The sequence below is a fragment of the Streptomyces sp. NPDC032091 genome (assembly GCF_055580265.1).
This window is the reverse complement of record NZ_JBVILR010000034.1, coordinates 1-55983: the sequence shown is the minus strand read 5'-3', so window position 1 is coordinate 55983 and position 55983 is coordinate 1. Positions and strand designations below refer to the sequence as shown.

General features: G+C 72.8%; 52 protein-coding genes. 24 read left to right on the top strand and 28 right to left on the bottom strand.

Features of this window, described 5'->3' with window-relative positions; translation table 11 throughout:
* The first annotated feature begins 29 nt into the window (after positions 1-29).
* Both ACZ5NJ_RS35265 and ACZ5NJ_RS35260 read left to right on the top strand, forming a co-directional pair.
* The gene (locus tag ACZ5NJ_RS35265; RefSeq protein ID WP_468770514.1) at positions 30-371 is read left to right on the top strand and encodes a hypothetical protein; all 342 of its coding nucleotides are present in this window, start codon (positions 30-32) and stop codon (positions 369-371) included.
* A 144-nt stretch (positions 372-515) separates the two neighbouring features.
* A complete protein-coding gene (locus ACZ5NJ_RS35260) occupies positions 516-1772 on the top strand; it encodes a L,D-transpeptidase (protein WP_468770512.1) in 1257 nt (418 codons plus the stop codon).
* A gap of 75 nt (positions 1773-1847) precedes the next feature.
* On the opposite strand, the gene ACZ5NJ_RS35255 is transcribed toward ACZ5NJ_RS35260, so the two are convergent.
* Complete coding sequence (locus ACZ5NJ_RS35255; RefSeq protein WP_468770511.1) at positions 1848-2780, bottom strand: helix-turn-helix domain-containing protein; 933 nt, start codon at positions 2778-2780, stop codon at positions 1848-1850.
* Between the two features lie 200 nt (positions 2781-2980).
* Here ACZ5NJ_RS35255 and ACZ5NJ_RS35250 point away from each other — a divergent pair, with 200 nt between their 5' ends.
* Entirely contained in the window at positions 2981-4027 is a 1047-nt protein-coding gene (locus ACZ5NJ_RS35250) for an NAD(P)-dependent alcohol dehydrogenase (protein WP_468770509.1), read from the top strand.
* Positions 4028-4106: 79 nt separating this feature from the next.
* Here ACZ5NJ_RS35250 and msrA read toward each other — a convergent pair whose 3' ends face one another.
* The 4 genes from msrA to ACZ5NJ_RS35230 form a co-directional block, all read right to left on the bottom strand.
* A complete protein-coding gene (gene msrA / locus ACZ5NJ_RS35245) occupies positions 4107-4775 on the bottom strand; it encodes a peptide-methionine (S)-S-oxide reductase MsrA (protein WP_468770507.1) in 669 nt (222 codons plus the stop codon).
* 71 nt (positions 4776-4846) lie between these two features.
* Positions 4847-5989 carry a hypothetical protein gene (locus ACZ5NJ_RS35240; protein WP_468770506.1) on the bottom strand — a complete coding sequence of 381 codons (1143 nt, stop codon included), beginning with the start codon at positions 5987-5989 and terminating at the stop codon, positions 4847-4849.
* A complete protein-coding gene (locus tag ACZ5NJ_RS35235) occupies positions 5986-7584 on the bottom strand; it encodes a M48 family metalloprotease (RefSeq protein WP_468770504.1) in 1599 nt (532 codons plus the stop codon). Before ACZ5NJ_RS35235 ends, ACZ5NJ_RS35240 begins: the two co-directional genes overlap by 4 nt.
* A 196-nt stretch (positions 7585-7780) precedes the next feature.
* The gene (locus ACZ5NJ_RS35230) at positions 7781-8887 is read right to left on the bottom strand and encodes a hypothetical protein (protein ID WP_468770503.1); all 1107 of its coding nucleotides are present in this window, start codon (positions 8885-8887) and stop codon (positions 7781-7783) included.
* Between the two features lie 141 nt (positions 8888-9028).
* On the opposite strand from ACZ5NJ_RS35230, the gene ACZ5NJ_RS35225 reads away from it, so the two are divergent.
* A complete protein-coding gene (locus ACZ5NJ_RS35225; protein WP_468770501.1) occupies positions 9029-10186 on the top strand; it encodes a cystathionine gamma-synthase in 1158 nt (385 codons plus the stop codon).
* A 25-nt stretch (positions 10187-10211) separates the two neighbouring features.
* Here the strand turns inward: ACZ5NJ_RS35225 and ACZ5NJ_RS35220 are convergent, their stop codons facing one another.
* The 3 genes from ACZ5NJ_RS35220 to ACZ5NJ_RS35210 form a co-directional block, all read right to left on the bottom strand.
* Positions 10212-10463, bottom strand: a complete 252-nt coding sequence (locus ACZ5NJ_RS35220) for a hypothetical protein (protein WP_468770500.1) — start codon at positions 10461-10463, stop codon at positions 10212-10214.
* On the bottom strand, positions 10460-10900 hold the full coding sequence (locus tag ACZ5NJ_RS35215; protein ID WP_468770498.1) for an RNA polymerase: 441 nt from the start codon (positions 10898-10900) through the stop codon (positions 10460-10462). The genes ACZ5NJ_RS35220 and ACZ5NJ_RS35215 overlap by 4 nt, the downstream gene beginning before the upstream one ends.
* 67 nt (positions 10901-10967) lie before the next feature.
* Positions 10968-11489 carry a MarR family winged helix-turn-helix transcriptional regulator gene (locus tag ACZ5NJ_RS35210; protein ID WP_468770497.1) on the bottom strand — a complete coding sequence of 174 codons (522 nt, stop codon included), beginning with the start codon at positions 11487-11489 and terminating at the stop codon, positions 10968-10970.
* Positions 11490-11727: 238 nt separating this feature from the next.
* On the opposite strand from ACZ5NJ_RS35210, the gene ilvA reads away from it, so the two are divergent.
* From ilvA to ACZ5NJ_RS35195, 3 genes are all read left to right on the top strand, one after another.
* The gene (gene ilvA / locus ACZ5NJ_RS35205) at positions 11728-12957 is read left to right on the top strand and encodes a threonine ammonia-lyase (protein WP_468770496.1); all 1230 of its coding nucleotides are present in this window, start codon (positions 11728-11730) and stop codon (positions 12955-12957) included.
* 159 nt (positions 12958-13116) lie between these two features.
* Complete coding sequence (locus tag ACZ5NJ_RS35200; protein ID WP_468770494.1) at positions 13117-14088, top strand: ATP-binding cassette domain-containing protein; 972 nt, start codon at positions 13117-13119, stop codon at positions 14086-14088.
* Positions 14085-14942 carry an ABC transporter permease gene (locus ACZ5NJ_RS35195; RefSeq protein ID WP_468770492.1) on the top strand — a complete coding sequence of 286 codons (858 nt, stop codon included), beginning with the start codon at positions 14085-14087 and terminating at the stop codon, positions 14940-14942. The genes ACZ5NJ_RS35200 and ACZ5NJ_RS35195 overlap by 4 nt, the downstream gene beginning before the upstream one ends.
* Positions 14943-15043: 101 nt before the next feature.
* Here ACZ5NJ_RS35195 and greA read toward each other — a convergent pair whose 3' ends face one another.
* From greA to ACZ5NJ_RS35175, 4 genes are all read right to left on the bottom strand, one after another.
* Entirely contained in the window at positions 15044-15544 is a 501-nt protein-coding gene (gene greA / locus ACZ5NJ_RS35190; RefSeq protein ID WP_468770490.1) for a transcription elongation factor GreA, read from the bottom strand.
* 109 nt (positions 15545-15653) lie between these two features.
* Positions 15654-16163, bottom strand: coding sequence for a cupin domain-containing protein (locus ACZ5NJ_RS35185; protein WP_468770489.1), 510 nt, complete (start codon positions 16161-16163; stop codon positions 15654-15656).
* Between the two features lie 93 nt (positions 16164-16256).
* Positions 16257-17399 (bottom strand): hypothetical protein, encoded by a 1143-nt coding sequence (locus ACZ5NJ_RS35180; protein ID WP_468770487.1) that lies wholly within the window; start codon positions 17397-17399, stop codon positions 16257-16259.
* 111 nt (positions 17400-17510) lie between these two features.
* A complete protein-coding gene (locus ACZ5NJ_RS35175; RefSeq protein ID WP_468770485.1) occupies positions 17511-17924 on the bottom strand; it encodes a DUF4307 domain-containing protein in 414 nt (137 codons plus the stop codon).
* A 106-nt stretch (positions 17925-18030) separates the two neighbouring features.
* Between ACZ5NJ_RS35175 and mca the strand changes: the two genes are divergently transcribed.
* Together mca and ACZ5NJ_RS35165 are read left to right on the top strand one after the other, a co-directional pair.
* Positions 18031-18912 carry a mycothiol conjugate amidase Mca gene (mca, locus tag ACZ5NJ_RS35170; protein WP_468770484.1) on the top strand — a complete coding sequence of 294 codons (882 nt, stop codon included), beginning with the start codon at positions 18031-18033 and terminating at the stop codon, positions 18910-18912.
* 2 nt (positions 18913-18914) lie between these two features.
* The gene (locus ACZ5NJ_RS35165) at positions 18915-19148 is read left to right on the top strand and encodes a hypothetical protein (RefSeq protein WP_468770482.1); all 234 of its coding nucleotides are present in this window, start codon (positions 18915-18917) and stop codon (positions 19146-19148) included.
* 193 nt (positions 19149-19341) lie between these two features.
* Here ACZ5NJ_RS35165 and ACZ5NJ_RS35160 read toward each other — a convergent pair whose 3' ends face one another.
* Positions 19342-22635, bottom strand: coding sequence for a tetratricopeptide repeat protein (locus ACZ5NJ_RS35160; RefSeq protein ID WP_468770480.1), 3294 nt, complete (start codon positions 22633-22635; stop codon positions 19342-19344).
* A gap of 221 nt (positions 22636-22856) precedes the next feature.
* On the opposite strand from ACZ5NJ_RS35160, the gene ACZ5NJ_RS35155 reads away from it, so the two are divergent.
* From ACZ5NJ_RS35155 to ACZ5NJ_RS35135, 5 genes are all read left to right on the top strand, one after another.
* On the top strand, positions 22857-24911 hold the full coding sequence (locus ACZ5NJ_RS35155) for a thioredoxin domain-containing protein (RefSeq protein ID WP_468770478.1): 2055 nt from the start codon (positions 22857-22859) through the stop codon (positions 24909-24911).
* Positions 24912-25188: 277 nt separating this feature from the next.
* Positions 25189-26484, top strand: a complete 1296-nt coding sequence (locus ACZ5NJ_RS35150) for a glycosyltransferase (protein WP_468770476.1) — start codon at positions 25189-25191, stop codon at positions 26482-26484.
* 227 nt (positions 26485-26711) lie between these two features.
* On the top strand, positions 26712-28262 hold the full coding sequence (locus tag ACZ5NJ_RS35145) for an ArnT family glycosyltransferase (protein WP_468770543.1): 1551 nt from the start codon (positions 26712-26714) through the stop codon (positions 28260-28262).
* A 6-nt stretch (positions 28263-28268) separates the two neighbouring features.
* Complete coding sequence (locus ACZ5NJ_RS35140; protein WP_468770475.1) at positions 28269-29480, top strand: glycosyltransferase; 1212 nt, start codon at positions 28269-28271, stop codon at positions 29478-29480.
* Between the two features lie 22 nt (positions 29481-29502).
* Positions 29503-31920 carry a galactose oxidase-like domain-containing protein gene (locus tag ACZ5NJ_RS35135; RefSeq protein ID WP_468770473.1) on the top strand — a complete coding sequence of 806 codons (2418 nt, stop codon included), beginning with the start codon at positions 29503-29505 and terminating at the stop codon, positions 31918-31920.
* A gap of 114 nt (positions 31921-32034) precedes the next feature.
* Here ACZ5NJ_RS35135 and trhA read toward each other — a convergent pair whose 3' ends face one another.
* Positions 32035-32721: a PAQR family membrane homeostasis protein TrhA gene (trhA, locus tag ACZ5NJ_RS35130; protein WP_468770471.1), complete on the bottom strand. Its 687-nt coding sequence runs from the start codon at positions 32719-32721 to the stop codon at positions 32035-32037.
* A gap of 220 nt (positions 32722-32941) precedes the next feature.
* On the opposite strand from trhA, the gene ACZ5NJ_RS35125 reads away from it, so the two are divergent.
* Positions 32942-34777, top strand: coding sequence for a phosphoenolpyruvate carboxykinase (GTP) (locus ACZ5NJ_RS35125; RefSeq protein WP_468770469.1), 1836 nt, complete (start codon positions 32942-32944; stop codon positions 34775-34777).
* Between the two features lie 159 nt (positions 34778-34936).
* On the opposite strand, the gene ACZ5NJ_RS35120 is transcribed toward ACZ5NJ_RS35125, so the two are convergent.
* Genes ACZ5NJ_RS35120 through ACZ5NJ_RS35105 form a run of 4 tightly spaced genes read right to left on the bottom strand, consistent with a single transcriptional unit; the run spans position 34937 to position 39474 of the window.
* Positions 34937-35554, bottom strand: a complete 618-nt coding sequence (locus tag ACZ5NJ_RS35120) for a hypothetical protein (RefSeq protein ID WP_468770467.1) — start codon at positions 35552-35554, stop codon at positions 34937-34939.
* A complete protein-coding gene (locus ACZ5NJ_RS35115; protein ID WP_468770465.1) occupies positions 35541-37172 on the bottom strand; it encodes a substrate-binding domain-containing protein in 1632 nt (543 codons plus the stop codon). Before ACZ5NJ_RS35115 ends, ACZ5NJ_RS35120 begins: the two co-directional genes overlap by 14 nt.
* Positions 37169-38377 (bottom strand): toxic anion resistance protein, encoded by a 1209-nt coding sequence (locus tag ACZ5NJ_RS35110; RefSeq protein WP_468770463.1) that lies wholly within the window; start codon positions 38375-38377, stop codon positions 37169-37171. The genes ACZ5NJ_RS35115 and ACZ5NJ_RS35110 overlap by 4 nt, the downstream gene beginning before the upstream one ends.
* The gene (locus ACZ5NJ_RS35105) at positions 38377-39474 is read right to left on the bottom strand and encodes a hypothetical protein (RefSeq protein WP_468770462.1); all 1098 of its coding nucleotides are present in this window, start codon (positions 39472-39474) and stop codon (positions 38377-38379) included. Before ACZ5NJ_RS35105 ends, ACZ5NJ_RS35110 begins: the two co-directional genes overlap by 1 nt.
* Positions 39475-39611: 137 nt before the next feature.
* On the opposite strand from ACZ5NJ_RS35105, the gene ACZ5NJ_RS35100 reads away from it, so the two are divergent.
* The gene (locus ACZ5NJ_RS35100; RefSeq protein ID WP_468770461.1) at positions 39612-40043 is read left to right on the top strand and encodes a hypothetical protein; all 432 of its coding nucleotides are present in this window, start codon (positions 39612-39614) and stop codon (positions 40041-40043) included.
* Here ACZ5NJ_RS35100 and ACZ5NJ_RS35095 read toward each other — a convergent pair.
* Both ACZ5NJ_RS35095 and ACZ5NJ_RS35090 read right to left on the bottom strand, forming a co-directional pair.
* Positions 40027-40239, bottom strand: coding sequence for a hypothetical protein (locus ACZ5NJ_RS35095; protein ID WP_468770460.1), 213 nt, complete (start codon positions 40237-40239; stop codon positions 40027-40029). The genes ACZ5NJ_RS35100 and ACZ5NJ_RS35095 overlap by 17 nt on opposite strands.
* 110 nt (positions 40240-40349) lie before the next feature.
* Positions 40350-40715, bottom strand: a complete 366-nt coding sequence (locus tag ACZ5NJ_RS35090; RefSeq protein WP_468770458.1) for a hypothetical protein — start codon at positions 40713-40715, stop codon at positions 40350-40352.
* 147 nt (positions 40716-40862) lie between these two features.
* Here ACZ5NJ_RS35090 and ACZ5NJ_RS35085 point away from each other — a divergent pair, with 147 nt between their 5' ends.
* The 6 genes from ACZ5NJ_RS35085 to ACZ5NJ_RS35060 all read left to right on the top strand — a co-directional run bounded on the left by ACZ5NJ_RS35085 (position 40863) and on the right by ACZ5NJ_RS35060 (position 47081).
* Entirely contained in the window at positions 40863-41861 is a 999-nt protein-coding gene (locus tag ACZ5NJ_RS35085; RefSeq protein WP_468770457.1) for a LuxR C-terminal-related transcriptional regulator, read from the top strand.
* Between the two features lie 535 nt (positions 41862-42396).
* Entirely contained in the window at positions 42397-43560 is a 1164-nt protein-coding gene (locus ACZ5NJ_RS35080) for a multinuclear nonheme iron-dependent oxidase (protein ID WP_468770456.1), read from the top strand.
* Positions 43560-44378, top strand: coding sequence for a multinuclear nonheme iron-dependent oxidase (locus ACZ5NJ_RS35075; RefSeq protein WP_468770455.1), 819 nt, complete (start codon positions 43560-43562; stop codon positions 44376-44378). Before ACZ5NJ_RS35080 ends, ACZ5NJ_RS35075 begins: the two co-directional genes overlap by 1 nt.
* Entirely contained in the window at positions 44317-44895 is a 579-nt protein-coding gene (locus ACZ5NJ_RS35070) for a hypothetical protein (RefSeq protein WP_468770454.1), read from the top strand. Before ACZ5NJ_RS35075 ends, ACZ5NJ_RS35070 begins: the two co-directional genes overlap by 62 nt.
* Positions 44892-46199: an MATE family efflux transporter gene (locus tag ACZ5NJ_RS35065; RefSeq protein WP_468770452.1), complete on the top strand. Its 1308-nt coding sequence runs from the start codon at positions 44892-44894 to the stop codon at positions 46197-46199. The genes ACZ5NJ_RS35070 and ACZ5NJ_RS35065 overlap by 4 nt, the downstream gene beginning before the upstream one ends.
* Before the next feature lie 246 nt (positions 46200-46445).
* Positions 46446-47081 (top strand): hypothetical protein, encoded by a 636-nt coding sequence (locus ACZ5NJ_RS35060; RefSeq protein WP_468770450.1) that lies wholly within the window; start codon positions 46446-46448, stop codon positions 47079-47081.
* A gap of 4 nt (positions 47082-47085) precedes the next feature.
* Here the strand turns inward: ACZ5NJ_RS35060 and ACZ5NJ_RS35055 are convergent, their stop codons facing one another.
* From ACZ5NJ_RS35055 to ACZ5NJ_RS35045, 3 genes are all read right to left on the bottom strand, one after another.
* A complete protein-coding gene (locus ACZ5NJ_RS35055) occupies positions 47086-47454 on the bottom strand; it encodes an Mth938-like domain-containing protein (protein WP_468770448.1) in 369 nt (122 codons plus the stop codon).
* A gap of 160 nt (positions 47455-47614) precedes the next feature.
* Positions 47615-48016 (bottom strand): SCO4983 family protein, encoded by a 402-nt coding sequence (locus tag ACZ5NJ_RS35050; protein ID WP_468770447.1) that lies wholly within the window; start codon positions 48014-48016, stop codon positions 47615-47617.
* Between the two features lie 99 nt (positions 48017-48115).
* A complete protein-coding gene (locus ACZ5NJ_RS35045; protein WP_468770446.1) occupies positions 48116-49327 on the bottom strand; it encodes a pyridoxal phosphate-dependent aminotransferase in 1212 nt (403 codons plus the stop codon).
* Positions 49328-49683: 356 nt separating this feature from the next.
* On the opposite strand from ACZ5NJ_RS35045, the gene ACZ5NJ_RS35040 reads away from it, so the two are divergent.
* Positions 49684-50241 (top strand): hypothetical protein, encoded by a 558-nt coding sequence (locus ACZ5NJ_RS35040; RefSeq protein WP_468770445.1) that lies wholly within the window; start codon positions 49684-49686, stop codon positions 50239-50241.
* Between the two features lie 92 nt (positions 50242-50333).
* Positions 50334-50897, top strand: a complete 564-nt coding sequence (locus ACZ5NJ_RS35035) for a GNAT family N-acetyltransferase (RefSeq protein WP_468770443.1) — start codon at positions 50334-50336, stop codon at positions 50895-50897.
* 60 nt (positions 50898-50957) lie between these two features.
* Here the strand turns inward: ACZ5NJ_RS35035 and ACZ5NJ_RS35030 are convergent, their stop codons facing one another.
* The 5 genes from ACZ5NJ_RS35030 to ACZ5NJ_RS35010 form a co-directional block, all read right to left on the bottom strand.
* Entirely contained in the window at positions 50958-51410 is a 453-nt protein-coding gene (locus tag ACZ5NJ_RS35030) for a nitroreductase family deazaflavin-dependent oxidoreductase (protein WP_468770441.1), read from the bottom strand.
* Between the two features lie 171 nt (positions 51411-51581).
* Positions 51582-51767: a hypothetical protein gene (locus tag ACZ5NJ_RS35025; protein WP_395507700.1), complete on the bottom strand. Its 186-nt coding sequence runs from the start codon at positions 51765-51767 to the stop codon at positions 51582-51584.
* Positions 51768-51861: 94 nt separating this feature from the next.
* A complete protein-coding gene (locus ACZ5NJ_RS35020; RefSeq protein ID WP_468770440.1) occupies positions 51862-52872 on the bottom strand; it encodes a YdcF family protein in 1011 nt (336 codons plus the stop codon).
* Positions 52873-52934: 62 nt separating this feature from the next.
* Positions 52935-54500 (bottom strand): N-acyl-D-amino-acid deacylase family protein, encoded by a 1566-nt coding sequence (locus tag ACZ5NJ_RS35015; RefSeq protein ID WP_468770438.1) that lies wholly within the window; start codon positions 54498-54500, stop codon positions 52935-52937.
* Positions 54501-54503: 3 nt separating this feature from the next.
* Positions 54504-55784, bottom strand: a complete 1281-nt coding sequence (locus tag ACZ5NJ_RS35010) for an alanine racemase (RefSeq protein WP_468770436.1) — start codon at positions 55782-55784, stop codon at positions 54504-54506.
* Positions 55785-55983 lie beyond the last annotated feature (199 nt).

Sequence of the window (55983 nt, the reverse complement as noted above, 5' to 3'; positions counted from 1 at the left end):
GAGGCTGTCGCGGGCTTACTCTCCGTCGTATGAACCCTTCTGAGACATCACGTTACGTCCGGCTTCGGGTGGATCTGGTGCTGGAGGTGTCGGATTCCGATGCCCTCATCGGCGCCGCCCTCGCCCACATCAAGGCCGACGAGTTCATGCCGGACGAGGAACGCGGCCACGCCGAGTCCGCGGTGCGGGAAGACGAATCCGAGGCCCTGGCCTACCTCGTCGACCCGACCGACCTGGTCGCGGAGCTCGCCGGCGTGGAGCTGGCCCAGGCCTCCTGGAGCAGTGAACCCGTCGAATACGACCCCGAGTCCCTGGAGTGGGACCTGGGCGAGGAAGATGGGGACTTCGAAGAAGAGGCCGACAACGCCTGACCGTGGGGTTGCACACATTCGAACGGAGTGTGGAACCGAACCGCGTCGTTCACGCGTTGTCAGGACGTGCAGGGGGCGATGTCCCCTGCCCGGCCCGATCCCGGGAATGCAGCCTCGGGGTTTCCGGCAACGATGGAGTGACGTGTGAGGACGTACAGCAAGCGGCGGCGAAGGTCCCTGGTGGCCGTGTCCGCCGTGCTCGGCGGCGTACTGATGCTTTCGGCCTGCAATGACGGGGGTGACGACAAGTCTCAGGGCGGGGGCTCGGCCAAGTCCCAGGCCGATGTCGACGCGGCGGCGGCGAAGGACGCCTCCAAGGCGAAGATAGCGATCACGCCGAAGGACGGCGCCACCAACATAGCCACGACCGACGGAGCGAGCGTCACGGTCAGCGACGGCACGCTCACCAAGGTCGAGTTGAAGAGCTCGGACGGTGCGGCCGTGGAAGGCAAGATCGCGGCCGACGGCAAGAGCTGGAAGCCCGACGCCGCGCTGAAGCGTTCCACGAAGTACGCCCTGTCGGCGACGGCGAAGGACGCGTCCGGGCGCGAGGCGCACGAGAACGCCTCCTTCACCACCCTGTCGCCCGAGAACAGCTTCATCGGCGACTACACGCCGGAAGAGGGTCAGACGGTCGGCGTGGGCATGCCGGTCTCGATCAACTTCAACAAGCCGATCAAGGACATGAAGGCCGTCCAGGCGGCCATCACGGTCAGCTCCAGCAGCGGCCAGGAGGTCGTCGGCCACTGGTTCGGCAACCAGCGCCTGGACTTCCGTCCGGAGGAGTACTGGAAGGCGAACTCCACCGTCACCCTGAAGCTGGCGCTCCAGGGCGTGCAGGGCGCGCCCGGCATCCAGGGCGTGCAGAACAAGACGGTCACCTTCAAGATCGGCCGGAGCCAGGTCTCCACGGTCGACACGAAGACCAAGAAGATGACGGTCACCCGCGACGGGCAGGTCCTCAAGACCATCCCGATCTCGGCGGGCTCCCCGGAGAACCCGACCTACAACGGTCAGATGGTGATCTCCGAGAAGTTCAAGGAGACCCGGATGGACGGCTCCACCGTCGGCTTCAAGAACAGCGAGGGCAAGGGCGAGTACGACATCAAGGACGTCCCGCACGCGATGCGGCTGTCCACGTCGGGCACGTTCATCCACGGCAACTACTGGGGCGCCGACTCGATCTTCGGCAGCGTGAACACCAGCCACGGCTGTGTCGGTCTCAACGACTCCAAGGGCGCCAACGACCCGGACACCGCCGGTGCCTGGTTCTACGAGAACTCGCTCATCGGCGACGTGGTCACCGTGGTGAACTCCCCGGACAAGACCATCAAGCCGGACAACGGCCTCAACGGCTGGAACATGAGCTGGGCGGAGTGGAAGGCCGGCCCGTCCGCGTGATGGGACGTGAGTGACGTGGCCTGACCCGAGGTACGGAAACGGCGGGGAGCCCTCTGGCTCCCCGCCGTTTCGCGTTCAGGCCCGCTCCTCCGCGGACGCGGACGAGGCCGGGGCAGGGGCCGGGGCCGGGTTCGGGTTCGAGGGCACGGCCGCCGGGGCCATGGGGGCCGTCCACGACGACAGCAGGCGCAGGGCGTCCGCCGACGGGGAGCCCGGCTCGGCGTGGAAGGTGACCAGGAACTGCGCCGGGTCGTCGGGCAGCGTCAGCGTCTCGAAGGCCAGCTCCAGCTCGCCCACCAGCGGGTGCCGCAGCCGCTTCAACCCGTGCGTCTTGTCGGCCACCGTGTGCGCCGCCCACAGCCGCCGGAACTCCTCGTTCTTCACCGACAACTCCCCGACCAGCGCCGTCAGCTGCTCGTCGTCGGGATGCTGGCCGGCGTACAGGCGCAGGTTGCTGACGACCTCGCAGGCCCGGCACTCCCAGTCCGCGTAGAGCTCCGCCGTCGCCGGGTCGAGGAACACCAGCCGCACCAGGTTGCGCTCCGCCGCGGGGTGCGCGGCGAAGTCCCCGAAGACCGCCGCCGCCAGCCGGTTCCAGCCGATCACGTCCTGGCGCCGCCCCACCAGGTACGCCGGTACGCCCTCCATGGCGTCCAGCAGCGTGCGCAGCTCCGGGCGGACCCGCTGGGGGCGCCGGGTGCGGCCCTGCTTGCGGGTGCGCGGGCTCGCCAGGTGGTTGAGGTGCGCCGTCTCCGTGTCGCCCAGGCGCAGCGCCCGTGCGACGGCGTCCAGGACCTCCGCGGAGACGTTGTGGCCGTGGCCCTGCTCCAGGCGCGTGTAGTACGCCACCGACACCCCGGCCAGCTGCGCCAGCTCCTCCCGGCGCAGCCCCGGGACCCGGCGGCGCCCGTAGTCGGGCAGGCCCACGTCCTCGGGGCGCAGCCGGGCGCGGCAGGTGCGGAGGAAGTCGCCCAGTTCGGCTCGTTGGTCCAGGTGGTGGGGGTCCATAGCGCCAGTATCCGTGGCGGGAGGGCGCGGCGCGGGGCTCAGCCTGACCCCCTCAGGGGTAGGTCCGGCAGTCCTAGGTTCAGCAGGGGGCTGGGTGGCCGCGGCGCGGCGGGGCATCGTGGAGCCCATCGCAGTACGGACGCCCCGGCCGGCCCTTCCGGCAGGCCCGGGCGTCCTCGTCCGTCCGAGGAGAGCACCCCATGTCCGTCACCCAGGTAGCCGCCTACGCGGCCCCCGCCCCCAAGGCGCCGCTGGAGCGCACGACCGTTCCGCGCCGTCCGGTCGGCGAGCACGACGTCCTCATCGAGATCAAGTACGCGGGCATCTGCCATTCCGACATCCACCAGGCCCGTGACGGCTGGGGCGAAGGCATCTTCCCCATGGTCCCGGGCCACGAGATCGCCGGTGTGGTGGCCGAGGTCGGTGCGGGCGTGTCGCGGTTCGCAGTCGGCGACCAGGTCGGCGTCGGCTGCATGGTCGACAGCTGCCGGGAGTGCGAGTACTGCCTGGCCGGGCAGGAGCAGCACTGCGTGCGGGGCATGACCGGCACGTACAACGCGCTCGGCCGGGACGGTGAGCCCACGTACGGCGGCTACTCCACGCACCTGGTCGTGGACGAGAACTACGCCGTCCGCATCCCCGAGGGCCTGTCCCTCGACGTGGCCGCGCCGCTGCTGTGCGCCGGCATCACCCTGTACTCCCCGCTGAAGCACTGGGGGGCGGGGCCGGGCAAGAAGGTCGCGGTCGTCGGCCTGGGCGGCCTCGGGCACATGGGCGTGAAGATCGCGCACGCGCTGGGCGCGGAGGTGACCGTCCTGTCGCAGTCCCTGCGCAAGAAGGAGGACGGCCTGCGGCTGGGCGCCGACCACTACTACGCGACCGCCGACGAGGCCACGTTCGAGGAGCTGAGGGGCCGCTTCGACCTGATCCTGTCCACGGTCTCGGCCCCGCTGGGCCTGGACCGGTACCTGTCCCTGCTGCGGGTCGGCGGCGCGCTGGTGAACGTGGGCGCGCCGGAGGAGCCGGTGGAGCTGAACCTGTTCTCGGTCATCGGCGGCAACAAGACGCTGGCCGGCTCCATGATCGGCGGCATCGCCGAGACCCAGGAGATGCTCGACTTCTGCGCCGAGCACGGCCTGGGCTCGGAGATCGAGGTGATCGGCGCCGAGCAGATCAACGAGGCCTACGAGCGGGTCCTGGCCAGCGACGTCCGCTACCGCTTCGTGATCGACGCCTCGACCATCTGATCCGCGGACGCCACCCCCGGCCCCGGCAGGCGCCGTGTCCTGCCGGCCGGGGAGGGGGCGGGGCCGGAGCCCGGGGCGGTCAGGCGCCCGGTGCCGGGGCGACGCCGATCGGGCAGGAGACGCCCGTGCCGCCGATGCCGCAGTAGCCGCCGGGGTTCTTGTCCAGGTACTGCTGGTGGTAGGGCTCCGCCGGCCAGAAGGGTCGGTCTTCCGCCGGGAGGACGGCGGTGGTGATCGCGCCGTGGCCCGAGGACGTGAGGACGCGCTGGTAGGCGTCCCGGGAGGCCTCGGCGGCCTTCTGGTGGGCGGGGGAGTGGGTGTAGACCGCCGAGCGGTACTGGGTGCCGACGTCGTTGCCCTGGCGGAAGCCCTGGGTGGGGTCGTGGGACTCCCAGAACAGCTTCAGCAGGGTCTCGTAGGAGACGACGGCCGGGTCGAAGACCACCCGGACCACCTCCGTGTGGCCCGTCTGGCCGGAGCAGACCTCGTCGTACGACGGGTTCCGCGTGTAACCGCCCTGGTAGCCGGCCAGGGTGGTCCACACCCCGGGGGTCTGCCAGAACTTGCGCTCCGCGCCCCAGAAGCAGCCCAGGCCGAAGTCGGCCACCTCCAGGCCCTCCGGGTAGGGGCCGGCGAGGGGGTTGCCGAGGACGGTGTGGCGCTCGGGCAGCGAGAACTGCGCCTCCGGGCGGCCCTCGAGGGCCTCCTCGCGGGTGGGGAGCTCGGGCGTGCGGCGGTACGAGAACATGGAATTCCCTCCTTGTGGGAGGGACAACGGACGGGGGCGGGCGGGGATTCCCTCCCCGCCCGCCCCGGCGGTCACGCGTCCGGCGTCGTCACGTCCACCGCCCAGTCGCGGGCGTACAGGTAGCGCCGCTTCGGCTCGTCGGCGTACGTCCACGGCACGGCGCCGATGTACCCGTCGACGTGGCGGAACTGCTCGACCGCCTCCGCGTCCCGGTCCTGCCAGAACAGCAGGTGGGCCAGCATGTGCCGGATCAGGGGGGTGCCGGGGTGCGCGTGGCCGGCGGCGGCCAGGTCCGCGAGCGCCGCGTCCACGGCGGCGACGATCTCCGGCTCCTTGTAGTACGTCTCCGGCAGGAGGTCGGCCTCCCGCGTCTCCTGCTCGAAGTACGCCATGAGCGGGATCAGGGTCAGCAGGTCGCCCGGCTTCCCGGCGGCCGCCGACGCGCGGGCGTACTCCATGGCCAGCTCGTGCGAGCCCCGCCACTTCGCGCACCAGTACTGCAGGCCCGCGAGGTGCGACCACAGCAGGCGCGGGGCGCGCTCGGTGATCCGCTCCTCCAGCCGCCGGTATTCCTCGTGCGAGTAGCCCAGGCCCATGGCGATGGCCTGCTCGACGACGTACGGGCAGGGGTCCGCGGGGCCGGCCAGCCCCTGCGCCTCGTGCGCGTCGGCCCGGGCCTTGGTGAGCAGCCCGCGGAAGAGGCGGAACTGCTCCTGCGTGGTGCTGCTGCCGGACCGGCTGCCGCGCACGTTCCAGGCCACCATCACGCCGGTGTCGGCGTGGACCAGCGCCGCGGTGGGGTCCGCGGGCCGGGCCGCGCGCCAGGCCAGCAGCCAGGCGTCGTCCTCCGCGGCGGCCTCGGCCAGGGCGCGCACCCGCTCCAGCCGCTCCTGCCAGTCCTGTCCGGCGGCCTCGACGTACGCGGCGGCGGCCTCCCAGTCGCCCGAGCGGGCGGCTTCGAGGACGGTGAGGCGCTCGGCGGGGACCGGCGCCGGGTGGTCGGTGTCGAGGCCGGCCTCCGCGACGAAGCCCTGGGCGACGGCGGCGGCCGCCTTGCGGGCCCGCTCGTCGCTCCGGGCGGCCTCGGTCCGCGCGTCCAGAACGCCGATCTCGGCTTCGAGGCGCCTGGCCTTGCGGATGAGGAACACCCCGCGCAGCACCCAGCAGACGACGGCCGACAGCAGGATGCCGAGCACGGCGAGGACGACGGTCACGGGGCGAGCACCAGCTTGCGCAGCGGTCCGGTGTCGGGCTGGTCGGCGACGGCCGCGTCGAGGGCGGGGCCGAGCTCGTCCGCGAAACCGGGCACGGGGTAGGACAGGGCGGCCGCGTCCGACCAGGACAGCTCCCAGCGGGCGGCGCCGCGGGCGAGCAGTTCGACGGTGACCAGCCGTTCGACGGCGCGCCGGACGACCGGGCGGGCGAACTCGCGGGCGGTGCGGCCGGTCGCGGCCCGCGCCTCCTCGGACTTCGGGAAGCGGTCGGCGATCCGCCAGCGCACCGCCGGGTCGGCGTCGACGGCGTCCAGCAGGGCGTCCAGGCCGGGGCCCGCGCCTTCGGCGGTGAGGGCCTCGCGGATCTCCTCGGCGCCCCGGCCCGCGTAGGTGGTCATCGACCGGTGGACGAGCTCGTCCCAGTCCACCCGGGTGAGCGCCAGGGCCTCCGGGGTGAGGACGACCTGCTCCAGCGCGGCCAGCGCCTCCTGCGGGGAGGAGAGCAGCTCCAGCGCCGGGCGGGCCGCCTGGCCGGCGCGGCCGTCGTCGGGCAGGGCCTCGATGCGGGCCACGCGGTCGGCGAGCGCGGGGTGGGAGTCGTACGGGGAGGCGGGCTCGGTGGACAGCTCGCGGCGCAGGTCCTCCAGCTCGTCCGCACGGGCGTCGAGGAGGTGGCGCAGCCCGCCGAAGACCTCGCCGGGGCCGGGCAGCAGGCCGGCGCCGACGCCGAGGGTGGCGTACGAGCGCATGTAGAAGCCGTGCGCCGAGTCGAGGGCGTTGAGCTCGCGCAGCGCGGAGGCGGCGGAGTCACGGCCGGCGACGCGGACCGAGGCGAGGTCGGCGGCGAGTTCCTGGCGGCGCGAGGAGGACAGGGTGGCGCGCATGTAGAAGTGGGCGTACCCGGTGTAGATCTTCGCCATGGCGCGGTACGAGACGCCCGCGCCGTCGGTGTCGATCTCCTTGGCCTTCTTGCCCTGGGCGATCCGCTTCTCGGCGCGCTTCTCCTGCCGGGCGCGCTCCTTGGCCTCGGTGTTGTCGGCGCGCTCGTGGAAGTGGGTGATGGTGCGCACCAGTTGCGCGCGGCCGCGGGCGATGAGCGGGGTGAGGCGGGTGTCGAAATTGGCGTAGTGGCCCATCTCGTGGGCGAGGACGGCGCGCAGCTGCATCTCGTCCAGGCCGGTCATGAGGGGCAGCCCGAGGTAGAGGCGGCGGGTGCCGGACCGCAGGCCGAGGAACTCCGCGTCCTCGGAGACGGCGGCGTTGACCTCGTCGATCAGCACGATCTCGTCGGGCGCGCGGGTGCCGACCTGCTCGGCGATCTCGCGGACGGCCTGCCACAGGGCGGGCTCCTGCGCCTCGGTGACGCGGACGCCGGGCAGGGGCTCGCCCTTGGGGGTGCGGAGCATGAACATGCCGCGCACGACCGGGACGGCGAGGACCGCGGTACCGATGACGATCTTTCCGGCGGCCGCGCCGTGCAGCCAGGAGAAGGCCGCCCAGTCGGCGAGTCCGAGGACGGCGAGCAGGACGACGCTCAGCAGGTAGAAGCCTGCGAGCAGGACGAGGGCGCGCAGAGCGCGCAGCGAAGCGCCCATATGGACGGGTTCCCCCCACGGGATGGTGCGCCTTTGACGCGCACTTGGTGCGATGTTTACGCGCACCTTACGTCCCGGCGCCGGCGGCCGGGAGGCGGGGGGTACCGGCGGGTACGGGCGGCCCGGCGGGGCCGCCGGACCCGTCCCGGCCCGCCGTCCGCCGCCCGCGCCCCAACTCCCGTACGGGCGCCCCGGATCAGTGGGGCAGCGTTGCCGGGGAGCCGCCGTTCGCCTCGTAGCCCGCCACCGCCAGCGCCCGGACGACCGCGTACGCGTGCGCCGGGTCCTCGGCGGCCGACCAGGGGAGCGCGCCCACGTAGCCGTCGACGTGCCGCACCTGTTCCATCGCCTCCGCCCAGCGCTCCATCCGCACCAGGAACCACAGCAGCAGGTGCCGTACGTGCGCCAGCATCGGGTCGTCCGCCCGGGCCTGGTGCACCGCGAACAGGGCTCCCTCCACCGCCCGCGAGACGACCGCGGTCCGGCCGAAGTCGCTCACCAGGACCTGGTCGGGCAGGTTCTCGTACAGCGAGAACAGCGGCAGCGCGGCCAGCAGCGAACCGTGCGGGGCGCGGGCCGCGGCGGCCTCGGCGAAGGCGGCCGCCTTCTCCCGCGAACCGTGCCACTTCTCGCACCAGTAGTGCAGGGCCGCCAGATGGGCGCCCATGTGGGCGGGCGCCACGTCGATCACCTTGGCCCACAGGGCGTCGAACTCCGCCTCCGCGTAGCCCAGTCCCCGTGCCACCGCCAGCTCCGTGATGAACGGCACCGGGTCGCCGGGCGCCAGCAGCGCCGCTTTGCGGCAGGCCTCCCGCGCCTCCTCCAGGATGATCCGGTGGTCCTGCGCGCCCACCCCGCCCGAGGACCGCCAGGCCTGCTGCACCAGCAGCTCCGCGTGCACCTGGGCGCCGCCCGCGTCCTTCTCCGCCTCCAGCCGCCACGCCTTCAGCCACGGCGCACCGGCCCCGGGACGCCGTACGAGGTCCAGCGCCGCCGCCCCGCCGAAGGCCTGCACCCGCTGCCAGCGCAGCTCGCCGTCCTTCGGGGTCCCGGCCAGCAGGGCGGAGGCGGCCTGCCACCCGCCGCCGCGCTGGACGTTCCCCAGAGCGTCCATCAGGTCCCGGTCGGGCCCGGGCACCCGGACGTCCAGCTCCTCCTGCCGCGCGAACCCGTAGTCCGCGGGGTCGGCGGCGTCGGGGCTGCCCGGGGAGACCAGGCGCAGCCCGCCGCGCCGGACCCGCACGAACCGGTAGATCATGAGCCCGGCCAGGGCCAACGTCATCAGGACCCACAAAATCTGCATGCCTCCCAGCGAACCAGACCGGGCGGGCCGAACGCGAATGCGAGGCCGCCCCGCTCCCCTCCCCGGCCCGGTCAGCTCCGGGTCAACGCCGTGTCAGGCCAGGAGAGGAACGATTCGCGTGCGGGGCATAGCATCTGCCCCATGAGCCACGACAGCCACGAGCACCAGAGCTTCGAGACCCGTGCGATCCACGCGGGCAACACGGCGGACCCGCAGACCGGCGCGGTCGTACCCCCGATCTACCAGGTGTCCACCTACAAGCAGGACGGTGTGGGCGGCCTGCGCGGCGGCTACGAGTACAGCCGCAGCGGCAACCCCACCCGCACCGCCCTGGAGGAGAACCTCGCGGCGCTGGAGGGCGGCCGGCGCGGCCTCGCCTTCGCGTCCGGGCTCGCCGCCGAGGACTGCCTGCTGCGCACGCTGCTCTCCCCGGGCGACCACGTGGTCATCCCCAACGACGCCTACGGCGGCACCTTCCGCCTCTTCGCCAAGGTCGTCTCCCGCTGGGGCGTGGAGTGGTCGGTCGCCGACACCTCCGACGCCGAGTCCGTGCGCGCGGCCCTCACCCCGAAGACGAAGGTCATCTGGGTCGAGACCCCCTCGAACCCGCTGCTGGGCATCACCGACATCGCGATGGTCGCGGACATCGCCCGCACGGCCGGCGCGAAGCTCGTCGTCGACAACACCTTCGCCTCCCCCTACCTCCAGCAGCCCCTCGCGCTCGGCGCCGACGTCGTCGTGCACTCGCTGACCAAGTACATGGGCGGCCACTCCGACGTCGTCGGCGGCGCCCTGGTCACCGCGGACGAGGCCCTCGGCGAGGAGCTCGCCTACCACCAGAACGCGATGGGCGCGGTCGCCGGGCCCTTCGACTCCTGGGTGGTGCTGCGCGGCATCAAGACCCTGGCCGTGCGCATGGACCGGCACGCGGAGAACGCGGCGAAGATCGTGGAGGTGCTCCAGCGCCACCCGAAGGTCACCAAGGTCCTCTACCCGGGCCTGCCCGAGCACCCGGGCCACGAGGTCGCCGCCAAGCAGATGCGCAACTTCGGCGGCATGATCTCCTTCCAGGTCGCCGGCGGCGAGGAAGAGGCCGTCGCGGTCTGCGGCCGCACCCGGATCTTCACCCTGGCCGAGTCCCTCGGCGGCGTCGAGTCCCTCATCGAGCACCCGGGCCGCATGACCCACGCCTCGGTGGCCGGCTCGGCCCTGGAGGTCCCCGCCGACCTGATCCGCCTGTCCGTCGGCATCGAGAACGCCGACGACCTCATCGCGGACCTCACCCAGGCCCTCGGCTGAGTCGTCTCCGTCCGCCCCGGAGGGCCTACCAGCCCTCCAGGGGCGGCGAGACGTGACTCGGCGGCGTCACCCACGGGTGCGCCAGCGCCGCCCACACCGCGAAGGCCACCGCCGCCGCCCACAGCACCGCCCAGCCCAGCCGGCGCAGGGCGCGGCGCCGGCGCAGCAGCCGCCGCCCCCGGGCCGCGGCGGCCGGGGCCAGACCGGCCGGCACCGCCGGATGCGGCCCCTCCAGCAGCTGCCTGACCTGGGCTTCCTTACGGTCGTACCCGCTCATGCCGCCCCCGCCGAGGACCGCGCCGTCTCGCGCAGCGCGGCCACCGCCCGGTTGCGCAGGGCCTCGACCCGCTCCGGCGCCAGCCCCAGCTGCGCGGCCGTCACCTCCTCGGCGACGCCCTCGTAGACCCGCATCACCAGCACCAGCCGCTGCACCGGGCTCAGCGGTGCGAGGACCCCGCTGCCCGGCGGCAGCCGCCGCGCGGTGCGCGCGTACAGGGCGCAGACCTCCTGGCGGGTGTGGTCGTACGGGTCGTCACCGCGCAGCCGCTCCCAGCGCGCGTACGTACGGGCCAGCGCGCCGGCGAGGACGCGGTGCGCGGCGTACGCCTGCGCCGGGGGCTCGGCCGTCAGCAGGACCGCGACGTGCAGGAGCCGCCCCGCCGCGCCCGCGACGAAGGCCTCGAACTCCGGGTCCCGCCCCGCTCGCCGGTCCACAGCCCCATGGTGCGGCCTGCGCCACCACCCCGGTCAAGGGGTGGGACGCGGCGGGATCACCGCCGTCTCAGGAGGCGGGGCCGCCCTCGGCGCCGGCGGCCATCAGCTCCGACAGCGAGCCGTTGAAACGGGTCAGCAGCCGCGTGAACACCTCGCGCTCGTCCTCCGCCCAGCCCTCCGTCACCCGCGCCATCAGCTCGCGCCGCGAGGAGCGGACCTCCTCCAGCCGCGCCAGCCCGCGCGGGGACAGCGCGAGGACCACGGCCCGGCCGTCCTCGGGGTGCGAGGTGCGCTTGACCAGCCCGCCGTCGACCAGCGGGGCCACCTGCCGGGTGACGGTGGAGGAGTCGATGCCCATGCCGGCCGCGAGCGCCTTCACGCCCATCGGGCCTTCGAGGTCGAGCCGGTTCAGCAGCAGGTACGCGGCGCGGTCCATGGAGTTGCGGGCCTGGCCGACCCCGCCGAGGCGGGTCTGCTCGGCCCGGCGGGCGAAGACGGCGACCTGGTGCTGGAGCGCGTCCAGGAGTCCGGATCCGGCGGGCGCTTCGGCCGCCGTGGGCAGGTCGGAACTGGCCGGGATGGAGGGCATGGCCGTGGCTCTCTTCGCATGGGGCCGACAAGGATGGGGGACAGAGTACGCGGCCTCGCGGCGGCTCGTACGCCGCGTTTGACAACTGATACGCCCCGTCCGCGCGGCCGCCCCCGGCCCGTTCCGCATGGCGAGATTCCGCCCCCCTGCCCGGGTCCGCCCGGGCCCTGCCCCACGGCCGCGCGGACGCCCCGTCCATCCCTGCGCCGGGGCCCCCTCGGGCTGCGAGACTGGCCGCATGAACTACCGCGTGCAGCCCGTTCCCCAGGTGATCCTCGACGACGTCCGCGGGGCTCAGAAGATGCTGTCCGGGGTGTCCCGGACGACCGCCATGGAGGGCAGCCGGCACCTCACCTCGCTCGTGGGCGCCCCGGTCCACCTCAAGTGCGAGAACCTCCAGCGCACCGGCTCCTTCAAGCTGCGCGGCGCGTACGTGCGCATCGCGGGCCTGCGCCCGGAGCAGCGGGCCGCCGGGGTCGTCGCCGCGAGCGCCGGCAACCACGCCCAGGGCGTGGCGCTGGCGTCCTCCCTGCTCGGGGTCCGCTCCACCGTGTTCATGCCGGTCGGCGCCCCGCTGCCCAAGGTGGCGGCCACCCAGGAGTACGGGGCCGAGGTGCGGCTGGAGGGGCAGGTCGTCGACGAGTCCCTGGCCGCCGCGCAGGAGTACGCGGACCGCACCGGCGCGGTGTTCATCCACCCCTTCGACCACCGCGACATCATCGCCGGCCAGGGCACCGTCGGACTGGAGATCCTGGAGCAGTGCCCCGAGGTCCGCACGATCCTCGTCGGGGTCGGCGGCGGCGGGCTGGCCGCGGGCATCGCGGTGGCGGTCAAGGCGCTGCGCCCGGACGTGAAGGTGATCGGCGTGCAGGCGGCGGGCGCGGCCGCGTACCCGCCCTCCCTCCGGGCCGGCCACCCGGTGTCGGTCGACCGGCCCGTCACGATGGCCGACGGCATCAAGGTCGGCCGCCCCGGCGACGTCCCGTTCGCGATCATCGGGGAACTGCTGGACGACGTACGGACGGTGTCGGAGGACGCCCTGTCCAGCGCGCTGCTGCTGTGCCTGGAGCGGGCCAAGCTGGTCGTCGAGCCGGCCGGGTGCGCCCCCGTGGCCGCGCTGCTGAGCGAGCCCGAGCGGTACGCGGGCGGGCCGGTGGTGGCGGTGCTGTCCGGCGGCAACGTCGACCCGCTGCTGCTCCAGCGGATCCTGCGGCACGGCATGGCGGCGGCGGGCCGCTACCTGTCGCTGCGGCTGCGGGTGGCGGACGCGCCGGGGGCCCTGGCGGGGCTGCTGGGGGTGCTGTCGACGGTGGACGCGAACGTGCTGGACGTCAGCCACGTACGGACCGACCCGCGCCTCGGTCTCACCGAGGTGGAGGTGGAGCTGCACCTGGAGACGAAGGGGCCGGAACACTGCAGGGAGGTCGCCCGCACCCTGCACGGCGCGGGGTACCGGGTGATGGGCTGAGCCCGCCCGGAACACACGTGCGTACGCCCACCCCATGGCGGAACGCGATATGACGCGATATGGTGCCGTTGCGCCGCGCGAGCCCTGCCCGGCGCCCCTACGCTGTGCCTAGTACATGCCCCGATCCGAATCATCGCTCTGATCGCTGGGAGAATCCGTATGCCAGGCGCCATCTACGCCGAAGGCCTGGTCAAGACCTTCGGCGACGTACGGGCACTGGACGGCGTGGACCTCGACGTCCCCGAGGGAACCGTGCTGGGCCTCCTCGGCCCGAACGGCGCGGGCAAGACCACGACCGTACGCGTCCTGACCACCCTCCTCCGGCCCGACAGCGGCCGGGCCGTCGTCGCCGGGATCGACGTCCTCAAGCACCCCAACGAGGTCCGCCGCTCCATAGGCCTCTCCGGCCAGTTCGCCGCCGTCGACGAATACCTCACCGGCCGCGAGAACCTCCGGATGGTCGGCCAGCTCTACCAGATGAGCGGACGCACGGCCAAGGCGCGGGCCGTCGAGCTCCTGGAGCGCTTCGACCTCGCCGAGGCCGCCGACCGCACCGCCAAGACCTACTCCGGCGGCATGCGCAGACGCCTCGACCTCGCCGCCGCCCTCGTCGTCCGCCCGCCGGTGATGTTCATGGACGAGCCCACCACCGGCCTCGACCCCCGCAACCGCCAGGCCCTGTGGGACGTCATCGAGGAACTCGTCGCCGGCGGCACCACCCTCCTGCTCACCACCCAGTACCTGGAGGAGGCCGACCGCCTCGCCCACGACATCTGCGTGGTCGACCACGGCAAGGTCATCGCCCGCGGCACCTCCGACCAGCTCAAGGCCCAGACGGGCGGCGAACGCGTCGAGGTCGTCGTCCACGACCGCGAGCACATCACCCCCGCGCGCGAGGTCCTCGCCGGCTTCGGCCGCGGCGGGACCACCGTCGAGGAGCACACCCGCAAGCTGACCGTCCCCGTCCAGGGCGGCGCCAAGCTGCTCGCCGAGGTCATCCGCGAGCTGGACCTGCGGGGCATCGAGATCGACGACATCGGCCTGCGCCGCCCCACCCTCGACGACGTGTTCATCTCGCTCACCGGCCACGCGGCCGAGCTTGCCGAGAGCGGCAGGGGGGCGGCGAAGTGACCACCACCTTCTCCGGAACCGGGATCGCCGCCCCGCGCCCGCGCGGCGGCCTCGTCCAGGGCGTCCGCGACTCCCTGGTGATCGCCCGGCGCAATCTGATCCGGATGTCCCGGATCCCCGAGGTCATCGTGTTCGGGCTGGTCCAGCCGGTCATGTTCGTCGTGCTGTTCAGCTACGTCTTCGGCGGCTCGATCGCCGTCGGCGGCAGCACCTCACCGGCCGCCTACCGCGAGTTCCTCATGGCCGGCATCTTCGCCCAGACCGTCACCTTCGCCACCGCCGGCGCGGGCGCGGGCATCGCCGACGACATGCACAAGGGCCTGATCGACCGGTTCCGCTCCCTGCCCATGGCCCGTGGCGCGGTCCTGACCGGCCGCACCCTCGCCGACCTCGTCCAGACCGCGCTGACCGTGGTCGTCCTGGCGGCCGTCGCCCTGATCGTCGGCTGGCGCACCCACGAGAACATCGGCAAGGTCCTCGCGGGCTTCGTCCTGCTGCTCCTGCTCGGCTACGCCTTCTCCTGGATCGGCGCCCTGATCGGCCTGACGGTGCGCACCCCGGAGGCGGCCACCTCCGGCGGGCTGATCTGGCTGTTCCCGCTGACGTTCATCTCGAACGCCTTCGTCCCCTCCGAGAACATGCCGGCGTTCCTGCGGCACATCGCGGAGTGGAACCCCTTCAGCGCGACCGTCCAGGCGGCCCGCGAGCTCTTCGGCAACCTGCCCGAGGGCTACCCCGTGCCGGCGGCCTGGCCGATGCAGCACCCGGTCCTCGCGTCGGTCCTGTGGTCGCTGCTGATCATCGTGCTCTTCCGCACCCTCGCGGTCCGCAAGTACCGCTCGGCGACGGCCTGAGCCCGGGCGGCGTGTGCCCGGGCGCGCCGCCCGGGCACGCGCGAGCCCCCGCCGGATCCGGTCCGGCGGGGGCTCGCGCGTCGTCCTCGTAAAGGGGTGGCTCAGCCGTTGAAGGGCTTGACGGCCATGACCTTGACGGTGGCCTTCTTGCCGTTCGGCAGCTCGTACTGGGCGTCCTCGCCGACCTTCTTGCCCAGCACGCCCGAGCCCAGCGGGGACTGCGGGGAGTAGGTCTCGAAGTCGTCGGAGGCGTACTCGCGGGAGGCGAGCAGGAACTCCAGGGTGTCGTCCTCGTCGCCGTCGAACGCGATGGTCACGAGCATGCCCGGGGCCACCTCGCCCTCGGCCGTCGTGGGGGCGGTGCCGACCTTGGCGTTCTCGAGGAGCTGGGTGAGCTGGCGGACGCGGAGCTCCTGCTTGCCCTGCTCCTCCTTGGCCGCGTGGTAGCCGCCGTTCTCGCGCAGGTCACCCTCCTCGCGGGCAGCCGCGATCTTCATGGCGATCTCCGTGCGGGCGGGACCAGAGAGGTAGTCCAGCTCGGCCTTCAGCTGGTCGTACGCCGCCTGGGTCAGCCAGGTGACGCTCTCGCTCGTCTGGGTCACGGGTGCTCCTCGTCGGTACAGGGGACTTCAAAGCCGCCAGCGGCGGGCGAAACCACGAGCCTAACAATTCGGGAAGAAAAGGGGGAGGACACCCTGTGTATGAAGTGTGTCATTGGTCGCGGAGGGTGCGCGCGTCCTCCCAGGCGGTGCTGGTCCCGAAGTACGTGTCGTACAGGTCCTGGACCTCCAGCAGGCTCTCCGGCGGCACCTTCCCGAACCGGATGCGCTCCAGGTGGCGGAAGTACTCGAACCGCTCCACCCCCGGGGTGATGACCACCAGCATCTCGGCGCCCTCCCCGGGCGCGGCGGCGAAGGCGTGCTGCTGTCCCGGCGGCACGACGACCAGGTCGCCGGCCTCGGCGGTGACCACCTTGTCGCCGGCCAGCAGCTGGGCCGTCCCGTCGATCATGTAGAACATCTCGGCGGACCGGCCGTGGTGGTGGGGGCGGGCACCGTCGGAGCCGGCGCGCAGGCTCACGCGCACCGTGGACAGGTACCCGCCGGCGGCGGAACTGTCGGCCAGCAGCCGCAGGGTGGAGTCGGGCCCGTAGTGGATCTCCTCCGCGTCGGCGGCGCGGACCACTGTCGAGTCGTCGAAATCCGGGATGAACAGGGACATGCGGGGCTCCTGGGGCTACGGGTGGCTGAGGACGGAACACCCCCGTCCCTACCCCGCCCGGGGCGTGCGGTGAACGCCCCGGGCGGTCGTCCGTCAGCTCGTCGGGCGCTCGAAGTCGGTCAGGACGCAGCCGTCGACCTGGGCCTTCTGGATCCGGGATCCGGCGGGCGCGCTGAAGGCGGGCTCGCAGTCCACGCGCAGGAACCCCAGCTTGTAGAGCCCCTTGCGGACGGCCGGGTTGTTGCTCTCCACGGCGATGTCCGTGCCGACCATCAGCTTGCTCTGGGTGAGACTCCGCTGGTGCCCCACCTCGGCGAGCTGTGACTCCTTGGACACGGTCTGGAGGGCCTTCATGTCGGCGACGAGGTCCAGCCAGTTCATGTCCGCCGGCCTCGGCCCGCCGAGCTTTCCGCAGACCGCCCGCTGCTTGATGCCGGCGCCCCGGACGTCGCGGCCGACGACCGGCTGGTAGTCGATGGACGCGATGTGCTCGTTGGTGACCAGCATCTCCGTGCAGTCGACCGTCTTCGGGCTGACGAGCTTGCGGAGCTCCTCGATACTGGCCGCGCTCGGCAGGGCCGCGCCCTTGACGGGGCTGCCCTTGCCGTCCCGGCTGTTGACGAAGTCGGTCAGGACGCAGCCGTCGACCAGGGCCTTCTCCTTCTTGTAGCCCTCGGGCACGGTGAAGTCCGGGTTGCAGACCAGCACGCGCAGGTCCGACCTGACGAGGGCCAGGTTGGTTCCGGTCTTCTGCGCGGAGACCGTGAAGGTCTTGCCGTACAGCACCGGGTCGTAGAGGCCGGCGTCCCAGTACCCCTCGTCGAGCCGCTTCGTGATGTGGTCCTTGTAGGCCTGCTGGTGGACCTTCAGGTCCGAGACCATGGAGATGACGATCTCGTCCTGTTCCTTCGTGTCCGAGCAGATGCCGCGCTCGGTGACGGACCAGGCGCCGACGGGCGCGTACCCGGCGAGGTTCACGCGGTCGGCCGGGCCGGTGCTCAGGTCCTCGCAGGAGGTGTACTTCTGTACGTACGCCTGGGCCTCGGCGAGCGTGGCCGGCGCGGCGGCTGCGGCTGCGGCGGGGGAGGCCTTGGCGGAGGCTTCGGCAGTCGGTGCGGCGGTCGCGGTCGGGCTCGCGGGGGGCGGGGTCGCCTTGGCGGGGTCCTCGCAGGCGGTGGCGAGGCTGATGAGTGAGGCTATGGCTGCGGTCGCGGTCAGGGTCCGCTTGAAGCGCATGGGATTCTTCCGTCGGCGGGACAGGGCACGGGGGATGGCGTGCACATGCTAGGCGCGGAAGTGATCATGGCGTGGGGAGGGCGCGGGGTGCGGGGTGTCGCACCGGCCGGTTCAGCGGGCGGTGCCCGCCGCCTGGCAGCCGACCAGCTGGACCATGGTGGCGCGGGCCGTGGTCTTCAGCGTGACCACCTCGTCCACGCGCGTCGCCTTCTGCGGGAACGTGAAGTCCGCGCGGCCGACCTCGCTGTGGTCCTGGTCCTGCGAGTCGAGGGTGCAGACGCCGGTGACCGAGGCCTCCTTGCGGACCTCCAGGTGCACCTTCACCTCGGAGTCGGAGACGATCTGGAACTTGATCACCTCGGCGCTGACGCTCTGCCCGCCGACGTAGTCCCAGCCGATCCAGCCGACGACGGCCAGCAGTCCGACCCCGAGCACCGACCCGACGACCTTGAGCTTCCGGTCCGCACGCTCGTCCGCCGACCGGCCGTAACGGCCTTCCGGGAGCCCTTCGCGCACCGCGCTCATGATCGATTCCTCTCGCTGGGGAGGGTGAGGCACCCAGGAATTTTCCGTCCCCCGATTCGGTCAATATAGAGGTTGACCGTCGCGCCGAATCACAGAGGATCCTGTCTTGACCGAGCAGCTTCGACTGATGGCCGTGCACGCCCACCCCGACGACGAGTCGAGCAAGGGCGCGGCCACGATGGCCAAGTACGTTTCCGAGGGCGTGCCCGTCCTGGTGGTGACCTGCACCGGCGGTGAGCGCGGTTCCGTACTGAACCCCAAGCTCCAGGGCGACAAGTACATCGAGGAGAACATCCACGAGGTACGCGCCAAGGAGATGGACGAGGCCCGCGAGATCCTCGGCGTCGAGCAGGAATGGCTCGGCTACGTGGACTCCGGCCTGCCCGAGGGCGACCCGCTGCCCCCGCTGCCGGAGGGCTGCTTCGCCCTCGCGGACGTGGAGGAGGCCGCCGGCGAGCTGGTGAAGAAGATCCGCGCGTTCAAGCCGCAGGTCATCACCACGTACGACGAGAACGGCGGCTACCCGCACCCCGACCACATCATGACCCACAAGATCACGATGGTGGCCTTCGACGGCGCGGCCGACACCGACAAGTTCCCCGAGGCCGAGTACGGCGCCCCGTACCAGCCGCAGAAGCTCTACTACAACCAGGGCTTCAACAAGCCGCGCACCATCGCCCTCCACGAGGCGCTGCTGGCGCGCGGGCTGGAATCCCCCTACGGGGAGTGGCTGGAGCGGTGGAAGGAGTTCGAGCGCAAGGAGCGGACCCTCACCACGCACGTGCCCTGCGCGGACTTCTTCGAGATCCGTGACAAGGCCCTCATCGCGCACGCCACGCAGATCGACCCCGACGGCGGCTGGTTCCGCGTCCCGATGGAGATCCAGAAGGAGGTCTGGCCGACGGAGGAGTACGAGCTGGCGAAGTCGCTCGTCGACACTTCCCTCCCCGAGTCCGACCTCTTCGCGGGCATCCGGGAGAATGCGTAGCCATGAGCGCTATGCAGGCAGCAGTCACCCAGCTCGTTCCGCTGGCCGCCGACACCTTCGACAAGAACAAGGTGACGCCCGGCCTCCTCGGATTCATCGTGTTCGCCGCCCTCGCCCTCGGCGTGTGGGGCCTGATGAAGTCGATGAGCAAGCACATGGGACGGGTGAACTTCGAGGAGACCCCGGAGCCGGCCGGCGCGACGGCGGCCCCGGCCGCCGACGCCACCAAGGCCTGACCGCACACCACGGCCGAGCGCCCGCCCCGCCGCACCCCGGCGGGGCGGGCCACTGCCGCGCACGCACCCACCCGCACGGCGAGAGCACCGCTCACGTCGAAGAGCGGTGCCCGCGCGCGTGAGCGGCGCTCACGCCGCCGGCATGCGCTCGCCCCGGTGAGCACCGCTCACGCTCGCCCCGGTGAGGGGTCCCTCATGCCGACGGCGTCGGCAGGGAGACGCCCATCACCTCGCGGGCGCGCAGGTCCGGGACCAGGCCCAGGCGCCAGGCCTGCCAGCCCTCCGCCGGGTCCACACCCCGGGCCAGGACCGCCCCGTACGCCTCGACGCACTCCTCCAGGCGGTCCCCCCGCAGCCCGTGCGCGCCCTGCGCCAGCCCGGCCAGCTCCGCCCGGGCCGCGTCCGCACCCCCCGCCGTCCCCCCGTAGGGCAGCAGCGTGCACCGCAGGAACCGCGCCCAGTCCTCCCCGCGCCGGTCCCCGTACGAGCCGAACAGCACCGCCGCCTCCCCGCACAGCGCCAGCGCCTGCGGCACCCGCCCGTTCCCCGCGTCCACCACCGCCAGCTCCAGGCAGGTCCAGCCCTCCCCGTGAGCCAGCCCGATCCGCCGGAAATCGGCCCGCGCGTCCACCAGCAGCTGCCGGGCGAACCCGGAATTGCGCAGGTTGCCCGTCTGCGCCGCCCGCAGGTCCCGCGTCACCCGCCCCGAGTGGTAGCGGGCGTGCGCCAGCCCGTACACGTCCCGCATCCGCGAGAACATCGTCCGGGCCCGCTCCAGCTCCCGCACCGCCCGGTCCAGCCCGCCCTCCTCCTCCAGCGCCTGCCCCAGGTAGTACAGCGTCCACGCCTCACCCCGCGCGTCCTCCGCCAGCCGGTGCCGGGCCAGGGCGTCCCGCAGCCGCTGCAGCGCCGTCTCCGGATCCCCGGCGATCACCCGGGCCCGGCCCAGCTGCGTCAGCGCCCACGCCTCACCCCGGTCGTCGCGCGTCCGCCCGTACAGGCCGAGCGCCAGCAGCAGCCCCTCCTCCGCCCGCGATACGTCGCCCACCCGCAGGTGCACCTGCCCCAGCTGGAAGTGCGCCCACGCCTCCCCGTGCACGCTCTCGCTCTCCCGGTGCAGCGCCAGCGACCGCTCCAGCAGCGCCACCGCCTCCGCCAGGTGCCCCCGGTCCCGCTCGACCGCGCCCAGCGCGTGCAGCGACCACGCCCGGTCGCCCGCCAGATCCTCCGGCTCCTGGAGCGCCAGCGCCTCCCGGATCCGCGCCGCCGCCTCCGGCAGGTTCCCTTGATGGTGCAGGGTGATGCCCAGCGACAGCAGCGCCATCGCCGCCCCCGCCTCCTGCCGCGCCTCCTTGTACTGGTCCACCAGCGAGGTCAGCGTCGTCCGCGACTTGTCCAGCTCACCGAGCTGGCGCGCCGCGATACCGGTGCGCCACTGCACCGAGCGGTTCAGCCGCCCCTGGTCCACCGCCCGCGTCAGCTCGTTGATCTCACCCAGCCGGTACAGGTCCCCGCGCAGCAGGCAGAAGTCGCACAGCGCGCCCAGCAGGTCCAGCACCGCCTGCTGGTCCACCCCCTCCGACTGCCGCAGCGCCGCCGTGATGAAGCTCGACTCGTCGTCCAGCCAGCGCAGCGCCGCGTCCAGCGACGGGAAACCGTGCCCGCCGAAGTGGTTCGCCCGGGTCGACATCTTCCCGTCGACCATCCGGATCACCGCGTCCGCCAGCCGCGCGTAGTCCCGGATCAGCCGCTCGTGCGCGGCCGCCGCCTCCGCCCGGTCCTCGTCCGCCGCCAGCCGCGCCGCCGCGTACGAGCGCACCGCGTCGTGCACCCGGTACCGCTCCCCGCGTACGAGGTCCAGCAGGCCCGCCCGCGCCAGCTCGCCCAGCAGCCGCCCGGCCTCCACCCGCTCCGCGTCCGCCAGCGCCGCGGCCGCCGCCGCGCCCAGCGAGGCCCGCCCCGCCAGGGTGAGCCGGCGCAGCAGCCGGCGCCGCTCCTCGGGCAGGCGCACGTAGGCCAGCTCCAGGGCCCGCTCCAGCGTGCCCACCCCGCCCCCGCCGCTCACCCCGTCCGAGGCCCGCGCCGCCCCCAGCGGAGCCAGCACGCGCAGCGCCAGCGGCAGCCCCGCCGCCAGCTCCAGCAGCCCCGCCTCCGCCGCCGGCCCCGGTACGGGCTCGCCCGCCGCCCGCGCCCCGGCCCGCAGCACCTCGGCCGCCTCCGGCTCCGCCAGCCGCACCACCGGCAGCTGGTGCACCCAGGCCCCCAGGTCCGCGGGCAGCTCCAGCGGCTCCCGCGCCGTGACCAGCACCAGGCTCTCGGAGCGCTCCGGCACCAGCGCCCGCACCTGCTCCGGGTCCACCGCGTCGTCCAGCACCACCGTGACGGGCAGCCCCTGGAGGTGCTGGTGGTACAGCTCCCCGAGCCGGCGCACCTGCTGCTCGGCCGAGGCCCCCTCCCGGAACAGCAGCTGCTCCCGCGGGGCCCCGAGCCGGTTCAGCAGGTGCAGCAGCGCCTCCCGCGTCGACAGCGGCGCCTCGCCCGCGGCCGTCGCCCCGCCCCGCAGGTCCACCACGCACGCCCCGCGGAACTGGTCCCGCAGACCGTGCGCCGCCCGCAGCGCCAGCGCCGTACGGCCCACTCCCGGCTCACCGTGCAGGACGACCACCACCGGCCGCGTCTCCGTACTGGCCCGCGCCGTCTGCACCCACTGCGCGATCCGCGCCAGCTCCGCCCGGCGGCCGGTGAAGAGCGCGTCGGCGTCCGGGAGCTGCCCGAACGACTGCTCCAGCATGCTCCGCCGGCGCGCCTGGGCACTGCGGTCCGCCCCGCGCAACTGCGCCGGCACGGCCCCCCGCGCCGGGCCGGCACCCGCGGCACTCGCGGCGCCCCCGAAACCCCCGACGCCCGCGGCGCCGCCAGCACCCGAGCCCGCCGAGCCCGCGGCGGCCGCCGAACCCGCCCCGGCCACGGCCACGGCCCGCTCCTGCTCCAGGAAGGGCCGGATCCCGCGTACCTCCAGCGCCGTCAGCCACTTCAGCCTCAGCTGCTCCGGCCCGCCTGGGCGTCCCGCCGCCCCGGCCCGCCGGTTCGCGGCCGGTACGTGCACCGCCGCCACTCGCACCGCAGCCGTCACGGCCCCCGCCACGCCCACCACGATCCCCGCACTGAGCGCCGTACCGCCGTCGACGCCGAAGGCCAGGTCCGCCCCGGCGGCGGCCGCCGCGGCGACGGCCGTCACCAGCAGGGCCGTCCCGCTGCCGGCCCGCCGGAAGGCCTCCCCGAGCGACTGCTCCCCGGCGGCGGCCTCGTCGAGCGCGGCCACGTAGGCGGCGTACTCCTCGCCCGCCACCCCGGCCAGCCCCCCGAGCGCCTCCCGCCCCCGCGCGAGCAGGGCCTCACCCTCCACCCCGCCCCCCGCCCGCCGGACCTCCTCCCCGACGACCCGGGCCAGCACCCGCTCGGCCTCGACACGATGGCTGTCCCGCATCGGCATCCTCCTCGGAGAGCTCCGCAAACGTCCGCCAAGTGTCCTGCGCGACACCCGCCGGCGCGACCCAATCTGAGCTAGACCAGAGGCAGTTGACCCCCAATCGACCACCGCCGTGCATATATGTACGCCGAAGCCGGTTGGGTGGCCCGATGGGGGCGGCTCCGGCGCTCGGCTTGCCGCAGACGGGTTCCACGTCCCTCATGCGCGAGGATGGGCGCATGTCGAACCGCCTCGTGAACGAGACCTCGCCGTACCTGCTCCAGCACGCGGACAATCCCGTCGACTGGGCGCCCTGGTCGCCGGAGGCGTTCGCCGAGGCGCGGGAGCGGGGGGTGCCCGTGCTGCTCAGCGTCGGGTACTCCAGCTGCCACTGGTGTCACGTCATGGCGCACGAGTCGTTCGAGGACGAGCTGACCGCCGCTTATATGAATGAGCACTTCGTCAACGTCAAGGTCGACCGCGAGGAGCGGCCCGACGTCGATGCCGTGTACATGGAGGCCGTGCAGGCGGCGACCGGGCAGGGTGGGTGGCCCATGACCGTGTTCCTGACGCCCGACGCCGAGCCCTTCTACTTCGGGACCTACTTCCCGCCCGAGCCCCGGCACGGCATGCCCTCCTTCATGCAGGTGCTCGAAGGCGTGCGGGGGGCCTGGGTCGGGCGGCGCGAGGAGGTGGCCGAGGTCGCTCAGCGGATCGTGCGGGACCTCGCCGGGCGGCAGCTGGACTACGGGAAGGCCGGGGTGCCCGGGCCCGAGGAGCTGGGGCGGGCGCTGCTCGGGCTGACGCGCGAGTACGACGCCGTGCGCGGCGGGTTCGGCGGGGCGCCGAAGTTCCCGCCGTCCATGGTGCTGGAGTTCCTGCTGCGCCACCACGCCCGGACGGGGTCCGAGGGGGCCCTGCAGATGGCCGCCGACACCTGTGAGGCCATGGCCCGGGGCGGGATCTACGACCAGCTCGGCGGCGGGTTCGCGCGGTACTCCGTGGACCGGGAGTGGGTCGTGCCGCACTTCGAGAAGATGCTGTACGACAACGCGTTGTTGTGTCGCGTGTACGCGCATCTCTGGCGGGCCACCGGGTCCGATCTGGCGCGGGGGGTCGCGCTGGAGACCGCCGACTTCATGGTGCGGGAACTGCGGACGTCGGAGGGCGGGTTCGCCTCCGCGCTCGATGCCGACAGCGAGGAGGAGGGCAGCGGGCGGCACGTCGAGGGGGCGTATTACGCCTGGACGCCCCGGGAGCTGGCGGACGTGCTCGGGGAGGCGGACGGGGAGCTGGCCGCCGCGTACTTCGGGGTCACCGAGGAGGGGACCTTCGAGCACGGGAAGTCGGTGCTGCAGCTGCCGCAGGACGGGCCCGTGGTGGAGGCCGGCCGGGTCGCCTCGATCCGGGAGCGGCTGCTCGCGGCGCGCGGGAGGCGGCCCGCGCCCGGGCGGGACGACAAGGTCGTCGCCGCCTGGAACGGGCTGGCCATCGCCGCCCTCGCCGAGTGCGGGGCCTTCTTCGAGCGGCCGGATCTGGTCGAGCGGGCCATCGAGGCCGCCGACCTGCTGGTACGGGTGCACATGGACGGGATGGCCCGGCTGGCGCGGACCAGCCGGGACGGGCGCGTCGGTGCGAACGCCGGGGTGCTGGAGGACTACGGGGACGTCGCCGAGGGGTTCCTGGCCCTGGCCTCCGTCACGGGGGAGGGGGTGTGGCTGGAGTTCGCCGGGTTCCTCCTCGACCTCGTCCTGGCCCGGTTCACCGCCGAGGACGGCTCGCTCTACGACACCGCGCACGACGCCGAGCGGCTGATCCGGCGCCCCCAGGACCCGACCGACACCGCGGCCCCCTCCGGCTGGACGGCCGCCGCCGGCGCGCTGCTCTCGTACGCCGCGCACACCGGCTCGCGGGCCCACCGGGAGGCCGCCGAGCGGGCGCTCGCTGTGGTGCAGGCCCTCGGCCCGCGCGCCCCGCGTTTCATCGGGCACGGCCTGGCCGTGGCGGAGGCGCTCGTGGACGGGCCGCGCGAGGTGGCGGTGGTGGGGCATCCGGAGGATCCGGCGACGGCCGCCCTGCACCGCACCGCGTTGCTGGGGACGGCTCCCGGGGCGGTGGTGGCGGTCGGGCTGCCGCGTGCGGCGGACGGCAGCGGAGGGGAGTTCCCCCTGCTGACCGAGCGCACGCTCGTGCGCGACCTTCCGACGGCGTACGTGTGCCGGCACTTCGTCTGCGCGCGGCCTACGACCGAACCGGTCGAGCTGGCGGACCAGTTGGGTGTGGTTCATCCCTGAAAGGGCCGGAGTAGCGTCAATTCCGGTTGCTGTACATCAACTCGGAAATGTGGTTTTTAACTGGGCGGCGCCTCAGCTTCACATGCGCTGCCTAGTCTCGTGTCCTCGGGAGTCACCGAGGACAGGTACCGAGGACGGACACCGAGGAGAGTCACCGAGACGCGCACTGGGGGGTGCGCACGGAGGGGGCGGAGACGGCGGGCCGGGGGGCCCGCGCACGTCTCCGGGGGGTTTACCGGTCGCCGCCTGGGGTTGCGGCATGTCTGTGGGGGACGGTTTGTTCACCTCTGTCATTATTTCCGCCATTTCTCTTGCGCTCTTCTGGATGGCCGCCTTCACTCTCTGGTGGCAGATGCACGCCTGGCGCACACCCGAGACGCTCGCCTCGACCCGCTTCGACCGCCCCGACGGCGGCGACCGGCTGGCGTTCTCGCTCCTGCTGCCCGCCCGCCACGAGCAGGCCGTGCTGGAACACACCATCGACCGGCTCCTGGAGTCGGGCCACACCGACTACGAGATCATCGTGATCGTCGGCCACGACGACCCCGGGACCGCCGCAGTGGCCGACCGCGCCGCCGCCCGCGCGCCCGGGCACGTCCGCGTCGTCGTCGACCACAACGCGACGAAGAACAAGCCGAAGGCCCTCAACACCGCCCTCCCGCACTGCCGGGGCGACATCGTCGGGGTCTTCGACGCCGAGGACCAGGTCCACCCCCAGCTGCTGTCCCACGTCGACCACGCCTTCCGCGCCACCGGCGCCGACGTGGTCCAGGGCGGGGTCCAGCTGATCAACTTCCACTCCAGCTGGTACAGCCTGCGCAACTGCCTGGAGTACTTCTTCTGGTTCCGCTCCCGCCTCCACCTGCACGCCGAGAAGGGCTTCATCCCGCTCGGCGGCAACACCGTGTTCGTGCGCACCGAGGTGCTGCGCGAGGCCGGCGGCTGGGACCAGAACTGCCTCGCGGAGGACTGCGACCTGGGCGTGCGGCTCTCCTCGGTCGGCAAGAAGGTGGTCGTCGCGTACGACTCCGACATGGTCACCCGCGAGGAGACCCCGGGCTCGCTGATGAGCCTGCTCAAGCAGCGCACCCGCTGGAACCAGGGCTTCCTCCAGGTCTACCGGAAGAAGGACTGGCAGCAGCTGCCCGGCCGCGGGCAACGCTGGCTCGCCCGCTACACGCTGATGACCCCGTTCATGCAGGCCGCCTCAGGGGTGATCATCCCGGTCAACTTCGCCGTCGCGGTCTTCCTCGACGTGCCCGTCGGGGTCGCGATCGTCACCTTCCTGCCCATGATCACGGCACTGGTGACCTTCGTCTTCGAGATCGTCGGCCTGCACGACTTCGGCCGCCAGTACGGGCTGCGCGTGCGCTTCGTGCACTACCTCAAGCTCATCGCCGGCGGGCCCTTCTACCAGGTGATGCTGGCGGGCGCCGCGATCCGCGCCGTCTGGCGCGAGCAGCGCGGCCGCAACGAGTGGGAGCTGACCAGCCACACCGGCGCCCACCTGGAGACCGCCCCGGCCCCGGCCGCGCACGCCGCCGCCCCGATCCGAGAGGACGCCCACCGGTGACCGCCACCGTGCCCACGGCCACCGATCCGCAGCCGGCGGACCCGGCCGCCACCGCCCAGCTGCTGCCCGTACGCCGGCTGCCCGGCTCCGGCCACCCCGACGGCGACGACGGCACCGACACCCGAACCGGACCCGGCACCGGCGGCACCGACACCGGCACCGGCGGCACCGGCACCGGCGACGCCGACGGCGGCCTCGGCGTCCGCCCGCCCGCCCCCGTCCGCCCGCTGGTCCGTTTCCGCTCCTCGCGCCCCGACCTGATCCTCTGCGGGGCCCTGCTCCTGCTGATCGTCCTCGTCCAGGGCTGGAACATCACGAACTTCCCGACCCTGAGCGACGACGAGGGCACCTACCTCGCCCAGGCGTGGGCGGTCCAGCAGGGCGACGGCCTGGCGCACTACACGTACTGGTACGACCACCCGCCGCTCGGCTGGATACAGATCGCCGGGCTGACCTGGCTGCCGTCGCTGTTCGTGCCCGACTGGATGACGGTCGCGCCGATGCGCTTCTCGATGCTCGCCGTCTCCGCCGCCGGTTCCGTACTGATCTACGTACTGGCCCGCCGGCTGTGGCTGCCGCGCTGGGCGGCCGGGCTCGCGATGGGGCTGTTCGGGCTGTCCCCGCTCTCCGTGGTGCTCCAGCGGGAGATCTTCCTCGACAACCTCGCCGTGATGTGGATGCTGCTGGCCTTCTGCCTCGCCGCGTCCCCCAGCCGTCACCTGTGGCACCACTTCGGCTCCGGACTGGCCGCCGCCACCGCCGTCCTCACCAAGGAGACGATGCTGGTGGTGCTCCCGGCGCTGCTGGTGACGATGTGGCGCCACAGCCACCGCGACACCCGCAAGTTCGCCGTCACCGGGGCCGTCACCGCCTGCGCGCTGATCGGCCTGTCGTATCCGCTGTACGCGCTGCTCAACAACGAGCTGCTGCCCGGCGCCGGACACGTCTCCCTCATCGACGGCATCACCTACCAGATGAGCCGCCCCGGCTCCGGCTTCATCCTGGACCCCGGCTCCGGCTCCAACGGCGTCTTCCGCTCCTGGCTGTACTACGACACCGTCCTGCCGCTGGGCGGGCTGGCCGGCGCCGTCCTGCTGCTGGTCACCCACCGGTGGTCGGTCACCGCCCGGGCACTCGCCGGCCCGGCCCTGGCCGCCGTGATCCTCGCGGTGGTCGCCATGCGGCCCTCCGGCTACCTCCCGGCGATGTACGTGATCCAGGCCCTGCCCTTCCTCGCCCTGGTGCTCGCCGCCGCAGCGGCCAGCGTCACCCACGCCGTGCTGCGCCGGCGCCGGGGGCCGGGCGAGCGACGGGCCCTGGTGTACGGGCGCCGGGCGCTCGTCGGCGTCCTCGCCGTCGCGGCGGCCGCGTTCGTCCTGCCGCGCTGGTACGAGGGCGACCGCACCGCCCTCACCGCCGACGCCAACGCCCCCTACCGGCAGGCCGCCGCCTGGCTGGGCCGCGAGGTGCCCGACCCGGCGCACACCCGTGTCCTCGTGGACGACGCGCTCTGGCTCGACGCCGTTCACTCCGGTTTTGCACCCGGACCGGGCGCTATCTGGTTCTACAAGGCGGACCTCGACCCGGCGGTCACCAAGACCCTGCCCCGCGGCTGGCGGGACATCGACTACGTGGTCTCCTCGCCCACCGTGCGTCGCGACGCGGTGGACCTGCCCAGGGTGAAGGCTGCTCTGGAGCATTCGACCGCGGTCGCCGTCTTCGGTACGGGCGAGGACCGTATCGAGATCCGCCGCACCGACCGCGAGAGTGGGAGCTGAACCACCATGAGCGAGGACCTGTGGCCCCCGCACGCCCTGGACGATCCGGAAGTCGGCACTCCGCCGGTGCCCGCCGCGTCCGGCGGCGTCACCCTGATCATCCCGACCTTCAACGAGTCCGCCAACGTCGCCGAGCTGCTCCGCCGGCTCCGTGACGCCCTGCCGGCGAGCCCGCCCTGCGAGGTGCTGTTCGTCGACGACTCCACCGACGACACCCCGGCCCTCATCGAGAAGGCCGCCGCCGACTGCCCCTTCCCCGTGGCCGTCCTGCACCGCGACACCCCGGCCGGCGGCCTGGGCGGAGCCGTCGTCGAGGGCATCGCCCGGGCCGGCTCCGACTGGATCGTCGTCATGGACGCCGACCTCCAGCACCCGCCGCACCTGGTCCCCGAGCTGGTCGGCGAGGGCGACCGGACGGGGGCCGATCTCGTCGTCGCCTCCCGCTACCTGCCCGGCGGCAGCCGGGCCGGACTCGCCGGCGGCTACCGCGTCGCCGTCTCGCGCGGCGCGACCTGGCTGGCCAAGGGGCTCTTCCCGCGCGCCCTGCGCGGCATCAGCGACCCGATGAGCGGGTTCTTCGCCGTGCGCCGCCCGGCCGTCACCGGCGCCGTCACCGGCGGGGCGCTCAAGCCGCTCGGCTACAAGATCCTGCTGGAGCTGGCCGTCCGCTGCCGGCCGGCGAAGACCGCCGAGGTGCCCTTCGTCTTCCAGGACCGCTTCGCCGGCGCGTCCAAGTCCACCGCCCGCGAAGGGCTGCGCTTCCTGACCCACCTGGCCGCCCTCCGCTCGGCGAGCCCGCTCGCCCGGATGATCGGCTTCGGCCTGATCGGGCTCTCCGGCTTCGCCCCCAACCTCCTCGCGCTGTGGCTGCTCACCCACGCCGGGATGCAGTACCTGGCCGCCGAGGTCGTCGCCAACCAGGCCGGGGTGCTGTGGAACTTCCTCCTCATCGAGACCCTCCTCTTCCGCGACCGCCGCCGCCACCGCCACTGGGCGGACCGCGTCGGACGCTTCGCCCTCCTCGCCAACGCCGACCTGCTGCTGCGGATCCCGCTGATCGCGCTGTTCGTCGGCCGGTTCGGCCTCGGCGTGCTGCCCGCGACGGCCCTGGCGCTGGTCACCACCTTCGTCCTGCGCTTCGCCGCCACGGAGGCCCTCGTCTACCTGCCGCGCGGGCCACGCGCGGCGGCCCGTACCCGTCCCACGACCAGGAGTTGAGCCGCACCGAAAGGACCACCGCATGCCAAGGACGATCCGACGGAGGACGGGGCGCAGGGCCGCGCTGGCCGCCGTCGGGGCGATGACCGCAGGCCTGCTGCTCACCGCCCCCCAGCAGGCCACGGCCGGAGCGCCCAACCTGCTCACCAACCCCGGTTTCGAGACCGCCGGCGCGCCCGGCTCCGACATGCCGTCCTGCTGGGAGAAATCGGGCTGGGGCGACAACGACTTCACCTTCGCCACCGTCGCCGACGCCCACAGCGGCACCAAGGCCATGAGGGTCTCGCTCACCCGCCGCGTCGACGGCGACCGCAAGGCGCTGGTCACGGAGAACGCCACCTGCGCCCCGACCGTCGCACCGGGCAGGCAGTACGACCTGTCCGCCTGGTACAAGTCGAACACCCCGGACGTGGCGGTGACCGTGTTCCGCCACGACACCGCCGCCGGCTGGCAGTACTGGACCGACCTGCAGAACCCCCCGGTCAGTGCCGCCTGGTCGCGCACCCAGGTGCGTACGCCCGCCGTCCCGCCGAACACCGACAGGATCGCCTGGGGGCTGTCCGTCTACGGCGTGGGCACCCTCACCACCGACGACTACGCGCTGGAGGAAGTGGCCGCCGTCCCGCCCCAGGCCGGCTGCACGGGCACGGCGGAGGAGTGCGCGAAGGGCAAGTGGGAGGTGATGGGCACGCAGAACCCGGTGCGCTCGATGCACGCCGTGGTCCTGAAGAACGGCAAGGTGCTGCTGATCGCCGGCTCCGGCAACGACATCTCCCAGTTCAACGCCGGGACCTTCACCTCCGCCGTCTACGACCCGGTCGCCGGGACGGTCAAGACCATCCCGACGCCGGTGGACATGTTCTGCTCCGGGCACGTGCAGCTGGCCGACGGCCGGGTGCTGGTGATGAGCGGCAACAAGGGATACCCGTCCGCCGACGGCAAGATCGGCTACCAGGGGCTGAAGGACTCGTACGTCTTCGACCCCACGACCGAGACGTACACCAGGACCAACGACCTGAACGGCGGGCACTGGTACCCGTCCGCGACCGTCCTCGGCAACGGCGACGTGATCTCCTTCGGCGGCCTGAAGGAGGACTCCACCGGCAACGTCACCGCGGAGCGGTTCTCGGCGGCGCAGAACAAGTGGCTGCCGCTGAGCCAGGTCAACCAGACCTGGTCCTACTGGGGCCTGTACCCGTCGATGATCCTCATGCAGGACGGCCGGCTCTTCTACTCCGGCAGCCACACCTTCGGCAACGGCACCGCCGGATCCGGCTCCTCCGTCTACGACTACGGCGCCAACACCGTCACCGACGTGCCCGGGCTGCGGAAGAAGGACGAGCGCGACGAGTCGGCGAGCGTGCTGCTGCCCCCGGCCCAGGACCAGCGGGTCCTGACCATCGGCGGCGGCAACAACGAGACCAACCCGGCGGCGAACCGCCTCACCGACCTCATCGACCTCAAGAAGCCCAGCCCCGCCTACACCGCGGGCCCCGACCTCCCGCAGGGCCTCGTCGACCCAGGTACGGGCAAGCGCCCGCAGGCCGGGGCCGAGGGCAAGATGTACGTCTCCGCCGTGCTGCTGCCCGACGGCAAGGTGCTGGAGACCGGCGGCGGGCTGCACGACCGGGCCGACCCGGTGTTCGAGGCCTCCTTCTTCGACCCCGGGACCAACACCTACCAGCCGGGCCTGGCCACCGACCCGATCCCGCGGACCTACCACTCGGGGGCGTTCCTGCTGCCCGACGGCCGGGTCATGTCGGTCGGCGACAACCCGGGCAACGGCACGTACAACCACGCGGTGTCGGTCTACACCCCGCCCTACCTGTTCAAGGGCCCGCGCCCGAAGCTCACTTCGGTGATCGACACCGAGTGGGTGTACGGGGACACCCAGCGGATCACCGTCGACCGGCCCCTCGCCAAGGCGGAGCTGATCCGGCCGGCGGCGGTCACCCACTCCTCCGACCCCAACCAGCGGTTCGTCGACCTGCCGATGAGCGTGGTCAACGGCACCACCATCGACCTCAACGTGACCAGCAACCCCAACCTCGCCCCGCCCGGCTGGTACATGCTCTTCGGCGTCGACGCGGCCGGGATCCCCTCCGTCGCCACCTGGGTCCACCTGGGCGGTGCCCCCTCACTGGCCGCCGCGAAGCAGCAGCCCGCCGCGCACGAGCACACCTTCGCGAACGAACTGGCCGCGCCGAAGGAGAATCCGGGGCAGCGGGCGTCCGTCCCGGTCGCCCCCGCCGTGGCCGGCTGCGACCGGCACTACGGGACGGTCAACGTGTGCGTCCCGGCGGCCTTCCCGGCGGAGATGGCGAAGACCACACAGGCCCGCTGCGCCTGGCTGGCGGCGCACCGCTTCCCGCAGCGGATGAAGGTCAACGGCAGTGATCCGCTGCGCCTGGACGCGGACGGGGACGGCTGGACCTGTTAGCCGCTCGCACGGAAAAGGGGCCCCGCCGCGATCCGCGGCGGGGCCCCCTCCACGGGCCGCGCCCGGAGTGCGAGCTCCGGGCGGCCGTGCGATAACGGCAGGATGAAGCGCTCCTCAGTGCGAGTAGGCGGCCAGCGAGATGCCGACGTAGTGGGCCACGAACGCCGCCAGCGTCAGGGAGTGGAAGACCTCGTGGAAGCCGAAGAAGCGGGGCGAGGGGTTCGGGCGCTTGATCCCGTAGATGACCCCGCCCGCGCTGTAGAGGAGGCCGCCGACGATCACCAGCACCAGGACCGCGATGCCGCCGGTGCGCATGAAGTCCGGCAGGAAGAAGACGGCGGCCCAGCCCATCGCGATGTAGCAGGGGGTGTAGAGCCAGCGCGGGGCGCCGACCCAGAAGACGCGGAAGGCGATGCCGGCGGCGGCCGCGAGCCACACCGCCCACAGCAGGGTCCGCCCGGTGGAGTCCGGCAGCAGCAGGACGGTGAGCGGGGTGTAGGTGCCCGCGATGATCAGGAAGATGTTGGCGTGGTCGAGGCGGCGCAGGATCGCCTCGCCGCGCGGGCCCCAGGTCCCGCGGTGGTAGACGGCGCTGACCCCGAAGAGCAGGCAGGCGGTGAGGATGTACACCCCGCACGCGACGCGCGCCCGCGTCGAGTCGGTGAAGGTCATCAGCGCGAGGCCCGCGACCACCACGGCCGGGAACATTCCGGTGTGCAGCCAGCCGCGCATCAGGGGCTTGGGCTCCGGAGCTTCGCGTTCGGCCGTCGCGGTCGCCACGGCAGCGGCGTCAGAAGTCATGGTCATCATGCTACCTACGGGTCCGTAGGTTTCCGTTAGTCCTCTTTACGGAAGATTGACTGACGTGGCGATGCTCACGTGAGAGGCCCCCTGGACATATGCGCACATCCACCGGATGATCAGATGAGTGCGGTCGACACCGGATGAGCGGAGCGCGAAGCGTCCGGGTCGCGGCCCCCACGGGGCATACACCAAACAAACCCCTCAACAAGGAGCAATCGTGGCGCGCGACAACGCGGCTCCCACCCCTTCCCTCCCGACGACGCACCAGGAGCTGATCTCCTGGGTCGACGAGATCGCGGCGATCACCCAGCCCGACCGCGTCGTCTGGTGCGACGGTTCCGAAGCCGAGTACGAGCGCCTGTGCGAGGAGCTCGTCGCCAAGGGCACGTTCAAGAAGCTCGACGAGACCAAGCGCCCGAACTCGTACTACGCCGCCTCCGACCCCTCCGACGTCGCGCGCGTCGAGGACCGGACCTTCATCTGCTCCGAGAAGGAGGAGGACGCGGGCCCGACCAACCACTGGAAGGCCCCTTCCGAGATGAAGGAGCTCTTCGCCGGTGAGAAGGGCATCTTCCGCGGCTCCATGAAGGGCCGCACGATGTACGTCGTGCCCTTCTGCATGGGCCCCCTCGGCTCCGAGCTCTCCGCGATCGGCGTCGAGATCACCGACTCCGCCTACGTCGCGGTCGCCATGCGCACCATGACCCGCATGGGCAAGGCCGTCCTCGACGAGCTCGGCACCGACGGCTTCTTCGTCAAGGCCGTCCACACCCTCGGCGCCCCGCTCGCCGAGGGCGAGGCCGACGTCCCGTGGCCCTGCAACACCACCAAGTACATCTCGCACTTCCCCGAGACCCGCGAGATCTGGTCCTTCGGCTCCGGCTACGGCGGCAACGCCCTGCTCGGCAAGAAGTGCTACGCGCTGCGCATCGCCTCCGTCATGGCCCGCGACGAGGGCTGGCTCGCCGAGCACATGCTGATCCTCAAGCTCACCCCGCCGGCCGGCGAGGGCGAGACCAAGTACGTCGCGGCCGCGTTCCCGTCCGCCTGTGGCAAGACCAACCTCGCCATGCTGGAGCCGACCATCCCCGGTTGGACGGTCGAGACCATCGGCGACGACATCGCCTGGATGCGCTTCGGCGAGGACGGCCGCCTCTACGCGATCAACCCCGAGGCCGGCTTCTTCGGCGTCGCCCCCGGCACCGGCGAGCACACCAACGCCAACGCCATGAAGACGATGTACGCCAACACCGTCTTCACCAACGTCGCGCTCACCCCCGACGGTGGCGACGTGTGGTGGGAGGGCATGACCGAGGAGCCCCCGGCCGAGCTCATCGACTGGCGCGGCAACCCGTGGACCCCGGAGTCCGAGACCCCGGCCGCCCACCCCAACGCCCGCTTCGCCGTCCCGGCCTCGCAGTGCCCGACGATCGCCCCCGAGTGGGAGGACCCCAAGGGCGTCCCGATCTCCGCGATCCTCTTCGGCGGCCGCCGCGCCTCCGCCGTCCCGCTGGTCACCGAGTCCTTCGACTGGAACCACGGCGTCTTCATCGGCTCGAACATCGCCTCCGAGAAGACCGCCGCCGCCGAGGGCAAGGTCGGCGAGCTGCGCCGCGACCCGTTCGCGATGCTGCCGTTCTGCGGCTACAACATGGGCGACTACATGGCCCACTGGGTCAAGGTCGCGGCCGACAAGGACCAGAGCAAGCTCCCGAAGATCTACTACGTGAACTGGTTCCGCAAGAACGACGCGGGCAAGTTCGTGTGGCCCGGCTTCGGCGAGAACAGCCGCGTCCTGAAGTGGATCGTCGGCCGCCTCGACGGCAACGCCGAGGGCGTCGAGACCGCGATCGGCGTCCTGCCGACCAAGGCCGCGCTCGACCTCGACGGCCTCGACATCTCCGACGAGGACCTCGACTTCCTCCTCACCGTCGACAAGGACGTGTGGCGCGAGGAGGCCGCCCTGGTCCCCGAGCACCTCAACACCTACGGCGACCACACGCCGAAGGAGCTGTGGGAGCAGTACCACGCGCTGGTCGAGCGCCTGGGCTGAGCCCGACGCCCGCCCCCGTGCGGCGGGCCACCTGAACGTGGGAGTCCCCGACCAAGGCTCTCCCACCGCTGTGGGAATCCCCGACCAAGGCTTTCCCAGAGCAGCACACGCCCGACCGACGGGCGGAGGCCACTGTCCCGGCCGCCGCCCGCCGACCCCTCAGGAGCGTCCGCGCTCTTCGAGGTAGGCCGTGTGCGTCTGCTGACGGCGGGCCTCCCTGTCCTGGAGGCCCGCCGTCAGGCGTTCCGCCTCGTCGAACAGCACCGACAGCTGCCGCTCCAGGTGCCGCTCCGGCGACTCACCGCCCGGCGTCAGCCGGGTCCACCAGCGGGTCCGGTTGTACGTGTCCACGCATTCCGGTACGTCCAGCCGGATCGCCCGCGACAGCGCGTGCACCGCGTCCGGCTCGGCGGCCAGGGCCTCCGTGCCCCGCCCCGGCTCCAGCAGCGCCGCGTACAGGTCCAGCAGCTCGCCCAGCTTGCCCTCGGCGGCCGGCGGCAGCTCCACCTCCGCCACGTAGTCCCGCAGCCGGCCCAGGTCCTCCCGTACGGCCTCCAACTGCTCGGCCGTGCCCGGGAACAGCGGTACGGGGGCCCGCTCCGGCGGGGCGACCAGCGCGCCCACCCCGTACAGTCCCGCGATCACCACCGGCCAGTACGGGCCCGCCACCCCGGCCACGGTCAGCGCCAGGCCGACCAGGCCGCAGGCGCTGCCCGCCAGGTTCTTCCTCGACTCCAGGTAGCCGAGCACCCGGGCCGCCGGCCTACTGGTAGCCACGGATCTCCTCGAACGCCCCGTCCAGCGAGCCGGCGCCGTTCGTCGCGTCGAAGAGCCGGCCGCCCGTCAGCTCGGTGATGTGGCTCAGCTCCTTGCGGTCCGAGTCCCCGAAGAGCACGGCGAAGACCGGGGTGTGCTTCTGCCCCTCCGGCAGGCCGGCGTAGAAGGATTCGAAGTCCTGCACCTTGTCCCCGCTCTCGCCGTCCGTCATGAGCACGATCGAGGTGAACGCGTCGGCGTTGCCCTGCCCCAGGTGCTGGTAGGCGGCCTTCAGACTGCCGTAGACGGCCGTACCGCCCTCGGGGCGCAGGGACCGCACGTCACCGCGGATCGCGTCCAGGGCCGGGCCCGGGTTGCCGGGCTCCACGACGTGCGTCAGCACCTTCTTCACCGCGTCGCCGAACGGCAGCAGCGTCACCTCCTCACGGTCCCGGAACCGCCGGCCCGGCCCCGAAGTGCCCGTCCCCGTCAGGGTGGTGAGCGCGTCGCGCAGCCGGTCGATGCGGTGGTCGCCGGCCATCGAGCCGGAGGTGTCGAGCACGTACACCGTGCGGGAGGGCCGGCGCAGCTCGTTCTCGTATGAGGCGAGCAGCCCGTCGGCGACCGAACGCGAGCCCGGGAAGGGCAGCTCGCGGCGCCTGTCGGGGTCCAGCCCGGCGGCGGGCGCCACCCCGGTCGCCACCGGCCGGCGGAAGGTCTTCCCGGTGATGGCCTTCTGCGCCGCGTCGCCCCGCAGGTACTCCGTCAGCCGCCGCCCCGACTCCCGGGCCCCGGCGGGGGAGGAGGTCAGCAGGGTCAGCGGGTAGTGGGCGGTGACCACGCCGTCCTTGGGGCGGATGACGGTCAGCGGTGCCTTGGCGTCCTTGTTCATGGAGAGCAGGACCGACTCGTAGTTCACGAGGGCGTCCACGTCCCCGCGCTTGGCGTACGCCGTCGCCAGCCAGCCCGAGGAACCGGAGGTCAGCTTCTGCCCGTTGAAGAACCCCTTCAGGCGGGGCGCGGCCTTCCGCACGTCCTCGTCGGTGAGCGCCGCCTGGGCCCCCGACAGCCCCGAGGTCACCGAAACCAGGGCAGAGAAGCCGGAGTTGGAGCGGACCGGGTCCGTCATCCCGTACGTCAGCTTCCCCGCGGCCACGGCCTCCTCGACCGCCGACCAGGTCACCTCCTGCGGCGTCCACCCCAGCCGGGCCAGCGCCTCCGGCCGGACCCCCAGCGCGACCGGCGAGGACATCACCGGGGTCTCGTTGGCGAGCTTCGCGGCCGCCTCGGGACGCAGCCGCAGGTAGTCGTTGGAGGAGAGCCAGATCGCGTCGTACCTGCCGTCCGCCGTGCCGGAGGACACCTGCTCGGCCGCGTCGAGCGTCCCCGACCAGGTGAAGTCGACGGAGACGCCGGTGGCGTCCTTGGCGTCCTTGAGGACCGGCGCCATGTCGGCGAGCTCGCTGGACGCCAGGACGCGCAGCCGGCCCTCCTTGTACGCGGCCGCCGGCTTCCCCGGTCCGGCCGAGGGCGTGCCGTCCGGCGTGCCCTCCGTGCAGGCCGAGGCCCCCAGCAGGGTGGCGGCCAGCGCGACGGCCGCCGCGAGGCGTCTGCGCATCCGTGCGGTGCGGTGCCTCATCGTCCGTCTCCTTCCAGGGCGTTCGGCGTACGGGTCCGGGCCAGGTACGCCGAGGCCGCCTGGAGCTCGCCCGTCAGGGACTCGACCGTCGCCGCCATGTTCTGCGTGGCCTGCGCCTTGAAGGAGTCGATCGCGTCGAGGGTCTTGTAGATCTGCCCGAAGGCGCTGCGGAGCGTCTCCGCCCCCACCGCCGGGTCGGCGGCGATCCGCTGGATCTCCCCGCTCTGCGTGGCCAGCATCTCCGCGTTCCCCCGGATCAGCTCCTCGGTGGTCCCGCGCAGGGCGTCGACCTGCTCGACCACCCTGCGCTGGCCGTCGAGGGCCGAGGCCAGCATCACCGCGATGCGCAGCGCCGAGACCGTGGTGGTCGCGGCCCGGTCGACGCCCTTGACGAGCTCGTCGTTGGTGCGCCGGACCACGTCCATCGCCAGGTAGCCCTGGGCGCAGACCGCCAGCTGGGTCAGCAGGTCCTGGTGCTTCTGGCGGACCGGGAACAGCACGTCGGAGCGGAGCGCGTCGGCCCGGGCCGGGTCGGAGCGTTCCGCCTCGGTGATCCGCTCCTCGACGGCCGCGTCCAGGGCCTCGGTGAGCACCGCGTACTCCTGGAGCCTGCCCATGGTCTCCCAGAGGCGGGCCCGCTCGGTGTGCAGGGCGGCGTTGTCGCGGCGCAGCTCGTCCTGGCCGCCGCGCAGGGCCTGGACGATCCGGTTCAGGGTGTCCTGGGAGGAGGCGTACTTGGCGACGTGGTCGCGCAGCCGGTTGCCGCCGGGCAGCTTCGCCAGCAGCCTGCGGGCCCCCTTGGCGGGGGCGCCGGCCTGCGGGTCGAGGTCCTCGACGGTCCGGCGCAGCTCGACGAGGGAGCCGGCGACCCGGGCCTGGGCGTCACCGCCGCCGTCCGGGCCGATCGCGTGCACGGCCCGCTCCAGCATCCGGTTGGACTGGTCGGCGGCGGTGCGCAGGTCGGCGGAGCCGAGGGCGGTGAGGTCGTTGACGTGGGTGGCGAACTCGGGGGAGTGCGTGTCGATCCCGGCGAGCCGGCCGACGTACTCCCCGGCCCGGCGGGACATCTCCTCGCGCACGCCCTCGTCCAGCGGGACCATGCCGGGGGCCTGCTCCCGTCGCACGGCGGGCACGGGCTCGGGGGCGGTCAGGACGAGCGGGTCCCCGGCCCCGTTCCCGGGCGGCGTCAGCGGAGTCGTCGTCATCAGTGGTCCTCCTGCCCCTTGGCGCGGGCGGCCATCGCCATCAGCACCTTGACGGTCGGAGCACCCACCTGCCGGATCCCGGTCAGACCCGGGTTGAGGTAGCCGGCGTAGGGCGCGGTGGCGGCGGTGAACTCGGCGAGGCCCTCCTGCGGGCGGAACCCGTGGCGCAGGGCGAGCCGGCGGAGCGTCGGGTCGGTGGCCAGCAGGGTGCCGAGTTCCCCGCTCTTGTCGTTGAGCGGGACGAAGGTGTGCGGGGAGTTGACGGTGGTGTCCGGGTAGAGCACGACCATGTCGCCCAGCTCGGCGTTGGTCTGCTTCTGCATGAGGAGGGAGGCCACCTGGGCCTCGTAGGCCAGGATCAGCGGTTCGCCGCTGCCGCTGACGAAGGCGCGGAAGGGGCCGTCGGTGGAGGCCTCCAGGGCCCCTTGGACCTGGATCAGCTTGCGCAGGAGCGGGGCCGTGCGGCTGATCCCGCCGTCGTCGGACACGACCGTGCCGCCGTTGGCGACGTTGGAGGTCGCGGCGAGGAACAGGGCGCCGGAGTTGGAGGTGGCCGGGTCGGTGGTCTTGACGAACACGGTGCCGGTCAGCTCGGTGTAGGCGGCGGAGCCGTTCAGCTGCTGCCAGCCCCGGTCCTCGCCGGCGGCCTTCAGGTAGGGGCCCATCAGGAGGGTCCCGGTGTTCTTCCCGTTCATCTTGACCAGCCCGTTGTCCGCGAGGACCTTGGCGGCGTTGGCGCGGGCGACGACGACGAGGGGAGAGAAGAAGGGCTTGGCGGTCTGCGCCCCCTTCACCCCGGCCGCGGCCTCGATCTCCTGCGCCGGCTCACTGCTGCTGGGGAAGGCGAAGTCGAACTCCTTGAGGGCCAGCCGGTCCATGGCCCAGGAGCCCGAGGTCTCCGTCTTCACGGTGTAGCCCTTGTCCGCAAGGGCCTTGACGACGTCGGGATCGCGGAAGAACTCGGACTTCTCCGATCCGATGACGCCACGCACGGTCTTCGTTGCCGTGCCCTCTGCAGCGTTCCCCCCGAGCACGATGACGGCGATCACGCCGCCTGCCAGGAGGACCGCCAGAGCGATTCCAAGGATGCGTCTCACGGGTGCAGCCTGCTCACGGAAACCCACATTCCGTGCGGAGCCGGGTGAACGGAAGGTGTCCGGACGGTCCCGCTTCGAAATGCTGTGTGAGTGGGCGGGTGCTGGCGGCGTGCGGGCCGTACCGGGAGGATCGGGGCATGGCACTGAAATGGCAGGGCTGGCTGGTCGGCCTCGTCGGCCTGGCCGGACTCCTGGTGTTCGCCCCGCTGGGCCTGTACGTCTGGGCGAGCAGCCCGTCCTCCCGCCCGGCCGGGGCGGCCGCCGCGCCGCCGCGGGTCGAGGTCGCCGACTGCCGTGTCGACCCGGTGAGCCGGCGGGTCCTGGCGGTGGTGGAGGCGCGGGGCGGGCAGGGCGCGTACGTGGTCACGGTCGAGTTCCGCGACCGGCCGCCGTCGACGGGGGACGCCGGCGCCCGCGTGTCCCGGTCCCTGGTCCGCCTCCCGGGCCTCACCCCGGCCGCCCCGCCGGCCCGTACGGAGGCCGTCGGCCCGGTCTGGCCCCCGGCGACGGTCCCGTGGTGCGGGGTGGCGGGGGTGGCGGGGGAGCCCGCTGTCAGTGGCCCCAGGTGACGTCGGTGCGCCCCGACTGGTGACCCGTGGGCTGGTCCAGCGGAATGGTCGCACCGGTCTCGGTGCCGGAGGCGGAGACGCGGTGCGGTGCGGAGGGCTCGCCCGGGGTGAACGAATGCACCGCACCGAGAGCACCGAGAGCACCGACGGCGATGACGGCCGCGGCCACGGTCCCGGCGATGCGAGTGGCGAACATGGACATCGGATTCCCCCTGAGCACGAGCGGTTCTGTTGCGTCCCGGGCACCCGCCCGGATCTTCGGTCCCGGCTGGTCTCGCCTGCCGATGGCCCTACTCTGCTCAGACTTCAGAACGGGTGGAAGAGGTTCACCGTGGACGGATCCTGCAACTGCATATCCCGTCCATCGGAGCGCGTCACCGCGTTCCAGTACTGCGGGACCAGGGCCGCGCCGAAGGACACCACGTCCACCTCGGCGAGCGAGGGGTGCGCGAGCAGAGCCCGCCGGCAGACGGCCGACGCGGCCTGCTCCGCGAGGGCGAGCGAGGGCGCGGTCAGGTAGAAGCCCACGACCGGACCGCCCGTCGCGTCGCCGTGCGCGCTGACGTGTTCCAGGCCGTCCCCGTCGCGCGCACACCCCAGGAACAGCTGCGCCGCGTCCGAGGGGAGGGGGGCGTGGTCCGGGGCCCGGAGCCGGGCGTGCACGAGATACATACCGCCCATCCTCGGTAGCGCCCACCCCCGCGGTACAGGCCGCCACAGGGGACTGTTTATGCCAGAACAGGAACCGACCAGGGGCGGTTCGTGCCTTCGTATAGTTCCCTTCAGGCGGACGTGTACTAATCATCAGGGGGCATCGCCATGCTGGAACTGCTGGGGCTCGACGCCGAAGCGGAACGCGTCTACCGGGCACTCCTGGCCCACCCCGAGGACGGGGTGAGCGCGCTCTCCCGGCGGCTCGCACTCCCCGAGGGCGACCTGCGCGCCTGCCTCGACCGGCTCAGCCGCCTCGCCCTGGTCCAGCCCTCGTCCCGCGAAGGCATCGGGTTCCGTCCACTGGACCCGGAAGACGCCATGGAACTGCTGCTGGCCCGCCAGCAGGCCGAACTGGCCGCCCACCAGCAGAAGGTGGAGGCCTCCCGGGCCGCCGCCGCACAGCTGATCGCCGAATGCGCCTCGATGCGCCCGCGCGGCGCCACCGCCGGGGCCGAGAGCCTGCACGGCCCGGAGGAGATACGCGACCGGCTGGCCCGGCTGGCCGCCAACACCCGCCACGAGATCATGACGTTCGCCCCCGGCGGCGCCCACACCGCCGCCGACCTCGAAGCCAGCCGCGGACCCAACGCCGAGCTCCTGGACCGGGGCATCACCATGCGCACCGTCTACCTCGACAGCGTCCGCAACCACCAGCCCACCCTCGACCACGTGGACTGGCTGCACCGCCACGGCGGACAGGTGCGCACCGCCCCCACCCTGCCGGTACGGATGATCATCTCGGACCGCCGCGAGGCCGTCCTCCCGCTCGACACCAACGACGCCCAGGCCGGCGCGGTCGTCCTCACCTACGAGGGGACCATCGCCGCGCTGTGCGCCCTGTTCGAGAGCGTCTGGCAGAGTGCCAACCCGCTGGGCACCGCCGTGGAACGCAACATGGACGGACTCACCCGCCAGCACCGGGAGTCCCTCCACATGCTCCTCCAGGGACTCACCGACGAGGCCATCGCCAAACGCCTCGGCGTCTCCCCGCGCACCGCCCGCCGCATCGCGGCGGAACTCATGGAGGCGCTGGAGGCCCGCAGCCGCTTCCAGGCCGGCGCGCACGCCGTCCAGAACGGCTGGCTCCCCGCCACCCGCATCTGAGCCCCCCCGGGGCCTCCCACAGCCCCCCTCAGGCCCCCCCCCGCGAAAGCCGCGTCCCCGCCGGGACGCGGCTTTCGGCGTTCCGTGGCCCTTTCCGCCCAGGTGGAGGTGGACGGGATATGCCATTGCAGAATCCGTCCACCGGGAAACCCTTCCAGCGGTCTTCGAGGACCGGCACAGTAGAGGCATCGGCAGGGAACACCGGCCGAAACCGGCAACACCGGGAGCCGTAAAGGGAGGTGAACGAAATGATCGACATCCAGGACATCGAGGTCATGGCCGAGGCGCTGACCTGCGGCAGCTACAACAAGGGCTGAATGCGGGCAGGTTAAAGCCTGCCGGCGGACGTGGCCGGTGCATCGGATTCCTGAACGGAGGTGAACGAAATGATCGACATCCAGGACATCGAGGTCATGGCCGAGGCCCTGACCTGCGGCAGCTACAACAAGGGCTGACGACATGTGAGGGCGCGCTCCGGAAACGGAGCGCGCCCCCGCCGTACCCGCACCCGGAAACCGGGGGGAGAGGAAAAGAAATGCAAACGACAGTCCAGACGGTCCACCCGGTCCGTGACGACCTGCTCCGCGTGGGCGGGGCGTTCACTCCGGGATTTCTCGACCCGGACCCGTCCCGGAGGCTCGCCCTCGTCGGCGAAAACCCCTTCCTGGAATTCGGGTTCAACGAATGGCGGAAATGGGAGGGCCTCGACGACGTTCCGGCGATCCCGGAATTCTCCCTCCACCTCGGCCGTACGGCGATCTGCGAGGGCCCGCGCGAGCAGGCCCGCTACATCGACTACGTGATGGACCAGTCGGCCACCCGCCGCAACAAGCCGACCTCCATCGGAGTCCACGTCACCGGCGACCGGGCCCTCGGCGGCGGATCCTTCGGACTCCACTCCTACTTCACCGGCACGAAGGAGGAGGAGCAGCGCGCCGTCCGCTTCCTCTCCGACCTCCACCGGACCTCGGGCCTGCCCGTCTGGGTGGAGAACGCCAACTGCTACTCCGCCTCCGCCCGGGGCATCCTGGATGCCTGGCAGGCGGTCACCCGCATCTGCGAAAGCACCGGCACCGGCCTCATCGTCGACCTGGCCCACCTCTACATCGACGCCGTCAACTGCGGTGTCCCCGTCGAGGTGCTGCTCGGTGCGATCCCCTGGTCCCAGGTGGTCGAACTGCACCTGTCCGGCGTGCGCACCGGCCGGGACGGAACCCTCCACGACGGCCACTCCGAAGCCGTCCACGAAGGCGTCTGGTCACTGCTCGACACCGTGCTCGACCAGCGGCTGATCACCGAGACCGAGCCCGTCACCGTGATCGTCGAACACGCGGACCTCACCTGGACGGACCGGGCGGACCAGTACTACGCCGACTTCGCCCGCGCGGAATCCGTCCTGGAACGCCACCGCCGGGCCCGCACCGACGGGATCACCGGCACCGAGCCGCACGACTACGGCGTCCCCTACTGCCGTGCCTACCTCCGCCAGCTGTGCAACGGCTGGATCCCCGGCCTCGCCCAGGCCTCCGAACAGCGCGGCCTGTCCTACACCGACCTGTTCGACCAGTGGGTGGACGACGTCCGCGCCCGCGGCAAGCGCATCGTCCTCAACCTCGACGAGATCCCGCCGGCCGAACGCCCCGGCGCGGTCAGCGCCCCCCAGGACCTGCTGGCCTACGCCAAGGAGAAGCTGCGCTGATGCTGATCGGTGTCAACGTCACCTCGCCGGACACCCTCGCAATGGCCTGCGCCCTGCGCGACTCGGGCCACGCCGACTTCGTCGAGGTCCTGATCGACGGCTTCGCCCACCTCGACCCGAAGGAGTTCCGCCGCACCGTCGGCGACCTCCCGGTCGGCTGCCACATCATGCTCTCCCGGTTCCTCGACCCGGACCGGGCCCGCCTCGACCACTACCTGGACCTCGTGAACCGGTGGCAGGAGGACTGCGGCCTGCTCTACGTCAGCGACCACATCGCCCACTTCTCCCACAACGGGCAGCCGCTGCCCCTCGCCCAGGAGGTCGACTACGCCGCCTGGCAGCCGGTGATCGACTCCGTGCGCGCCTGGCAGGAGGAGCTCGGCACCACCCTCGCCGTGGAGAACTTCCCCTCGCAGACCCCCTCCGACATCCCCCAGGCCCGCGCCTACGCCGAGCTGACCGCGGCCACCGGGTGCGAAGTCCTCATGGACGTGTCCAACGCGATGGTCGCCCAGCTCAACACCGGTGAGCCCGCCGCCGCGTGGGCCGACGTACCGGGCGTGGGACGCCGGTTCCACCTGGCCGGCTACAGCCCCTCCCCGGCGGCCCCCTCGCTCATCGTCGACAGCCACGACGCCCCGGTCAGCGACGACACCCTCGACCTGGTGGCGCTGTTCGCCGGCCGCGCCGCACCGGACGCCACGCTCGTCGTCGAACGCGACGCCAACCACGACCTGGACGAATGGAGGACGGACCTTGACCGCACGCGCGCCGCAGTCGTCGCGGCTCGACGCCTGCATCAGCCCCACCGCCCGTGACTCCCTCACCCCGGGCTCCCGCGACCGGCTGATCGCCCAGGAATCGCTCCGTATCCGCTGGCACCAGCTCTTCGACCGCATCCCGCTGCTCGCCGCACGCCTGCCGGACACCACCGACCTCTACGAGGCCTTCCTGGAGTGGGCGGTGGCCGCGGGCAGGCGCCTGGACTGGCGCATGCACCTGCACTTCCTCGTGTTCCTGGAAGCCGCGGACGGCGACGGCACACCCCGAGCCGCAGCCGGGGACGGCATCACCCTGCGGCCCCAGGACCACATCGAACTGCTCGCGGCGTCCGCCGCCCGCTGGTTCGCCTCGCCGGAGCACCGGCAGCGGGGCCTGGCCCTCACCACCGGGACCACCACCCCCAAGGTCGTCGTCGCGCTGAAGGGGCACGCCCCCCTGGAACGCGGCCGCGTGAAGCTCGCCGAGGTACCGGGCCTGGAGCCGGCCCCCGGCATCCGCTGGGCGCTCTCCGGCTCCGGCGACTTCGCCGACCTCACCTGGAGCCTGCTGTGACCGGCGCGACCACCGCACCCGCCTCCGCCGCCGCCTCCGGCCCGTCGTTGGGCCGGCGGGTCCTGGCCCTGATGGGGCCGATGGTGATCGCGTCCGTCATGGGCCAGGCCATCGCCCAGACCGACCTGTGGGTGATCAGCACCCTCGGCGAGCAGGCCGTGGCCGCAGCGGCCGTACCGCAGCGCCTGCTCCTCCTCGACTCGATCACCGCCATGGCCATGGGACCCGTCGTCGGGCTGTCCGTGGCGGGCGCCGTGTCCGCCCACGCCCGCCGGCGGGCGGTGCAGGGCGGCCTCCTCGGCGCCACGGCCGCCGGACTGCTCATCGCGGCGGCCGGCCTCGCCGTACTCCCGTACCTGCTGGACACCCTGGTCGCCGCACCCGGCATCCGCGACGACGCACGGTCGGCCCTGCTGTGGCTGCTGGTCGCCGCCCCGGTCCGCCTCGCCCAGTTCGTCGGCGCCATGGCGCTCTTCGCCCTGAGGCGCTCACGCCCCCTCCTCACCCTGTACGCCGTCGCCGTCGTCGCCAACGCCGCGCTCGACTGGTTCTTCGTGCACGGCGCCGGACTCGGCTTCGCCGGCGCGTACGCCGCCACCTCCGTCATCGCCGCCCTCGAATGCGCCGTCACGGTGTGGCTGCTGCGCGACCACCTCTCCCTCCCGCTCAGGCTCCGCGACAGCGCACGCTGGCTGCGGCAGGTGGCACGCAGCATGGTCACGGAGTGGGGGCACATGCTCTCGGTGATCGGCTTCGAACTGCTGCTGGTCCTCGCGCTGACGTTCAGGGCCTCGTGGGGGGACCGGCTCGCCGCGTTCTCCGCGGGCGCCGTCCTCACGGCGACGCTGCACATCCCGCTCACCGCCCTGGTCAACGCGACCGGCATGGTCTGCAAGGACGCGGCCCCCTCCGCCCGCGAATGGCGCCGCCTGCGAGGAGGCGTCCTGGCCGTGTCCGGGGCCGTCTGCGTACTCGTCGCGGCGGCGGCCTGGACGGTGCTGCCCGGCTTCTACGGCCTCCACGGCACGGCCGCGACCTGGTTCACCTGGCTGATGGCCGCCCAGGCCGCCGCCTTCCCCTTCCGCCTCCTGGCCGCCACGGCCGAAGGCCGCCACAAGGCCGCCGACCGCTTCGGGGTGGTCCTGCGCCTGCGTCTGCTCCAGGAATTCGGCATCGCCCTCCCCGTCTTCGCGACGGGCCTGCTGACCGACAACGCCGCTGTGGCATGGTCGGGCCTGGCGGCGGGCGCGGCGGCCAACTACTGGCTGCTGCGCACACCGCCACCACCGGCCGACGGGGGGTAGGGGCGGGGGCGGGACCCCCGCGGGGCGGTCTCAGGGAGGGGTTGGGGCTTTCCCGTCCGTCTCATCTGACAGGCCGTCCCGCCACCGCTTCTCCTGACTTGGCGTCCGACGGCCGTCCGGGGTCGCTGCCCGCACCGAACGGCGACGAGATCGTCGTCCGGGGGCGGAGGCGCACCACAGGTCGATGAGACGGCGGGAGTTGCTATGGTCGCGGGGATTGCCGGTCGGGGAGTTCCAGGGGGAAACGTGCAGCAGGACCCGTCGCAGCAGCCGGCCATGCCGCCGTACGCGCCGTACGCGCAGGCGGTGCCTCCGGCGCCTTCGGGCACGTCCAAGGCCAAGGTGTGGGGTGCCATCGCGGCCGGGGTGAGCGCCATCGCCGCTGTGGCCAGCGCTGTCGCAGCCTTCACGAACAGCCCGTCCGCGCCGGCCGCGGTCCAGCCCGCGCCCGCCTCGACCGTCGCGGCACAGCTTCCTGCGGCACCGTCGGGCGCCGGTGCGGCCGGTGCGGGGACCGTTCGCTGGTCGGGCAAGGTGGTCCTCGGCCTCGAAGGCCTCGACCTGTCGCAGGTGCCGCCCCGCAAGGGGTCCGAGCTCGGCGCCCGGCCCGCGGCCGCGCGCAGCGGCAGCAGTTCGATGATGGTCAAGGGCACCGCCGCCCTGTGGACGGGCGCCGAGGCGCCCACCGCCCAGGGCTGCAAGGACCTCCTCGCGACCCAGTCGCGCAAGGAGGTCATCGTGGCCGAAGGCGACAGCGTCTGCCTCGTCAACGAGACGTCCCCGCTCGCCGTCCTGAAGGTCACCCGGACGTCCTACGAGGAGGGCTCCTACGGGCTGATCGAGGGCGACCTCACGACGTGGAACCTCCGCGCCGACCACTGACCCCTCAGCAGGTCGAGTGGAACAGCCCGCCCACGGCCACGCCTTCGCGAGCCAGCCGGTTGTAGAGCGCGACGGCCTCCCGAGTCTCGTGGACGTGCACGGCAACCCCCGCGTCCCGCAACAGGGCCAGCGCCTCGGGCGTCGTCTTCAGCCGCAGGTCCATCCCCTGACTGAGCACGACGACCGCACACCCCCGCTCCAGCAGCTCTCGGACGTCCCCGGGCTGGATCCCGGGATCGTGCCGGGTGCCGTGCACGTTCCACTCCCAGGGCTTCCCACCGCCGGGATACAGCACGAAGTCCTTGCCGGCAGCAAGCCCTTCGACCTCCATCTCACCCCACGCGAGACGCGCGACCACCGGCGATCCGTCCATCAGGCGAGGGCCTCCTTGATCGCCTCGAAGATGTCCGCGTCGGTCTCCCGCTGCCAGGACGGGAGGTGCGGCCAGTCGGCGACGAAGCCGACCTCCGCCATGCCGACCCCTCAGGACATGGCGCCCGGTCCGGGGCCTCCGCGGCCCCGGACCGGGGCCGTCAGGGGGTGCCGGCCAGGTGGGCGGCGGCGGCGTGGGCGTCCATGCGCTGGGCGGCGAGGATGGCCACGGCCGTGTCGGCGCGGGAGGCGGCGACGAGGAGGGCGCGGGCGGCGAGGTCGTGGGCGCGGCGGTGCAGGGTGGCGGTGTCGGCGCCCTCGGGCAGGGCCGGGTAGGTCATCCGGACCGGCTGCGAGCCGCGCAGGCGGGTCACCTGCTCCGCGATGCGGGCGGCGCCGCCGTCCTCCAGGCCGAGCTCGTCGGTGACGGCGAGCAGGGCCGCGAGGTGTCCGGCGAGCTGGATGTCGAGGGCTTCGCCGCGGCTGCTCCGCGGGTACTGGGGTGCGCGATGGCTGCCGTCCACGACGTGGACGGCCGGCTTGGAGCGGATCGGCTCGTACATGAGGAGGCCTCCTGCGGGGTCAGGAGACCATCCTACCTTGGATCCGTTCTAAAGTTGAGCTGTATCCGGACTCTGGGACGGCCCCCCGCCCGCGGCCCGTCAGTGCTGGCCGTAGCCGTCCAGGAAGCGGCCGATCCGGGTGACGGCGTCCGCGAGGTCCTTCGCGTTGGGCAGGGTCACGATCCGGAAGTGGTCCGGCTCGGGCCAGTTGAAGCCCGTGCCGTGCACGACCATGATCTTCTCGGCCCGCAGCAGGTCCAGGACCATCTGCCGGTCGTCCTTGATCTTGTAGACGGACGGGTCCAGCTTCGGGAACAGGTACAGCGCGCCCTTCGGCTTCACGCACGTCACGCCCGGGATCTGCGTGAGCAGGTCGTACGCCGTGTCGCGCTGCTCCAGCAGCCGCCCGCCCGGGAGCACCAGGTCGACGATCGACTGCCGGCCGCCGAGCGCGGTGGCCACCGCGTGCTGCGAGGGCATGTTCGCGCACAGGCGCATGTTCGCGAGGATCGTCAGGCCCTCGATGTACGAGGCGGCGTGCTTCTTGGGGCCGCAGACCGCCATCCAGCCGGCCCGGTAGCCGGCGACGCGGTAGTTCTTGGACAGGCCGTTGAAGGTGAGGACCATCAGGTCGGGGGCGAGGGCGGCGGTGTTGGTGTGGGTGGCGCCGTCGTAGAGGATCCGGTCGTAGATCTCGTCGGAACAGACGATGAGGTTGTGGCGGCGTGCGATGTCCGTGAGGCCCCGCAGCATCTCGTCGTCGTAGACGGCGCCGGTCGGGTTGTTCGGGTTGATGATCACGAGCGCCTTGGTGCGGTCGGTGATCTTGCGCTCGATGTCCGCCAGGTCGGGCATCCAGTCGGCCTGCTCGTCGCAGCGGTAGTGCACGGCCGTGCCGCCCGCCAGGCTGACGGACGCCGTCCACAGCGGGTAGTCGGGGGCCGGGACCAGCACCTCGTCGCCGTCGTCGAGCAGCGCCTGCATCGACATCTGGATCAGCTCGGAGACGCCGTTGCCGAGGTAGATGTCCTCGACGCCGAGCTCGATGCCCTTGGTCTGGTAGTGCTGCATGACCGCGCGCCTGGCCGACAGCAGGCCCTTCGCGTCCCCGTAGCCGTGGGCGTTGCCCAGGTTGCGGAGCATGTCCTCAAGGATCTCCGGCGGGCAGTCGAAGCCGAAGGCCGCGGGGTTGCCGGTGTTGAGCTTGAGGATGCGATGACCGGCCGCTTCGAGCCGCATCGCCTCTTCGAGGACGGGTCCGCGGATCTCGTAGCAGACATTGGCGAGTTTCGTTGACTGGATCACCTGCATGACGGGAGTTTATGGGCCTCTTTGTTTGTCCGCTCGGGCATTCCACCCGGACATCAGGGAGTGAAATGTCCGCATTGGCGTGATGGGGTTGGTGGGGCCGCCGTCCACCCTTTGAAACGGCGGTCCCCGCCCGTCCCGGCCTGCGGATCGGGTGACGGTGGCCGCCGGAGGCCGGCCCGGTGTTGCGCTCGTCACCCCGCCCGCCCGCTACCCGTCGGTAGTCCCTGCGCCCGGCCCGGGTTGACCGTTCCGCCCCGCGGACCCGGATTGACGGACGGGGTTCTTTAGGTGAGCCTTACCTTGCTTTGATGCGGCAGACGGTGCCGCGCCCACCCGTTTTCCCGGAGCCCGCCCCCATGTCCTCACCGGCCGCCAGACTCTCCCCCCGCCCCGTCCGCCTGTACGACTCCTGGTGGACCGTGGCGGCCGGCGCGCTGTGCGCGCTGGTCGTCCTGGCGGCGGGGCTGTGGTGCTCCCTCCACGTGCAGGCGGACGCGGCCATGCACTCGGCCGCGCTCTTCGCCCACCTGGCCTCCCTGGTGCTCGGCTTCGGCGCGGTGCTCTCGGCCGACTACCACGGCCTCCTGTGGGCCACCGGCCGCTGCACCCTGGACGAGGTGGTCGCGGCGACCGCCCGCCTGCACGTGCCGATCTGGGCGGGCCTGGGCGGGCTCGTGGTCAGCGGGCTGATGCTGCACCCCGACGTCCACTCCCCGCTGACCCTCACCAAACTCGGCCTGGTCGCCGCCCTCACCGTGAACGGTCTCCAGGCGGGCCTGCTGGGCCGCCGCCTCGAAGCGGCCGACGGGGAGACCGGCCGCGGGCTGCTGGTCTGGGGCGGGGTCACCGCCCTGGTCTCCCAGGCCTGCTGGTGGGGTGCGGTCGTCATCGGCTTCCTCAACACCAACGGCTGACCCGCGCGGCCGGCCGGCGGGCGCCGTGCCGAGGTGACATCCCGCCCGGTGGCCCGGGCCCCCGGCCGCACCGCCGTGGCAGCATCGGCGCCATGCGCTACCGATACGCCACCGAGGCCGACGCGCCCGCCCTGGCCCGGCTCTTCGCCGCCAACCACCACGACGCCCTGACCGAGGAGCAGCGCTCCGCGCAGGGCTTCGTCCAGGGCACCTTCGACGCCGCCACCCTGCGGGACATGGCCGCCGCCGACGAACTGCTGGTGGCCGACGACGGGCAGGGCCGGATCGCCGGGCTGCTCGCGCTGTCGGTCGCCGCCGACATGGCGGAGCCGCCCGCGCCGGTGACCGGACTGCTGCGCGCCCAGGCCGGCCTCCTCTGGCAGGGACGCCCGCTGGACGCGGTGCGGTGGCTGCTGTACGGGCCGGTGGTCGTCGACGCCGCCTTCCGGGGGCACGGCGTGGCCCGGGGCCTGTTCGCGATGGCCGTCGAGGCGTCGGCCGGCCGCGCGGAGGCGCTCGTCGCCTTCATCGAGGCGGGCAACGCCCCCTCCTGGCAGGTCCACGTGGAGGCCTTCGGCATGACCCCGCTCGGCGACTACACCGTCTCGGGCCGCACCTACCACGCGGTCGCCACCCCCGCCGGCACGACGGCCTGACCGAGCCGCCCCCGGCCCAAGCGGCCGGCCGTGCTCGGCGTCCGGGGTTCCGGCCCGCCGTCAGCCCTCGATGATCACCAGCGGGAGTTCCCGCGGCCGGGCGGCCTCCCGGTGGTCGTCGAAGAGCGGCCACAGCGCCGTCATCGCCTCCCAGTACGTCTCCCGCTCCTCCGGGCCCGCCGTCCGCGCCCAGGCCGCGAAGAGGGCCGTGCCCACCTGGACCCGGACCGCCGGGTGCGCGACGAGGTTCTCGTACCACGAGGGGTGGCGCGGACCGGCCGCACCGGCGGCCACCACCAGCAGCCGGCCGGCGTCCCGCCCGTAGATCAGCGGGGTGCGCACCGGCCGGCCCGAGACCCGGTCGAGGGTGGTCAGCAGCAGGGTGGGGACCCCGTGCCACAGGTGCCCGTCCCTGCCGCCGCTCGACACGTACGTCCGTACGTGCTCCAGCCGCGGCCCCGGGCGGGGATCCACCGGGTGCTCCCAGTCGACGGCGACGGCGACGCTGTTCATCTGACCTCCGTAGGGCATCCCCCCTACGGCTAACGAGACTTCACCGATTCCGGATGCGGCCCCCACCGCGTGCCCCCACCACGCGCCCCCCGCGCCCCCACCGGAACCGACCGCGGCCCGGGGTCGTGACCCCGGGCCGCGGTCCACGGCAGCGTGCTCGGCCGGCCGTCGTTACGGCAGGTAGCGCTCGATGACGGACGGGCCCTTCTCCTCGATCAGCTTCCGCGCCTTCTCGACCCGCTCCGGAGTCGGGTCGTGGCCGGTCGCCATCACCAGGTCCTCGGGGTCGTACGGCCGTTCACCACCGGTGAAGAGCCGGTCCGACCGGGTGGGCTGCTCGCTGGTTTCACTTTCCATCGGATACCTCCTACGGTGCCCCAGGCCCCCATCCTCCGGCCCCGGCCCCAAGAACGCACGTCGGCGCCCGCGCCGCCCGCCCCGGCCGCCCGCCTCAGCCGATCGCCAGCGTCACCACCGCGCCGATCACGACCAGCGCCCCGCAGATCGACAGGTTGACCCGCCGGTGCTCCCAGAACACCGCCACGAACTCGCGCAGGGTGGCGCTCGGCAGGAAGTAGCGGGCCGTCGGCGAGCCCACCACCTGGCCGTTGACCCCCGCCTTGCGGGCCATCATCGCGGCCCGGAAGGCGTGGAAGTTGTTGGTCACCACCACGCAGCGGTAGCCCGGGTCGTCCGCCAGCATGATCTCCTTCGAGAACAGCATGTTCTCCTCGGTCGTCCGCGACCGGTCCTCCAGCGTGACGTGCTCCGCCGGAACCCCCTCGGCGATCAGCCAGTCCGCCATCGCCCGGGCCTCCGCGACCCGCTCGTCCGACCCCTTGCCCCCCGAGGTCAGCAGCACCGGCGGGCGCGAGCCCCGGGCCAGCTGGGCCGCGTAGATCTCCTGCCCCTTGCGCAGCCGCGAGGCCAGCAGCGGCGGCACCCGGTCCCCGCCGATCAGCCCGGAGCCCAGCATCACCACGTGGTCGACGTCCCCGCGCACCTTGATCCGGCCGTAGAGGAAGGCGTACCCGAGGAAGCACAGGAAGACGAAGGACACGTAGGCCACGACCAGGGTGAGGGTGGCCGCCATGCCGGTCAGGACGGTGGAGTGGAACATCGGCACGGCCACCAGCAGCGCGATCATCCCGAAGATCCCGAGCCCGGCCAGCATCGACAGCAGGTTGGCCGGACTGCGGCCCTCCTTGCGGATCATCGTCACGCCGTTGGCCATCAGGAAGCCGCCGATCGCCATGGTGCCGAGCGTCGGCGCGGCGAAGGCCAGCGCGACGATCGTCAGGGCCGCCCACCCCGGCAGGGCCGTCACCTGGAAGAGCAGGGCGGCCGAGAACGTGATGAACGTCAGCCCGAACAGCACCGCGTTCAGGAAGCGGCGGCGGTCCTTGTAGGCGCTGACGCACAGGGCGAGGAAGAAGAGGGCGGGGAGGGCGAAGGCGGCCATACGGATCATCGTATGTCCCGGGCGCGGGACGCCGTCCGGGACGAAGGGCCTGCCCGAACCCCCTACCGGCGGCGGGGCGTTCTGCGGACGGACCGGCCGGCCAGCACATCGGTCCGGCGCCCGTCCCGCATGACGAACCGGCCGTCGATCAGGACGTGCGGGATGCCCGACGGCAGCCGGCGCGGCTCCTCGTACGTGGAGCCCGCCGCGACCGTCTCCGGGTCGAAGAGGACCAGGTCGGCCCGGTACCCCTCGCGCACCAGCCCCCGGTCCGGCAGCCGCAGCCGGGCCGCCGGCCGGCCCGACAGGTGCGCCACGCACTCCTCCAGGGAGAGCACGCCCAGCTCGCGCACGTAGTGGCCGAGGTAGTGCGGGAACGTGCCGTACGCCCTCGGGTGCGGCTTCGCGCCGTGCAGGATGCCGTCCGAGCCGCCGGTGTGGACGCGGTGGCGCATGATGGTGCGCACGTTCTGCTCGTGCCCCACGTGCTGGAGGACGGTCGTGCCCAGCCGGTCGCCCAGCAGCAGCCGGCGCGCGCCCTCCCACCCGTCGAGGCGGGTGCCGACGCGGTGCGCGTGCGCGGGGTCCGCGGTCCCCGACACCTCCACCGTGGACCAGTCCACCGGCACCCCGTGGCACCCGTCGGACCCCTCCACCTCCAGCGCGTACCGGATCCGCTCGGCCGTGGCGTCGTCGGCCAGCCGCGCCAGCAGGGCCCCGGGGCCGCCCTCGTGCGCCCAGCCGGGCAGGAGGGCGGCGAGGGTGGTGCAGCCGGGGGTGTAGGGGTAGCTGTCGAGGGTGACGTCGGTCCCGGCGGCGAGGGCCCCGTCCAGCAGGGCCAGCAGCTCCGGGGCCCGGCCCTCGTTCTCCGCGAAGTTCATGGTGGCGTGCGCGAGGTGCAGGGCGCAGCCGGTCTCGCGGGCGAGGGCGAGCATCTCGGCGTAGGCGGCGAGGGCGCCGCGCCCGTACGAGCGGTGGTGGGGGCAGTAGTAGCCGCCGTAGCGGGCCACGACCGCGCACAGCTCGGCGAGTTCGGCGCCGGAGGCGTACATGCCGGGGGTGTAGGTGAGCCCGGAGGACATCCCGACGGCCCCGTCCTCCAGCCCCTCGGCGACCAGCCGCCGCATCCGGTCGGTCTCGGCGGGGGTGGCCGGCCGGTCCTCCCAGCCGAGGACGCGGGCCCGTACGGTCCCCTGCGGTACGAGGTAGGCGGCGTTGACGGCCACGCCCCGGTCCAGCCGGTCGAGGTACTCCCCGACCGTCCGCCAGTCGAACGCGATGTCGTCACCGGCCCCGTTCCACCCGGCGATCGCGGTCCGCACCTGCGCCAGCGTCCGGTCGTCCACGGGCGCGTACGACAGGCCGTCCTGGCCCAGGACCTCCAGGGTCACGCCCTGGGCGGCCTTCGCGCCGTGGTCCGGGTCGCGGAGCAGCGCGAGGTCGCTGTGGGCGTGCATGTCGACGAACCCGGGCGCGAGGACGAGCCCGTCGGCGTCGACGGTCCGCCGGCCGCCGCCGGGCAGCCGCCCGACGGCGGCGATCCGCCCCTCGTGCACGCCGACGTCGGCGCGGTAGGAGGGCCCGCCGGTGCCGTCGGCGACCCGCGCCCCCCGGATGACGAGGTCCACGGCCTAGAAGAAGGTCCGCACGTACTCGCGGACGGCTCCGTCGGCGCCGACCACCGGGATCAGCGGCCACTTCTCGAAGATGGTGCAGGGGTGCGACATCCCGAGCGCCACCCAGTCCCCGACCTGCACGTCCTCGGCGGAGTCGGTCTCCAGCCAGGCGTGCTGGTCGGACAGCTTGACCACGCGGACGCCGGTGGCGACCCGCTCGTCGCCGGTGAGGGCGTCGCGGACGAGTTCGGCCTCCGGCAGCCCGAGGTCGTACGCGATGTCGCGCTTGCCGGCGTTGACGAAGGCCTGGGACGGGGACGGGCGCGAGACGACCTGCGTCCAGAGCCGGAAGGCGGGCCGCAGCCGGCCCTCCCCCGGGACCCGGTTGAAGGGGGTCAGGCGGCCGTACCAGCCGTGGTCGTGGGAGACGTACGCGCCGGAGCGCAGGAGCTTGAGCACGGGCCGGGACAGCGTCGGCAGCTCCTCGAACACGTCGGCGACGGCGTCGAACCAGGCGGAGCCGCCCGCGCTGACGACGATCTCCTCCACGTCGGCCCCGAAGCGGCCGGCCTTGTCGAACTCGACGGCGAGGGCGGTGAGCCGGCGCAGCCAGGCGTGGACCTTCTCCGCGTCGGCGTCGGGCACCTCGGCCTCGTACCCGGCGATGCCGACGAGGCGCAGGGTGGTGGTGGCGGCGACGGCGTCGGCGACGGCCCGGCAGTCCTCGTCGCTGCGCGCCCCGGTGCGGGCCCCTTCGCCGGCGCCGAGTTCGACGACGACGTCCACCCGGGCGCCCTGGCCCTGGAGGGCGCGGTCCATCAGCCGCACCCCGCGTACGGAGTCGACGTAGCAGACGAAACGGAAGGCGGGGTCGGCCGCGAGCTCGGCGGCGACCCAGCGCAGGGCGGCGGGGTCGACGAGCTCGTTGGCGAGGAAGATCCGCCGGATCCCGAAGGCCCGGTAGACGCGGGCCTGGTGGGGGACGGCGGCGGTGATGCCCCAGGCGCCGTGTTCGAGCTGGCGCTCGAAGAGCTCGGGGGCCATGCAGGTCTTGCCGTGCGGGGCGAAGGCGAGGTGGTGGCGGGCGGCGTACTCGCCGAGGACGGTGAGGTTGTGGGCGAGCGCGTCGGCGTCGAGGGTGAGGACCGGGGTGGTGAACCCGCCGGTGTACAGGTCCCGGGCCTGCGCGGCGAGTTCGCCGACGGTGAGGCCGGCGGCGGCGGCGTCCGGGGGGAGGCCCTTGAAGCGGTGGTCGACGGGTTCGGCGGCGAGGCGTCGGACTGCGTCGCTGGGCATGGGGCCTCCTGGTGGTGCGGGTGGTGCCTGTGGTGTAACACCGGTGACGACGAGGACGCAACGGCGCCGGTTCCGCCAGGCGGCGCCCGGGCCGGCGCGGACACCCTAGGCCGTCTCTTCCGGATCTTGCCTGGCCCGCGCCGCCCGGCACCGCACCTCGCCGCCTTGGCGGGGCACCAAGTACGTCCAGTACGGCGGC

Coding starts and splice junctions, on each gene's coding strand:
- ACZ5NJ_RS35265 (WP_468770514.1), top strand. CDS start 30: ATGAACCCTTCTGAGACATCACGTTACGTCCGGCTTCGGGTGGATCTG.
- ACZ5NJ_RS35255 (WP_468770511.1), bottom strand. CDS start 2,780: ATGGACCCCCACCACCTGGACCAACGAGCCGAACTGGGCGACTTCCTC.
- ACZ5NJ_RS35250 (WP_468770509.1), top strand. CDS start 2,981: ATGTCCGTCACCCAGGTAGCCGCCTACGCGGCCCCCGCCCCCAAGGCG.
- msrA (WP_468770507.1), bottom strand. CDS start 4,775: ATGTTCTCGTACCGCCGCACGCCCGAGCTCCCCACCCGCGAGGAGGCC.
- ACZ5NJ_RS35235 (WP_468770504.1), bottom strand. CDS start 7,584: ATGGGCGCTTCGCTGCGCGCTCTGCGCGCCCTCGTCCTGCTCGCAGGC.
- ACZ5NJ_RS35230 (WP_468770503.1), bottom strand. CDS start 8,887: ATGCAGATTTTGTGGGTCCTGATGACGTTGGCCCTGGCCGGGCTCATG.
- ACZ5NJ_RS35225 (WP_468770501.1), top strand. CDS start 9,029: ATGAGCCACGACAGCCACGAGCACCAGAGCTTCGAGACCCGTGCGATC.
- ACZ5NJ_RS35220 (WP_468770500.1), bottom strand. CDS start 10,463: ATGAGCGGGTACGACCGTAAGGAAGCCCAGGTCAGGCAGCTGCTGGAG.
- ACZ5NJ_RS35210 (WP_468770497.1), bottom strand. CDS start 11,489: ATGCCCTCCATCCCGGCCAGTTCCGACCTGCCCACGGCGGCCGAAGCG.
- ilvA (WP_468770496.1), top strand. CDS start 11,728: ATGAACTACCGCGTGCAGCCCGTTCCCCAGGTGATCCTCGACGACGTC.
- ACZ5NJ_RS35200 (WP_468770494.1), top strand. CDS start 13,117: ATGCCAGGCGCCATCTACGCCGAAGGCCTGGTCAAGACCTTCGGCGAC.
- ACZ5NJ_RS35185 (WP_468770489.1), bottom strand. CDS start 16,163: ATGTCCCTGTTCATCCCGGATTTCGACGACTCGACAGTGGTCCGCGCC.
- ACZ5NJ_RS35180 (WP_468770487.1), bottom strand. CDS start 17,399: ATGCGCTTCAAGCGGACCCTGACCGCGACCGCAGCCATAGCCTCACTC.
- ACZ5NJ_RS35175 (WP_468770485.1), bottom strand. CDS start 17,924: ATGAGCGCGGTGCGCGAAGGGCTCCCGGAAGGCCGTTACGGCCGGTCG.
- ACZ5NJ_RS35165 (WP_468770482.1), top strand. CDS start 18,915: ATGAGCGCTATGCAGGCAGCAGTCACCCAGCTCGTTCCGCTGGCCGCC.
- ACZ5NJ_RS35160 (WP_468770480.1), bottom strand. CDS start 22,635: ATGCGGGACAGCCATCGTGTCGAGGCCGAGCGGGTGCTGGCCCGGGTC.
- ACZ5NJ_RS35155 (WP_468770478.1), top strand. CDS start 22,857: ATGTCGAACCGCCTCGTGAACGAGACCTCGCCGTACCTGCTCCAGCAC.
- ACZ5NJ_RS35140 (WP_468770475.1), top strand. CDS start 28,269: ATGAGCGAGGACCTGTGGCCCCCGCACGCCCTGGACGATCCGGAAGTC.
- ACZ5NJ_RS35135 (WP_468770473.1), top strand. CDS start 29,503: ATGCCAAGGACGATCCGACGGAGGACGGGGCGCAGGGCCGCGCTGGCC.
- trhA (WP_468770471.1), bottom strand. CDS start 32,721: ATGACTTCTGACGCCGCTGCCGTGGCGACCGCGACGGCCGAACGCGAA.
- ACZ5NJ_RS35115 (WP_468770465.1), bottom strand. CDS start 37,172: ATGAGGCACCGCACCGCACGGATGCGCAGACGCCTCGCGGCGGCCGTC.
- ACZ5NJ_RS35110 (WP_468770463.1), bottom strand. CDS start 38,377: ATGACGACGACTCCGCTGACGCCGCCCGGGAACGGGGCCGGGGACCCG.
- ACZ5NJ_RS35100 (WP_468770461.1), top strand. CDS start 39,612: ATGGCACTGAAATGGCAGGGCTGGCTGGTCGGCCTCGTCGGCCTGGCC.
- ACZ5NJ_RS35095 (WP_468770460.1), bottom strand. CDS start 40,239: ATGTTCGCCACTCGCATCGCCGGGACCGTGGCCGCGGCCGTCATCGCC.
- ACZ5NJ_RS35090 (WP_468770458.1), bottom strand. CDS start 40,715: ATGTATCTCGTGCACGCCCGGCTCCGGGCCCCGGACCACGCCCCCCTC.
- ACZ5NJ_RS35085 (WP_468770457.1), top strand. CDS start 40,863: ATGCTGGAACTGCTGGGGCTCGACGCCGAAGCGGAACGCGTCTACCGG.
- ACZ5NJ_RS35080 (WP_468770456.1), top strand. CDS start 42,397: ATGCAAACGACAGTCCAGACGGTCCACCCGGTCCGTGACGACCTGCTC.
- ACZ5NJ_RS35075 (WP_468770455.1), top strand. CDS start 43,560: ATGCTGATCGGTGTCAACGTCACCTCGCCGGACACCCTCGCAATGGCC.
- ACZ5NJ_RS35055 (WP_468770448.1), bottom strand. CDS start 47,454: ATGGACGGATCGCCGGTGGTCGCGCGTCTCGCGTGGGGTGAGATGGAG.
- ACZ5NJ_RS35050 (WP_468770447.1), bottom strand. CDS start 48,016: ATGTACGAGCCGATCCGCTCCAAGCCGGCCGTCCACGTCGTGGACGGC.
- ACZ5NJ_RS35045 (WP_468770446.1), bottom strand. CDS start 49,327: ATGCAGGTGATCCAGTCAACGAAACTCGCCAATGTCTGCTACGAGATC.
- ACZ5NJ_RS35040 (WP_468770445.1), top strand. CDS start 49,684: ATGTCCTCACCGGCCGCCAGACTCTCCCCCCGCCCCGTCCGCCTGTAC.
- ACZ5NJ_RS35035 (WP_468770443.1), top strand. CDS start 50,334: ATGCGCTACCGATACGCCACCGAGGCCGACGCGCCCGCCCTGGCCCGG.
- ACZ5NJ_RS35030 (WP_468770441.1), bottom strand. CDS start 51,410: ATGAACAGCGTCGCCGTCGCCGTCGACTGGGAGCACCCGGTGGATCCC.
- ACZ5NJ_RS35025 (WP_395507700.1), bottom strand. CDS start 51,767: ATGGAAAGTGAAACCAGCGAGCAGCCCACCCGGTCGGACCGGCTCTTC.
- ACZ5NJ_RS35020 (WP_468770440.1), bottom strand. CDS start 52,872: ATGGCCGCCTTCGCCCTCCCCGCCCTCTTCTTCCTCGCCCTGTGCGTC.
- ACZ5NJ_RS35010 (WP_468770436.1), bottom strand. CDS start 55,784: ATGCCCAGCGACGCAGTCCGACGCCTCGCCGCCGAACCCGTCGACCAC.